Source organism: Burkholderia sp. BCC1640, from assembly GCF_902833125.1.
Lineage (GTDB): Bacteria > Pseudomonadota > Gammaproteobacteria > Burkholderiales > Burkholderiaceae > Burkholderia > Burkholderia diffusa.
The window spans coordinates 1-56,203 of record NZ_CADFEF010000016.1 but is presented as its reverse complement, the minus strand read 5'-3'; the positions used below and the strand labels follow the sequence as shown (position 1 = coordinate 56,203).

The 56,203-nt window shown below is 66.7% G+C and carries 54 protein-coding genes and 2 tRNA genes (1 of these 56 cut by a window edge); 39 read left to right on the top strand and 17 right to left on the bottom strand.

Features of this window, described 5'->3' with window-relative positions:
* The 10 genes from madM to HWX25_RS18525 form a co-directional block, all read left to right on the top strand.
* Positions 1–552: the 3' portion of a malonate transporter subunit MadM gene (madM, locus tag HWX25_RS18570; protein ID WP_175909589.1), read on the top strand. Its footprint begins 216 nt before the window's first position; 552 of the gene's 768 nt are visible here — the last part of the coding sequence; its start codon lies off the left edge, out of view; its stop codon occupies positions 550–552.
* A 154-nt stretch (positions 553–706) separates the two neighbouring features.
* The gene (mdcA, locus tag HWX25_RS18565; protein ID WP_059691157.1) at positions 707–2,353 is read left to right on the top strand and encodes a malonate decarboxylase subunit alpha; all 1,647 of its coding nucleotides are present in this window, start codon (positions 707–709) and stop codon (positions 2,351–2,353) included.
* Positions 2,354–2,363: 10 nt separating this feature from the next.
* Entirely contained in the window at positions 2,364–2,678 is a 315-nt protein-coding gene (gene mdcC / locus HWX25_RS18560; protein ID WP_059691158.1) for a malonate decarboxylase acyl carrier protein, read from the top strand.
* Positions 2,675–3,610 (top strand): biotin-independent malonate decarboxylase subunit beta, encoded by a 936-nt coding sequence (locus HWX25_RS18555; protein ID WP_175909588.1) that lies wholly within the window; start codon positions 2,675–2,677, stop codon positions 3,608–3,610. Before mdcC ends, HWX25_RS18555 begins: the two co-directional genes overlap by 4 nt.
* Complete coding sequence (gene mdcE / locus HWX25_RS18550) at positions 3,597–4,304, top strand: biotin-independent malonate decarboxylase subunit gamma (protein WP_175909586.1); 708 nt, start codon at positions 3,597–3,599, stop codon at positions 4,302–4,304. Before HWX25_RS18555 ends, mdcE begins: the two co-directional genes overlap by 14 nt.
* Positions 4,291–4,959: a malonate decarboxylase holo-[acyl-carrier-protein] synthase gene (mdcG, locus tag HWX25_RS18545; RefSeq protein ID WP_175909584.1), complete on the top strand. Its 669-nt coding sequence runs from the start codon at positions 4,291–4,293 to the stop codon at positions 4,957–4,959. The genes mdcE and mdcG overlap by 14 nt, the downstream gene beginning before the upstream one ends.
* A complete protein-coding gene (gene mdcB / locus HWX25_RS18540; protein ID WP_175909582.1) occupies positions 4,956–5,822 on the top strand; it encodes a triphosphoribosyl-dephospho-CoA synthase MdcB in 867 nt (288 codons plus the stop codon). The genes mdcG and mdcB overlap by 4 nt, the downstream gene beginning before the upstream one ends.
* Positions 5,819–6,751: a malonate decarboxylase subunit epsilon gene (gene mdcH / locus HWX25_RS18535; protein WP_175909580.1), complete on the top strand. Its 933-nt coding sequence runs from the start codon at positions 5,819–5,821 to the stop codon at positions 6,749–6,751. Before mdcB ends, mdcH begins: the two co-directional genes overlap by 4 nt.
* A gap of 150 nt (positions 6,752–6,901) precedes the next feature.
* Complete coding sequence (locus tag HWX25_RS18530; RefSeq protein ID WP_059691163.1) at positions 6,902–7,423, top strand: phospholipase D-like domain-containing protein; 522 nt, start codon at positions 6,902–6,904, stop codon at positions 7,421–7,423.
* Positions 7,424–7,598: 175 nt separating this feature from the next.
* Positions 7,599–8,267 (top strand): phosphoribosyltransferase, encoded by a 669-nt coding sequence (locus HWX25_RS18525; protein ID WP_175909577.1) that lies wholly within the window; start codon positions 7,599–7,601, stop codon positions 8,265–8,267.
* Here HWX25_RS18525 and phaZ read toward each other — a convergent pair.
* Entirely contained in the window at positions 8,254–9,477 is a 1,224-nt protein-coding gene (gene phaZ, locus HWX25_RS18520; protein ID WP_175909576.1) for a polyhydroxyalkanoate depolymerase, read from the bottom strand. The two genes, HWX25_RS18525 and phaZ, sit on opposite strands and share 14 nt — an antisense overlap.
* Before the next feature lie 145 nt (positions 9,478–9,622).
* Between phaZ and HWX25_RS18515 the strand changes: the two genes are divergently transcribed.
* Positions 9,623–10,252 carry a glutathione S-transferase gene (locus HWX25_RS18515; RefSeq protein WP_059815760.1) on the top strand — a complete coding sequence of 210 codons (630 nt, stop codon included), beginning with the start codon at positions 9,623–9,625 and terminating at the stop codon, positions 10,250–10,252.
* A gap of 342 nt (positions 10,253–10,594) precedes the next feature.
* Positions 10,595–10,792, top strand: a complete 198-nt coding sequence (locus tag HWX25_RS18510) for a hypothetical protein (RefSeq protein ID WP_044844954.1) — start codon at positions 10,595–10,597, stop codon at positions 10,790–10,792.
* A gap of 109 nt (positions 10,793–10,901) precedes the next feature.
* Here the strand turns inward: HWX25_RS18510 and proP are convergent, their stop codons facing one another.
* The gene (proP, locus tag HWX25_RS18505) at positions 10,902–12,389 is read right to left on the bottom strand and encodes a glycine betaine/L-proline transporter ProP (protein ID WP_175909574.1); all 1,488 of its coding nucleotides are present in this window, start codon (positions 12,387–12,389) and stop codon (positions 10,902–10,904) included.
* A gap of 539 nt (positions 12,390–12,928) precedes the next feature.
* Here proP and HWX25_RS18500 point away from each other — a divergent pair.
* Positions 12,929–13,261 (top strand): YnfA family protein, encoded by a 333-nt coding sequence (locus HWX25_RS18500; protein ID WP_059523489.1) that lies wholly within the window; start codon positions 12,929–12,931, stop codon positions 13,259–13,261.
* 34 nt (positions 13,262–13,295) lie between these two features.
* Here HWX25_RS18500 and dnaQ read toward each other — a convergent pair whose 3' ends face one another.
* The 3 genes from dnaQ to HWX25_RS18485 are packed head-to-tail and all read right to left on the bottom strand — an operon-like array spanning position 13,296 to position 15,321.
* On the bottom strand, positions 13,296–14,030 hold the full coding sequence (dnaQ, locus tag HWX25_RS18495) for a DNA polymerase III subunit epsilon (protein ID WP_175909571.1): 735 nt from the start codon (positions 14,028–14,030) through the stop codon (positions 13,296–13,298).
* A gap of 38 nt (positions 14,031–14,068) precedes the next feature.
* Complete coding sequence (gene rnhA, locus HWX25_RS18490; RefSeq protein ID WP_059523484.1) at positions 14,069–14,512, bottom strand: ribonuclease HI; 444 nt, start codon at positions 14,510–14,512, stop codon at positions 14,069–14,071.
* Positions 14,509–15,321: a class I SAM-dependent methyltransferase gene (locus tag HWX25_RS18485; protein ID WP_059523482.1), complete on the bottom strand. Its 813-nt coding sequence runs from the start codon at positions 15,319–15,321 to the stop codon at positions 14,509–14,511. Before HWX25_RS18485 ends, rnhA begins: the two co-directional genes overlap by 4 nt.
* Before the next feature lie 18 nt (positions 15,322–15,339).
* On the opposite strand from HWX25_RS18485, the gene gloB reads away from it, so the two are divergent.
* From gloB to HWX25_RS18445, 8 genes are all read left to right on the top strand, one after another.
* On the top strand, positions 15,340–16,146 hold the full coding sequence (gene gloB / locus HWX25_RS18480) for a hydroxyacylglutathione hydrolase (RefSeq protein WP_059523480.1): 807 nt from the start codon (positions 15,340–15,342) through the stop codon (positions 16,144–16,146).
* A gap of 152 nt (positions 16,147–16,298) precedes the next feature.
* Positions 16,299–17,885: a transglycosylase SLT domain-containing protein gene (locus HWX25_RS18475; RefSeq protein WP_175909569.1), complete on the top strand. Its 1,587-nt coding sequence runs from the start codon at positions 16,299–16,301 to the stop codon at positions 17,883–17,885.
* A 163-nt stretch (positions 17,886–18,048) separates the two neighbouring features.
* Positions 18,049–19,281, top strand: a complete 1,233-nt coding sequence (locus HWX25_RS18470; protein ID WP_175909567.1) for an MFS transporter — start codon at positions 18,049–18,051, stop codon at positions 19,279–19,281.
* 361 nt (positions 19,282–19,642) lie between these two features.
* Positions 19,643–20,788, top strand: coding sequence for a glutamine-hydrolyzing carbamoyl-phosphate synthase small subunit (gene carA / locus HWX25_RS18465; RefSeq protein ID WP_059523474.1), 1,146 nt, complete (start codon positions 19,643–19,645; stop codon positions 20,786–20,788).
* Positions 20,789–20,825: 37 nt separating this feature from the next.
* A complete protein-coding gene (gene leuE, locus HWX25_RS18460) occupies positions 20,826–21,485 on the top strand; it encodes a leucine efflux protein LeuE (RefSeq protein WP_059523472.1) in 660 nt (219 codons plus the stop codon).
* Between the two features lie 59 nt (positions 21,486–21,544).
* Positions 21,545–24,799, top strand: a complete 3,255-nt coding sequence (carB, locus tag HWX25_RS18455; RefSeq protein WP_124667607.1) for a carbamoyl-phosphate synthase large subunit — start codon at positions 21,545–21,547, stop codon at positions 24,797–24,799.
* A 118-nt stretch (positions 24,800–24,917) separates the two neighbouring features.
* Entirely contained in the window at positions 24,918–25,394 is a 477-nt protein-coding gene (gene greA / locus HWX25_RS18450) for a transcription elongation factor GreA (RefSeq protein ID WP_021163362.1), read from the top strand.
* 14 nt (positions 25,395–25,408) lie between these two features.
* Entirely contained in the window at positions 25,409–25,867 is a 459-nt protein-coding gene (locus HWX25_RS18445; protein ID WP_059523468.1) for a DUF4149 domain-containing protein, read from the top strand.
* Between the two features lie 58 nt (positions 25,868–25,925).
* Here the strand turns inward: HWX25_RS18445 and HWX25_RS18440 are convergent, their stop codons facing one another.
* Positions 25,926–26,453 (bottom strand): YhbY family RNA-binding protein, encoded by a 528-nt coding sequence (locus tag HWX25_RS18440; protein WP_059523466.1) that lies wholly within the window; start codon positions 26,451–26,453, stop codon positions 25,926–25,928.
* Between the two features lie 193 nt (positions 26,454–26,646).
* Here HWX25_RS18440 and HWX25_RS18435 point away from each other — a divergent pair, with 193 nt between their 5' ends.
* The 11 genes from HWX25_RS18435 to phoR all read left to right on the top strand — a co-directional run bounded on the left by HWX25_RS18435 (position 26,647) and on the right by phoR (position 38,887).
* A complete protein-coding gene (locus tag HWX25_RS18435) occupies positions 26,647–27,309 on the top strand; it encodes an RlmE family RNA methyltransferase (RefSeq protein WP_059523464.1) in 663 nt (220 codons plus the stop codon).
* Between the two features lie 166 nt (positions 27,310–27,475).
* Positions 27,476–29,371 (top strand): ATP-dependent zinc metalloprotease FtsH, encoded by a 1,896-nt coding sequence (gene ftsH / locus HWX25_RS18430; protein ID WP_059465595.1) that lies wholly within the window; start codon positions 27,476–27,478, stop codon positions 29,369–29,371.
* A 28-nt stretch (positions 29,372–29,399) separates the two neighbouring features.
* Positions 29,400–30,341 (top strand): dihydropteroate synthase, encoded by a 942-nt coding sequence (gene folP / locus HWX25_RS18425; RefSeq protein WP_175909565.1) that lies wholly within the window; start codon positions 29,400–29,402, stop codon positions 30,339–30,341.
* Between the two features lie 36 nt (positions 30,342–30,377).
* A complete protein-coding gene (gene glmM / locus HWX25_RS18420) occupies positions 30,378–31,733 on the top strand; it encodes a phosphoglucosamine mutase (protein WP_175909563.1) in 1,356 nt (451 codons plus the stop codon).
* 455 nt (positions 31,734–32,188) lie between these two features.
* On the top strand, positions 32,189–33,223 hold the full coding sequence (gene pstS, locus HWX25_RS18415; protein ID WP_175909561.1) for a phosphate ABC transporter substrate-binding protein PstS: 1,035 nt from the start codon (positions 32,189–32,191) through the stop codon (positions 33,221–33,223).
* A gap of 94 nt (positions 33,224–33,317) precedes the next feature.
* A complete protein-coding gene (pstC, locus tag HWX25_RS18410; RefSeq protein WP_059815732.1) occupies positions 33,318–34,301 on the top strand; it encodes a phosphate ABC transporter permease PstC in 984 nt (327 codons plus the stop codon).
* Complete coding sequence (gene pstA / locus HWX25_RS18405; RefSeq protein WP_175909559.1) at positions 34,298–35,191, top strand: phosphate ABC transporter permease PstA; 894 nt, start codon at positions 34,298–34,300, stop codon at positions 35,189–35,191. Before pstC ends, pstA begins: the two co-directional genes overlap by 4 nt.
* Positions 35,192–35,206: 15 nt before the next feature.
* The gene (gene pstB / locus HWX25_RS18400) at positions 35,207–36,055 is read left to right on the top strand and encodes a phosphate ABC transporter ATP-binding protein PstB (protein ID WP_059815729.1); all 849 of its coding nucleotides are present in this window, start codon (positions 35,207–35,209) and stop codon (positions 36,053–36,055) included.
* A gap of 18 nt (positions 36,056–36,073) precedes the next feature.
* A complete protein-coding gene (phoU, locus tag HWX25_RS18395; protein ID WP_059523442.1) occupies positions 36,074–36,778 on the top strand; it encodes a phosphate signaling complex protein PhoU in 705 nt (234 codons plus the stop codon).
* A gap of 30 nt (positions 36,779–36,808) precedes the next feature.
* Positions 36,809–37,510 carry a phosphate regulon transcriptional regulator PhoB gene (gene phoB / locus HWX25_RS18390; RefSeq protein WP_006750313.1) on the top strand — a complete coding sequence of 234 codons (702 nt, stop codon included), beginning with the start codon at positions 36,809–36,811 and terminating at the stop codon, positions 37,508–37,510.
* 57 nt (positions 37,511–37,567) lie between these two features.
* Positions 37,568–38,887 (top strand): phosphate regulon sensor histidine kinase PhoR, encoded by a 1,320-nt coding sequence (gene phoR, locus HWX25_RS18385; protein WP_059815725.1) that lies wholly within the window; start codon positions 37,568–37,570, stop codon positions 38,885–38,887.
* 120 nt (positions 38,888–39,007) lie between these two features.
* Here the strand turns inward: phoR and ppk1 are convergent, their stop codons facing one another.
* Positions 39,008–41,071 carry a polyphosphate kinase 1 gene (gene ppk1 / locus HWX25_RS18380; protein WP_059815721.1) on the bottom strand — a complete coding sequence of 688 codons (2,064 nt, stop codon included), beginning with the start codon at positions 41,069–41,071 and terminating at the stop codon, positions 39,008–39,010.
* Between the two features lie 279 nt (positions 41,072–41,350).
* On the opposite strand from ppk1, the gene ppx reads away from it, so the two are divergent.
* The gene (gene ppx / locus HWX25_RS18375; RefSeq protein ID WP_059523436.1) at positions 41,351–42,865 is read left to right on the top strand and encodes an exopolyphosphatase; all 1,515 of its coding nucleotides are present in this window, start codon (positions 41,351–41,353) and stop codon (positions 42,863–42,865) included.
* A 52-nt stretch (positions 42,866–42,917) separates the two neighbouring features.
* Here the strand turns inward: ppx and HWX25_RS18370 are convergent, their stop codons facing one another.
* The gene (locus tag HWX25_RS18370) at positions 42,918–43,358 is read right to left on the bottom strand and encodes a hypothetical protein (protein ID WP_175909557.1); all 441 of its coding nucleotides are present in this window, start codon (positions 43,356–43,358) and stop codon (positions 42,918–42,920) included.
* A 153-nt stretch (positions 43,359–43,511) separates the two neighbouring features.
* Positions 43,512–43,588, bottom strand: a tRNA-Pro gene (locus HWX25_RS18365).
* Between the two features lie 161 nt (positions 43,589–43,749).
* Between HWX25_RS18365 and sixA the strand changes: the two genes are divergently transcribed.
* Both sixA and HWX25_RS18355 read left to right on the top strand, forming a co-directional pair.
* Complete coding sequence (gene sixA, locus HWX25_RS18360) at positions 43,750–44,211, top strand: phosphohistidine phosphatase SixA (protein ID WP_059815711.1); 462 nt, start codon at positions 43,750–43,752, stop codon at positions 44,209–44,211.
* 159 nt (positions 44,212–44,370) lie between these two features.
* Complete coding sequence (locus HWX25_RS18355; protein ID WP_059815707.1) at positions 44,371–45,177, top strand: GNAT family N-acyltransferase; 807 nt, start codon at positions 44,371–44,373, stop codon at positions 45,175–45,177.
* A gap of 206 nt (positions 45,178–45,383) precedes the next feature.
* Here HWX25_RS18355 and HWX25_RS18350 read toward each other — a convergent pair whose 3' ends face one another.
* Complete coding sequence (locus HWX25_RS18350) at positions 45,384–45,554, bottom strand: hypothetical protein (protein ID WP_162840567.1); 171 nt, start codon at positions 45,552–45,554, stop codon at positions 45,384–45,386.
* Between the two features lie 136 nt (positions 45,555–45,690).
* Between HWX25_RS18350 and HWX25_RS18345 the strand changes: the two genes are divergently transcribed.
* A complete protein-coding gene (locus tag HWX25_RS18345; protein WP_059523432.1) occupies positions 45,691–45,876 on the top strand; it encodes a hypothetical protein in 186 nt (61 codons plus the stop codon).
* Between the two features lie 25 nt (positions 45,877–45,901).
* Here the strand turns inward: HWX25_RS18345 and HWX25_RS18340 are convergent, their stop codons facing one another.
* The 5 genes from HWX25_RS18340 to HWX25_RS18320 all read right to left on the bottom strand — a co-directional run bounded on the left by HWX25_RS18340 (position 45,902) and on the right by HWX25_RS18320 (position 51,437).
* Complete coding sequence (locus tag HWX25_RS18340; protein ID WP_175909555.1) at positions 45,902–47,272, bottom strand: MATE family efflux transporter; 1,371 nt, start codon at positions 47,270–47,272, stop codon at positions 45,902–45,904.
* Between the two features lie 10 nt (positions 47,273–47,282).
* Positions 47,283–47,609, bottom strand: a complete 327-nt coding sequence (locus HWX25_RS18335) for a DUF2288 domain-containing protein (RefSeq protein WP_175909553.1) — start codon at positions 47,607–47,609, stop codon at positions 47,283–47,285.
* Between the two features lie 88 nt (positions 47,610–47,697).
* Complete coding sequence (locus tag HWX25_RS18330) at positions 47,698–49,317, bottom strand: acyl-CoA synthetase (RefSeq protein WP_175909552.1); 1,620 nt, start codon at positions 49,315–49,317, stop codon at positions 47,698–47,700.
* 379 nt (positions 49,318–49,696) lie between these two features.
* Positions 49,697–50,389, bottom strand: a complete 693-nt coding sequence (locus HWX25_RS18325) for a peptidoglycan DD-metalloendopeptidase family protein (protein WP_175909550.1) — start codon at positions 50,387–50,389, stop codon at positions 49,697–49,699.
* Between the two features lie 136 nt (positions 50,390–50,525).
* Positions 50,526–51,437, bottom strand: coding sequence for an aldose epimerase (locus HWX25_RS18320; protein ID WP_175909549.1), 912 nt, complete (start codon positions 51,435–51,437; stop codon positions 50,526–50,528).
* Between the two features lie 484 nt (positions 51,438–51,921).
* Between HWX25_RS18320 and HWX25_RS18315 the strand changes: the two genes are divergently transcribed.
* The 3 genes from HWX25_RS18315 to HWX25_RS18305 all read left to right on the top strand — a co-directional run bounded on the left by HWX25_RS18315 (position 51,922) and on the right by HWX25_RS18305 (position 54,194).
* Positions 51,922–52,752 (top strand): undecaprenyl-diphosphate phosphatase, encoded by an 831-nt coding sequence (locus HWX25_RS18315; RefSeq protein ID WP_059506104.1) that lies wholly within the window; start codon positions 51,922–51,924, stop codon positions 52,750–52,752.
* 173 nt (positions 52,753–52,925) lie between these two features.
* Positions 52,926–53,002, top strand: a tRNA-Arg gene (locus HWX25_RS18310).
* Positions 53,003–53,246: 244 nt separating this feature from the next.
* On the top strand, positions 53,247–54,194 hold the full coding sequence (locus HWX25_RS18305; RefSeq protein WP_175909548.1) for a serine/threonine-protein kinase: 948 nt from the start codon (positions 53,247–53,249) through the stop codon (positions 54,192–54,194).
* A gap of 66 nt (positions 54,195–54,260) precedes the next feature.
* On the opposite strand, the gene istB is transcribed toward HWX25_RS18305, so the two are convergent.
* Both istB and istA read right to left on the bottom strand, forming a co-directional pair.
* Complete coding sequence (istB, locus tag HWX25_RS18300) at positions 54,261–55,058, bottom strand: IS21-like element helper ATPase IstB (RefSeq protein ID WP_175909547.1); 798 nt, start codon at positions 55,056–55,058, stop codon at positions 54,261–54,263.
* Positions 55,051–56,203 (bottom strand): IS21 family transposase (gene istA, locus HWX25_RS18295; protein ID WP_175909546.1); only part of this gene is annotated, 1,153 nt, incomplete at its 5' end. The genes istA and istB, both read right to left, overlap by 8 nt.

Sequence of the window (56,203 nt, the reverse complement as noted above, 5' to 3'; positions counted from 1 at the left end):
TTCGCGGGCATCGGCCTGATGGGCGGCGCGATGCTGCGCGATTTCACGATCGTCGCGACCGCGTTCGAAGTGCAGCCGACCGAGGCGCGCAAGGCCGGCCTCGTCGGCGTCGTGTCGCTGCTGCTCGGCACGGTGCTGCCGTTCATCGTCGGCGCGTGCATCGCGCGCGCGTTCGGCTACACCGATGCGGTCAGCATGACGACCATCGGCGCGGGCGCCGTCACCTATATCGTCGGGCCTGTCACCGGCGCCGCGATCGGCGCGAGCTCCGACGTGATCGCGCTCAGCATCGCGACGGGCCTCGTGAAGGCGATCATCGTGATGATCGGCACGCCGGTCGCGGCCGGCTTCATGGGCCTGAAGACGCCGCGCTCCGCGATGATCTTCGGCGGCCTCGCCGGCACGGTGAGCGGCGTGAGCGCGGGCCTCGCCGCGACCGATCGCCGGCTCGTGCCGTATGGCGCGCTGGTCGCGACGTTCCATACCGGCGTCGGCTGCCTGCTCGGGCCGTCGGTGCTGTTCTTCACGACGCGCGCGCTGGTCGGCGCGTGACCGCGCATGGCGCGTCGCATGCGGCCGGCGCGCGCAGTTCCGCGGCGGCCCGCATCCATCGCGGTGTCCTCTGAGTCGGATTCGTCAACATCATCAATCGGCGGCGGCGCCAGGCTTAGAATGCCGCTGAACCATCGAAGCGGGAGAACTGTTCATGACGGGATGGAATCACGCGCGGCAGGCGCGCGATGCACGCCTCGCGGCCGGCGCGGCCTTCGCGCGCGGCAAGCGGGTCGATGCGCGCGACACCGTCGCGTTGCTCGAAGCGGTGCTGCGGCCCGGCGATCGCGTGTGCCTCGAAGGCGACAACCAGAAGCAGGCCGACCTGCTCGCGACGGCGCTCGCCGACGTCGACAGCGCGAAGATCCATGACCTGCACATGGTGCAGTCGGGTGTCGTGCTGCCGGAGCATCTCGACGTGTTCGAGCGCGGGATCGCGAAGCGCCTCGACTTCGCGTATTCGGGCCCGCAGTCGCAGCGGATCGCGAAGCTGCTGTTCGGCGGCAAGATCGCGCTCGGCGCGGTGCACACGTATCTCGAGCTGTTCGCGCGCTACTTCATCGATCTCACGCCGCAGGTTGCGCTGATCGCGGCGGTCAGCGCGGATGCCGACGGCAATCTGTATACCGGCCCGAACACGGAAGACACGCCGACCGTCGTCGAGGCCACCGCGTTCAAGGACGGCATCGTGATCGCGCAGGTCGACCGCATCGTCGACAAGGTGCCGCGCGTCGACATCCCGGGCGACCGCGTGCATTTCGTCGTCGAGGCCGGTCGGCCGTTCTACGTGGAGCCGTTGTTCACGCGCGACCCGGCCGCGATCACCGAGACCCAGATCCTGACCGCGATGCTCGCGATCAAGGGCATCTACGAACCGTACGGGATCAAGCGCCTGAATCACGGGATCGGCTTCAACACGGCCGCGATCGAGCTGCTGCTGCCGACCTACGGCGCGAAGCTCGGGCTGAAGGGCAAGGTTTGCACGCACTGGGCGCTCAATCCGCACCCGACGCTGATTCCCGCGATCGAATCGGGCTGGGTCGAGCAGATCCACTGCTTCGGCTCCGAAGTCGGGATGGACGACTACATCCGCGCGCGCTCCGACGTGTGGTTCACGGGCCCCGACGGGTCGCTTCGCTCGAACCGCGCGTTCTGTCAGACCGCCGGCCTTTACGCGTGCGACATGTTCATCGGCTCGACGCTGCAGATCGACCTGTCCGGCCATTCGTCGACGGTCACCGCCGAGCGCATCGCCGGTTTCGGCGGCGCGCCGAACATGGGCAGCGACGCGCGCGGCCGGCGTCACCCGAGCGAGCCGTGGCTGAAGGCCGGCGCGGAAGCCGACCCGGACACGCCGGCGGCGCTCAGGCGCGGCCGCAAGCTGGTCGTGCAGATCGGCGAGACCTTCGGCGACAAGAACGTGCCGATGTTCGTCGAGAAGCTCGATGCGCTGAAGCTCGCCGACAAGCTGCAGCTCGACCTCGCGCCGATCATGGTCTACGGCGACGACGTCACGCACATCGTCACCGAGGAAGGGATCGCGAACCTGCTGATGTGCCGCGACAAGGACGAACGCGAGCACGCGATCCGCGGCGTGGCCGGCTATACGGAAGTCGGTCGCGGCCGCGACCGCAGGATGGTCGAGCGGCTGCGCGAGCGCGGCGTGATCCGCCGCCCGGAGGATCTCGGCATCGATCCGCTCGACGCCGACCGCCGCTGGCTCGCCGCGCGCTCGATCAAGGATCTCGTGCACTGGTCGGGCGGCCTGTATGCGCCGCCGGCCCGGTTCCGCAACTGGTGAGGAAGAGGGCATGGAACAGTTGAACTATCGCTTCACCGCGCGCGGGCGTGCGCGGGGCGAACTGGCCACGGCGCTCGTCGGCGTGGTCGCGTCCGGCAATCTCGAGGTGCTCGTCGAGCGCGTGCTGCCGGGCAACGAATGCGAGATCGACATCCGCACCGCGGCGGTCGGTTTCGGCGCGGTGTGGCAGGCCGTCGTGTCGGACTTCGTCGAACGGCGCGCGCCGGGCGGCCTGAAGCTGTCGATCAACGACGGCGGCGCGCGGCCCGACATGGTGTCGCTGCGGCTCGCGCAGGCCGTGCGCGCGATCGAGGGGGAGGCATGATGACCGACACGATCCACGACGTCCCGGCGTTCGTCGCGAATGCCGCGAGCTGGTACGAGGCGTCGGCGCGCCAGCGCGTCGACGGGCTGCTCGACGCGGGCAGCTTCACGGAGTTTCTCGGGCCGGCCGAGCGCGTGACGAGCCCGCACCTGCCGCTGTTCGACCTGCCGCAGCAGTTCGATGACGGCATGGTGGTCGGCCACGGCCGGCTCGACGGCAAGGCGGTGTTCGTCGCCGCGCAGGAAGGCCGCTTCATGGGCGGCGCGTTCGGCGAGGTGCACGGCGCGAAGCTCACGGGGTTGCTGCGTGCGGCGCGCGAACGCGGCACGCCGGTGCTGATCCTGTTCGACACCGGCGGCGTGCGGCTGCAGGAAGCGAATGCGGGCGAACTCGCGATCGCCGAGATCATGCGTGCGCTCGTCGAGGCGCGCGCGACCGGCGTGCCGGTGATCGGGCTGATCGGCGGGCGCGCGGGCTGCTACGGCGGCGGCGGGCTGCTCGCTGCGTGCTGCTCGGCGCTCGCGGTGTCCGAGCAGGGCCGCATCAGCGTGTCGGGGCCCGAGGTGATCGAGACCAACCGCGGCGTCGAGGAGTTCGACGCGAAGGACCGCGCGCTGATCTGGCGCACGATGGGCGGCAAGCACCGTCGACTGATCGGCGGTGCGGATCGCTACGTGGCCGATACGCCCGATGCGTTTCGCGCGGCCGCGCTCGACCTGATCGGCCGTGCGCCGACATTCGACGCGGCGATGCTGCGCGTGGAGCAGGCGCGGCTCGAAGCGCGCGTCGCGCGGTTCGGCACGTGCAAGGATGCGCTCGACGTGTGGCGCGCGCTCGGCGCGAGCGAGCCGGAAGCGATTCCCGGCATGTCCGACGACGAATTCGCAAAGCTCGCCGACCAGCTACAGGAGCCACAGCATGACGCTCGATGAAGTTCTGAACTCGCTGTTTCCCAAGGGCCATTCGATCGAGCGAAACGGCGGCCTGCTGTCGGGCCACGCTGACCTGACCGGCACGCGCGTCGACGTGATCGGCGTCGCCGACCGCCTGCCATTCGGCATCGACGAAGCCCTCACGCTCGCGTCGCACGTGCTCGACACGATCGAGCGCGGCAGCGGCACGCCGCTTCTCGTGCTCGTCGACAGCGACAGCCAGCGGATGAGCAAGCGCGACGAACTGCTCGGCCTGAACGAAGGGCTGTCGCATCTCGCGAAATGCCTGATGCATGCGGAGCTCGTCGGGCACCGGACGATCGGGCTGCTGTACGGCCATACGGCCGCGGGCGCGTTCATCGCGACCGCGCTCGCGACGCGCACGCTGCTCGCGGTGCCGGGTGCCGAGCCCGAGGTGATGGACCTGCCGTCGATGTCGCGCGTGACGAAGCTGCCGATCGACGTGCTGAAGGAGATGGCGCGCTCGACGCCGGTGTTCGCGCCAGGACTCGACAATCTCGTGAAGATGGGCGCCGTCGACGCCGTGCTCGATCCGGCCCGCGCGCTCGACGCGCAGGTCGGCGAATGGCTCGGCAAGCCGGCCGATCGCACCGATGGTCGTGCAGCGCGCGGCCGGCCGGTCGCGGCCGACGTCGCGCGGCGCGTCGAGGCACTCGCGCGTGCCGCACGCTGACACGCCGCTGCGCCGCCACACGCTCGTCACGCTGACGGCGGCCGGGTGGGGCGCCGCATGCTCGCGCGATCCCGCGCTGGCGGCCGATCCGCTCGTGCAGGCGTGGGCCGCGCGCGGCTGGCCGCTGATCGTGCGCCGCGCGTCGCCCGACGAGGCCGATGCGCGGCGCGTGCCGCTCGGCGTGCCGCTGCCGCCTTCCGCGGGCAAGCGGCGCATCGCCCTGAACGTCGCCGCCGACGCGGTCGAGTCGGTCGGCCCGCTGCCCACGCTGGCCGACGTGCTGGTCGCCGCGCCCGACGCCTGGCACGCGACGCTGCGCGAGCTGGAGGCGCTCGGCAAGCGCTGCGGCGTGCAGGGTCGCGTGTTCGGCAGTCTCGCGTGGCAGGCGCTGACGGGCGAGTGCTATCTGAGCGCGTCCTCCGATCTCGACATCGTGTTCCCGCTGCCGGCCACCGCATCGCTCGCCGCGCTGCTCGACGGCCTGGCGGCACTCGACGCGCGCGCGCCGATGCGCGTCGACGGCGAACTGCTGCGCGACGACGGCGCGGGCGTGAACTGGCGCGAATTGCATGCGCGGCTGCCGGAAGTCGCGGTCAAGACGGCGGTGGCGGTCGAATTGATGTCTGCAGACGCATTCACGGGGGGCACGCGATGAGTGCATGGGCCGCTTGCCGCGCGGCGGCGCCGTCCGACGCCGAGCGCATCGCCGAACTCGCCGAGCGCAGCCTCGTGCTCGAAATCGAGACATATCCGAAACCGGGCCTCGTCAGTCACGTCGACACCGGCAGCCATGCGGACATGGACGCCGCGACGTTCGCGCGCAGCGCGGCCGTGCTTCGGCCGTACTTCGCAGAGCTCGCCGACGCCGGCGCGCGCGACGCGGGCATGGCCGTGCTGCGCAAGATCGGACTGCGCGCGGAACACGCGATGCTCGCCGCGACCGGCGGCGTCAACACGCATCGCGGCGCGATCTTCGGGCTCGGGCTGCTGTGCGCGGCCGCCGGCCGCCGCGCGGTGCCCGGCACGGCGGCACGCACGATGACGCTCGGCGCGTTCGTCGCGCGGCGGTGGGGCGCCGAGATCCTCGGTGGCCCGCGGCTGCCCGACAGCCACGGCGAGCGCGCGAGCCGCCGCTACGGCGTCGGCGGCGCGCGTCGCGAGGCGGCCGACGGGTTCGCGACCGTGTACGGCGTCGGATTGCCGGCACTGCGCCGCGCGCAGTGCCGCGTGCCGGACGATCCGGAAGCCGCGCGCGTCGACGCATGCTTCGCGCTGATCGCCGCGCTCGACGATACGAACCTGCTGCACCGGGGCGGGCAGGCCGGCCTCGATTTCGCGCGGGCCACGGCGCGCGCATTCGTCGCCCGCGGCGGCATACGCGCTCGCGACTGGCGATTGCGCGCGGCCGCCGCGCACCATGCGTTCGTCGCTCGCCGGCTGAGCCCGGGCGGCGCGGCCGACCTGCTGGCGATGAGCGTGTTCGTCGACGCACTCGAAGCGGCCGAGGAGGGGCGATGACGCTGGCGATCCTGTGTTCGGGGCAAGGCGCGCAGCGGGCGGACATGTTCGAGTTGACCGGTGCCGCGCCACAGGCTGATGCGCTGTTCGAGCATGCCGGCCGGCTCCTTGGCGACGATCCGCGCGACTGGGTGCGGCACGCTGAACCGGACGCGCTGCGCGAGAACCGCGCCGCGCAGATCCTTTGCACGGTGCAGGCGCTCGCGGCGGCCGCGTTGCTCGAAGCGGTGTGGCCGCGCCGGCGCTGTGTCGCCGGGTATAGCGTCGGCGAAGTCGCTTCATGGAGCGTCGCGGGGATGATCGATCCGCACGATGCGCTGGATCTGGCCGACGCGCGCGCGCGCGCAATGGACGCCGCGAGCGGCGGCGACGAACGGATGGCGTTCGTGCGCGGGCTGACGCGCGCGCAGCTCGCGCAACTGTGCGACGGCCGCGATGCGGCGATTGCGATCGCCAATCCGGGCGACGCATTCGTGGTGGCCGGACGGCAGGCCGACGTCGCCGCGGTGGCCGACGACGCGGCACGCGACGGTGCGCTGCGCGTCGCGCCCGTGTGTGTACGGATCGCGTCGCACACGCGCCGGCTCGCGTCGGCGGTGCCCGCGTTTCGCGCGTCGCTGGCTGCCGTGAACGTGCGCCGGCGGTTGCCTGGCACGCGGCTGTTTTCGGGGATCGATGGCGCGTCCGTGCTCGATGTTGATGCGGGGCTGGACAAGCTCGCGCGCCAGATCGCGGAGCCGGTCGAGTGGGCGGCCTGCCTGGCCGCGTGCGTCGAGGCCGGCGCGACCGCGTTTCTCGAGCTCGGCCCGGGCCGCGCCCTGACCGAGATGGCGGGCGGCGCGTATCCGGCGCGGCCGGCACGCAGCGTCGCGGATTTTCGTTCCGTCGACGGTATCGCGAGCTGGCTCGCACGCGTCGCGGCCGGCTGACGAGCGGCATGCGAGCGGCCCGGAAACGCTCGGAAATCCCGGCAAGATCGATTCCGGAACCGGCCCGCCAGGCGGGCGTTGCGCATCGGGTGTTGCGCCGGCGCAGCACCGTCGCAGCAGGCGCTTGCCACGCGAATTGGCGTCGCTACAATGGCGCCCGCCATGAGATCCGCCGCCTTCCTCCTCGCCGTGCTTTGCTGCGCGGCGACCGCCCACGCCAGCCCGATTCCGTCCGATGCCGCATCGGTCGGCACGTACTTTTCGTATGACAATGCGGCGGCCGACGCGACCGTCGACCTGATCGGTCAGGCGCAGCGCCGCGTGCTGCTGGCCGGGTACGCGTACGTGCCGCCCGCGGTCGCGGCGGCGCTGCGTGACGCGCGTTCGCGCGGCATCGAAGTGCGCGTCGTGCTGGTGCGCTCGTCGCGTGCGGGCAAATACAGCGGCGCGGGTTATCTGAAATCGGCCGGCATCGACGTCGCAATCGATTCGCGGCACGGCGATCCTGCGCCGCGCTTCGTGATCGTCGACGACAGCGTCGCGCTGACGACGCTGTCCGACGGCGCGCCCGCGCACGCGGAAACGGTGAACGTGTTCCAGCGCGCACCGGAACTCGCGCAGTCGTACGCGCAGTCGTTCTGGCGGCTGTACCGGCAGGCCGGCGGGCTCTGAGCGCCTGACGGCGAGTCCGCCCGGGCGAACGCCATCCATCCTTTTCCCGCCACGATCCGCATGCCGCGCGCGCCGGTATGACCCCGCTTGCATCGGCGCGTCCGATGGACCATGCTCGTTGAACAGGGTGCCGGTGCGGGTGTCTCGCATCCGGCGCAACGGCAGGGAGCCGATCGTGACCGAATGTTTTGTCGATCGCGCCGACGCGGGTCGCCGGCTTGCGCACGCGCTGCAGGATTATGCGGGGCGTCGCGACGTCGTCGTGCTCGCGCTGCCGCGTGGCGGCGTGCCGGTCGCATTCCCGGTCGCGCAGGCGCTGCGCGCGCCGCTCGACGTGCTGGTGGTGCGCAAGCTCGGCATGCCGTCCGATCCGGAATTCGCGATCGGCGCGATCGCGACCGGCGGAGCGATCCACCTGCAGCATTCGGCGATCCGCGCGATGGGCGTGACCGATGCGCAGCTGGCCGACGTGATCGCGCGCGAGACGGCCGAACTGCAGCGCCGCGAAGCGCTGTATCGCGGCGCCCGGCCGCCGCTGCCGGTCGACGGCCGTATCGCGATCGTCGTCGACGACGGCGTCGCGACCGGCGCGTCGATGCGCGTCGCGCTGCAGGCGCTGCGCGAGCGCCATCCCGCGCGCATCGTGGCTGCCGTACCCGTCGCACCGGACGGTGCCGGGCGTGCGTTCGACGATTTGGCCGACGCGTTCGTGACGGTGTTGCAGCCGCTGTCGTTCTTCGGGATCAGCCAGTTCTACGTGCGTTTCGACCAGACCGGGGACGACGAGGTGCGTGCGCTCCTCGACGCGGCCCGCGCGCCGGACGACGACGTCACGTCCGTCTGATACGGCGCCGGCGCGATCCCGGGCGACCGGCTTCGGCCTGCGCGAACACGCGCTGCAGCACCGGATGGACTTCGCTGCGCCAGCGCGCGCCCGTGAACAACCCGTAATGATCGCAGTCGTCGACATCGAGGCGCTGGCGCTCGCCGGCCTTGAGGCCGCGGCACATGGCGAGCGCCGCATGCGTCTGGCCGGTGCCCGTGACGGCGTCGCAACCGCCTTCGACCGTCAGCAGCGCGACGCCGCGCAGCGCGGCCGGCTCGACGCGCTGTCCGCCGACGTCCCACGTGCCGTTCGCGAGGCACATTCGCTGAAACACGATATCGACGGTATCCAGGAAATATTCGGCCGGCATGTCGAGCAGCGCCGTGTATTCGCGCAGCGCACGCCGCGCGTCCGCCAGCGCCGTCAGGTCGAAATGCGACGCCGCGCGCGCGTAGTCCTCGATCAGCGTCAGAAAGCGTTGCGGATACAGCAGCGCGATCTCGCCTTGCTGAAGATAGGTCGGGAACACGTGCCGGCCACGGCCGGGGAAGCGCGGCGGCACGATGTCGATCAGGTGGCGGCGACACCACGCGAGCGACCGGGACGCGGCGGTGGTGCCGAGCGTGGTCGGGTTGACGCGCGCGTCGAGCGGCCCGCCGATCAGCGTGACGCTCGCGGGCGGGGCGAGGCCGCGCGCGGCGCGCAGCGCGAGTGCGCCGAGCGCGGGAACGGTGGCCTGGCACACGGCGACGACGTGCAGCGGCCGAGCGTCGCGGGCGAGTGCGTCGACGAAGCCGTCGAGCGTCGCCACGTATTCGTCGAGCCCGAAGCGACCCGCCGCGAGCGGGACGTCGCGCGCATTGACCCAGTCGGTCACGCAGACGTCGCCGTCCGCGAGCAGCGCCTCGACGGTTTCCCGCATCATCACGGCCGCATGTCCGGCGAGCGGTGCGCACAGCAGCACCGTGCGCCGCGTGTCGTCGCGCGCGAAGCGTCGCAGCTGGCAGAACGGCGTGCGCGCGACGATTCGCTCGTCGACCGCCGCGCGCCGAATCTCGAAGCGCGGCGGCCCGGCGGCGGGCCCGAGGAGCGGCTCGAACAGGTCGTCGTAGCACGATGACGCGGCGTGCGCCAGCGTCGCGGCTGGCCACACGTCGAACGCGTGGCACGTCGCCGCGCGCCAGGCGCGCATCCATTCCCGCTGCTGCTCGACGACGGCGTACCACATGGCGAACCTTGGTCGGAGGGGGCGTGAATCTGCATTATGGTCACTCTGGCCGCGCAGCGGGTGTCGGAAACGTGACCGGCCCTAGGCGGCGACATACGGCGCTGCTACAGTCATCGATCCCATCCCCTCAAGTGGAGCGTTCGCGATGAAGCTGATCGGCATGCTGGATTCCCCGTTCGTGCGCCGTGCCGCCATTTCGGCGAAGCTGCTCGACCTGCCGTTCGAACACGAGTCGATCTCGGTGTTCCGTCAGTTCGACCAGTTCCAGACATTCAACCCGGTCGTGAAGGCGCCGACGCTCGTGACCGACGACGGTGCGACGCTGATCGATTCGTCGCTGATCGTCGACTATTTCGACCATCGCGTTGCGCCCGAGCGGCGTCTGCTGCCCGACGCCGCCGACGCGCGGCTGCGCACGCTCGTGCCGGTCGGATTCGCGCTGGCGGCGGCGGAGAAGACCGTGCAGGTGGTGTACGAGCATGCGTTGCGGCCGGCCGAGAAGCAGCATGCCCCGTGGCTCGAGCGGGTGCTGGGCCAGATCGAGGCCGCGTATGACAAGCTCGAGCCGCTCGTCGCGGCCGCGAATGGCTGGTTCGGCGGCGCGCGCCTGCTGCAGTCCGACGTGACCGTCGCCGTCGCGTGGCGCTTCACGCAATTCACGAGCACCGAGTACCCGGCGCTCGCGCGGATCGATCCGGCCCGTTATCCGGCGCTCGCCGCACATTCGGCGCGGGCGGAAGCGCTGCCGGCGTTTGTCGAGACGCCGCTCGACTGAAGCCCGGCGGCTGTCGCGTCGGCACGGGGGCGAGGGTGGCGGGCGACGCAACCGGCGTGCGATCTCGCCGGGACTCGTGCCGGCATCCGGCACGGATCGACTCCGCCGCCATCGGCCGCGTGGTCACTCGTTTTCGCCTGGTGCGGCGTCCGCAAGACCCCGTCGCGCACGGTCCGTCTTGCGTCCCCGGGCCGTCCGCCGCCGGCCGCTCGGCCCTGTCCGCCAAAGGCGCGGCCGATTGTTATCCGCCGCTGACAAGTGACTTCGCATTCGCGCTGTTTATCCGGTTGCGGCCGATCCCTAGAATCCACTCCATCGAATATGCATTGCCTGATGGAGCCGATGATGAGAGCGCTGATCGAATCGAGTCTGTACCACCCGTCCGTCGTGTTGCCGCTTGCCGCGTTGACGCAGCTGATGGTCGAGCGCGATTTCAATCTCGGCCAGGTCGGGCTGATCGTCGCGGCGCGCGGTGCGCAGGCTGCGGTGTCGCGTTCGCGGGCGCTGATCTTCTGCCGCCACTGCGAAGCGCACGCATGATCGCGCGTCCATCCAACAGATGAAAAAAAGCCCGGCCGGCGCAAGCCGGTCGGGCGGATCGGGTTCGATCGAGCCCCGGCTTTTGCCGGGGCTTTTTCTTGGGCGATGCTTAGGCGCGTGCAGTCGACACGACGCCGTAAATTTCCGCGTCGTCGTCGTTCTCGCGCATCTCGCGCACCAGCTGGTGCGCCTCGCGGCGCGTCGCGACGGCCGGCGGCGAGCCCTTGAGCGGCTGGCGTGCGGTTTCGGCAAGCGCGACGACCGACACGATGCCGATCACGGCGGCGCCCATCATGTAGTACGCGGGCATCATCAGGTTATGGGTCACGTCGACGAGCCATGCCGTGACGAGGGGCGTCGTGCCGCCGAACAGCGACACCGACACGTTGAAGCCGATCGCGAGCGCGCCGTAGCGGATCTCGGTCGGGAACAGCGCCGGCAGTGCCGACGGCATCACGCCGGTAAAGCACGACAGCAGCACGCCGAGAATCAGCAGGCCGCCGAACACCGACGCGGTGGTGCCCGCGTGGATCAGCATCATCGACGGGATCGACAGCACCAGCAGGCCGACGCAGCCAGCCAGCATCACCGGCTTGCGGCCAATCTTGTCCGACAGGCGGCCGGCGGCGAGCGTCAGCGGCATCATCAGCACCATCACGATCAGCACCAGCACGAGGCTGTGCGACTCGTCGAAGTGCAGCGTCGACGACATGAAGCTCGGCAGGTACGACAGCACCATGTAGTCGGTCACGTTGAAGATCAGCACGAGGCCGACGCAGAGCAGCAGCGCGCGCCAGTTGCGCATCAGCGTTTCGCGGAAGCGCGCCTTCGGCACGGCCTTGTCCTGCGCTTCGCGCTCTTCGGCCTGGCGCTTGAACGCCGGCGTTTCCTCGAGCTTCATCCGGATGTACAGGCCGATCAGGCCGAGCGGGCCCGCGATCAGGAACGGCACGCGCCAGCCCCACGACAGCAGCGCTTCCTGCGACAGCGACGTGGTGAGCAGCGCGACGACGCCGGCGCCCATCACATAGCCGATCAGCGTGCCGAACTCGAGGAAGCTGCCCATGAAGCCGCGGCGCTTGTCGGTCGAGAACTCGGCGATGAAGGTGGCGGCGCCGCCGTATTCGCCGCCGGTCGAGAAGCCCTGCACGAGGCGGGCGACGAGCAGCAGCACGGGCGCCATGATGCCGATCGACGCATAGCTTGGGATCAGGCCGATCGCGAAGGTGCCGACGGCCATCATGATCATGGTGGCGGCGAGCACGCGCTGGCGGCCGATGCGGTCGCCGAGCGGGCCGAACACCATGCCGCCGAGGGGTCGCACGAGGAACGCGGCGGCGAAGGTGCCGAAGGTCGCGAGCAGCTGCGCGGACGGGCTGCTGGACGGGAAGAACACCTTGCCGAGCGTGACGGCGATATAGCTGTAGACGCCGAAGTCGAACCATTCCATCGCATTGCCGATGGCCATCGCGCTGACGGCGCGCTTGAGCAGGCTCTGGTCGACTACGGTAATGTCGTCCGCGGCGAGCGGGGCCTCGCCGGACGACGTGGTGGAAGAAGCAGCGGTCGGGCTGACGTGTGTTGCGGTCAAGGTCATGCACTCCTTTGACTGCGCCGGAACGGGCGGGCCGTCCGACACGGTTTGCCAGCGAGCGCGATGTCGCGTGCTGCGCGTCGGGGCAGGCCATTTAAGCGCTTACTGCACATGAGGCGGTAAAGGGCCGTAAGGGACTGCTTCGACGCGGGCCCGATGGGCCGTCGCGACGGTGCGCTCATGAAGAATGGGCCGCGTGATGCGAGCGGCAGATGCCGGCGCGGACGTGTCCGGCGTTCCGGCAAGCGCCCCGGAGGGGCAACGAAACGAGAAAAGCGGGCCTGTCGGGCGGGCTTTCCTGTGGATGCAATTCCGGTCGAAGCACCGGCCCGCAACGCGCGGACGGACTTCTTTCGAAATTGAGTAGACAGAGATTGAATGTTGAAACGGGCGACATGATAGCACGATGGCAGACGATCGTGCAAATTGCCCGGAATCCCCGGTCTGGCGGCCGTTCCGGCGAGGCCGGCTCCGGTATGATCGGCGGCGCGCGGCGGGGTCGCGCGGCCCGCCGGGTGGGGGCCGAATCTGCGAGGAACCGGATGACCGAACTGATCAGGATTGCGGCGCTGTTCGCCGTCACTGCACTGGCCGAAATCGTCGGCTGCTACCTGCCGTGGCTCGTACTGAAGGGCGGCCGGCCCGTGTGGCTGCTGGTGCCGGCCGCGCTGTCGCTTGCATTGTTCGCGTGGCTGCTGACGCTGCATCCGAGCGCGGCGGGGCGCACGTATGCGGCGTACGGCGGCGTGTATATCGCGGTGGCGCTGATCTGGCTGCGGGTGGTCGACGGCATTGCGCTGTCCCGCTGGGATGTGGCGGGGGCGGTGCTCGCGCTCGGCGGGATGGCGATCATCGCGCTGCAGCCGCGCGCGTGAGCGCGGCTGCAGGCGCCGGTCGGGAGATGCCGCGTCAGGCGGCCTCGGCGGCGTCCGCGTCGGCGGACTTGCGCCACACGCAGGTGCCCTTGACCGACTTGTCGAGTTCGTCGAGCTGGGTCTGGTGGGCGGCGAGTTCGTCGTCGCTCGCCGCGAGAACCGGCAGGTCGAGCGACGCGAGCGACACGCGCTGGCCGTTCGCCGCGCCGCCGTCGGCGCCTGCGTCGTCGAGCATGTCGATCACGAGGCTGTCCTGGCCGCGTGTCATCGCGAGATAGACTTCGGCGAGCAGTTCCGAGTCGAGCAGTGCGCCGTGCAGCGTACGGTGCGCGTTGCTGATGCCGAACCGGTCGCACAGCGCGTCGAGCGAATTGCGCTTGCCGGGGAACATCTGCTTGGCCTGCACGAGCGTGTCGATCACGCCGCCGCAATGCTCGGTGAACGGCGGCAGGTCGAGCCGCGCGAATTCCGCGTCGAGAAACCCGAGGTCGAACGGCGCGTTGTGGATGATCAGCTCGGCGTCCTTCACGAAGTCGCGAATCTGGTCGACGATTTCCGCGAACTTCGGCTTGTCGCTCAGGAATTCGGTCGTGAGGCCGTGCACGGCCAGTGCGCCCGGATCGCTGTCGCGCTCGGGGTTCACGTAGATGTGCAGGTTGTTGCCGGTGAGCCGCCGGTTCAGCAGCTCGACGCAGCCGATTTCGATCAGGCGGTCGCCCGTGCGGGGATTCAGGCCGGTGGTTTCGGTATCGAGAATGATCTGGCGCATGTCGGATAAATCGGGAAAGACAGTGGGGTGGCCTGCGTTCAGGCCACGAGCGATTCGACGCCGCGATTCGCGAGCGCGTCCGCGCGTTCGTTTTCGGGGTGGCCTGCGTGGCCCTTCACCCAGCGCCACTCGACCTCGTGCTGCGCGACGAGCGCGTCGAGGCGCTTCCACAGGTCGGCGTTCTTCACCGGGGTTTTCGCCGCGGTGACCCAGCCCTTCTTCTTCCAGCCGTGGATCCACTCGCTGATGCCTTTCTGCACGTATTGCGAGTCGGTATGGACGATCACGCGGCACGGCCGCTTCAGCGCCTCGAGCGCGGCGATCACGCCCATCAGTTCCATGCGGTTGTTGGTCGTGTCGGGCTCGCCGCCGAACAGCTCCTTTTCGCGGTCGCCGTAGCGCAACAGTGCGCCCCAGCCGCCGGGGCCGGGATTGCCCTTGCAGGCGCCGTCGGTATAGATGTCGATGGTGTCGGTGGTCATGAGTGTTCTTGATGGGTGGTCGGGGTGGCCGCCGGCGTGAGGCCCGGCGCGAGCACGGGCTTCTTCATCTTGATCGGGCCGACGAGGCGCATGCCGCGCACGCGCTTGACGGCCGTGACCATGTAGACGGCGCCGAAGATCGGCCACCAGCGGTCGCCGGCGGCTTCCATGAAGCCGTAGCGGGCAAGCCATTTGTCGGTGACGAGCGGCGGTCGGTAGCAGCCGAAGCGGCCGCGCTCGAGATCGAAGCCGAGCAGCTTGATCCAGTCCTTGAGCCGGATGAACGCGATCTGGTCGCGCGCGGCCGGCACGAACGGACGGTTCGCCATGCGTCCGAACGATTGCCGCATGCCCCACAGGCTCAGCGAATTGAAGCCGGTGATCACGAGCTGGCCTTCCGGCATCAGCACGCGCTCGGCTTCGCGCAGCAGGCGGTGAGGATCCGACGTGAATTCGAGCGTATGCGGCATCACGATCAGGTCGACGCTCTGCGACTCGAACGGCAGGTCGAGCAGATCGCTCCACGTCGTGCTGCGCCCGGCCGGCGCATGTTCGGGCGCGTGCGCCTCGCGCGCCCACGGATACTGGTAGGGCGCGCTCGCGCCGCTCGCCGGGTCGAGCACGAGGCCGCGATACGGCATGCGGTTTTCGCGCAGCGCATCGAGCTGCGGCAGGCCGAGCTGCAGCGCGTGAAACCCGAAGACGTCGGACACGATCCGGTCGAGCTGCGCCTGCTCCCAGTCCAGCACGTAGCGGCCGGGCGGCGAGTCGGTCCAGGCGGGCCAGTCTATAATTTGACGATCGGACATAACGATGATTGCGCGCCCATGAACGAGCTGGAATACGTGCCGGTTCCGGCATTCGAAGACAACTATATCTGGCTCGTCTCGGACGGCCGCGATGCGATCGCCGTCGATCCGGGTGAAGCCGCGCCCGTACGCCGTGTTCTTGCCGAACGCGGCTGGCGGTTGACCGCTATTTTACTCACGCACCATCATGCCGACCATGTCGGCGGTGTCGCCGCGCTGCGCGATGGCCAACCGGACGATGTGCCGCTGGTCGTTTACGGCCCGGCGGCCGAGTCGATCGGCGTGGTCATGCGGCCGCTCGCGGGCGGCGATCGCGTGACGCTCGACGCACCGGCGCTCACGTTCGACGTGCTTGACGTGCCGGGGCATACGCGCGGTCACATCGCCTATTTCCAGGCGGCCGGGCAGGGCGCCGCGACCCCTCATGTGTTTTGCGGCGACACGCTGTTCTCGTGCGGCTGCGGCCGCCTGTTCGAAGGCACGCCGGCGCAGATGCTCGCGTCGCTCGACGCGCTCGCGGCGCTGCCCGGCGACACCCGTGTGCATTGCGCGCACGAATATACGCTGTCGAACATCCGCTTCGCGCTCGCGTGCGAACCGGGTAATGCGGCGCTCGCCGCCTGGCGCGACGACGCGCAGGCGCTGCGCGCGCGCGGCGTGCCGACGCTGCCCACCACGATCGCGCACGAACGCGCCGTCAACCCGTTCATGCGGTCGGACAGCCCGGCCATCCATGCGACGCTCGAGGCCGAGCTGCACGAAACGGTGCCGGATCGCCTCGCGGCGTTCACGCTGATGCGGGAGTGGAAAAACCGGTTCCGATGACGATTTCCGGAGGACTCCAAAAGCTCAAGCGGAGTCTGTAAAAATTGCTCCAAATGTAGGATTTGGCTGAGTTTTCGGTGTTTTTATTGACGTGAAGCACGCACTTCCGTAGTATCGCCAGCAATTTCCAGCCGTCGGAAGCCGAGATTTTCATGCGACTTATATTGAGTGCGATGGTGGTCCTGCTACTCGCCGCTTGTGCGAGCCAGGCTCCTGTCGCCAACAACGCCGCCGATTCGCAGGCGGCGTCCAACTACCTCCGTAAATCAGCCACCGCCAAAGAAACTGTCGACGTCGACAAGCAATCCGTCGGCGACCTGACCAGTGCAGATTCCGATCTCTGGGGCCGCATCCGTCGCGGCTTCCAGATGCCCGACCTGCAGAGCGACCTCGTCGACATGCAGACGACCTGGTACACGCAGCGTCCCGATTACGTGCAGCGCATGACCGAGCGCTCGCAGAAGTACTTGTATCACATCGTCGAGGAACTCGAGGCGCGCCATATGCCGACCGAGCTCGCGCTGCTGCCGTTCATCGAATCCGCGTTCAACCCGCAGGCGCTGTCGGTCGCGAAGGCGGCAGGCATGTGGCAGTTCATGCCGGGCACGGGCCGCACGTACAACCTGAAGCGCAACATGTGGCAGGACGAGCGCCGTGACGTGCTCGCGTCGACGAGCGCCGCGCTCGACTACCTGTCGCGCCTGCATGACATGTTCGGCGACTGGTATCTGGCGCTGGCCGCGTACAACTGGGGCGAGGGCAACGTGCAGCGTGCGATCGCGCGCAACCAGGCGGCCGGCCTGCCGACCGACTACCAGAGCCTGCGGATGCCGAACGAGACGCGCAACTACGTGCCGAAGCTGCAGGCGGTGAAGAACATCATCGCGAATCCGCAGCAGTTCGGCCTGACGCTGCCGGAGATCCCGAACCACCCGTATTTCGTGACGGTCACGACGTCGCGCGACATCGACGTGGCGGTGGCCGCGAAGCTCGCGAACCTGTCGCTCGACGAGTTCCGCTCGCTGAACCCGTCGTTCTCGAAGCCGGTGATCCTCGGCGCGACCGAGCCGCAGATCCTGCTGCCGTTCGACAATGCGGCAGCGTTCGAGAAGAACCTGAAGGCCTATAACGGCCAGTTGTCGACGTGGACCACCTATACGGTCAGCGAGCGCGCGCGCCCGGCCGCGATCGCCGAGAAGATCGGTGTCGACGCCGATACGCTGATGTCCGTCAACAAAATTCCCGCCGGCATGCGCCTGAAGCCGGGCTCGACCATCGTTGTGCCGCGCGGCGATGACGACGACGAGGACATCAGCGCGGACGTTGCGGAAAATGGCGCGCTCGCGATGGAGCCCGACGTACCCGACACGCGCAAGATGCTGATCCGCGTGCGCCGCAAGCAGTCGATGGCGGCGATCGCCGGCCGCTACGGCGTGTCGGTCAGCCAGCTGAAGGCATGGAACCGCACGCATCGCGATCTCGCAATGCCGGGCCAGGCGCTCGTGCTGCACGTCCCGGTCGGTCGCGCGGTGCCTGCCGAGCCGGGTCCGGAGCGGATCGCGACGTCGACCGCCGGCGCGCGTATCGAGCGCGCGAGCCTGTCCGTCGGCGGCAAGTCGCGCGGCGCGAAGCACGGTGCCGCGAAGCCGGCGGCCCGCGCGACGAAGGCTGCTTCCGCGAAGGCGGCGCCGGCCAAGGCCGCGCCGAAGGCCGCTGCAAACAAGGGCAAGAAGAAGTAACGCGGTCGCGACTGCAGCGCGGCGGTCCGGCCGGATCGCGCGCTTGCGTTATCATCCGATGAAACCCGAAGCAACGCCGTCACCGAGGTGACGGCGTTTTCGTTTGTGCGCGGCAGCGGCGGCGTTGCTTCGCGCGGCCGGGATCGGATCACGAGGAGGAGCGATGTCGTCGGTGCAGGTGAGGGTGCTCGCGCTGTTTGCGGTCGGATATTTCGTGTCGTATGTGTTCCGCGGCGTCAATCTCGGCTTCGCGCCGTTCGTTACGCACGAGCTCGGGCTCTCGGCCGCCGATCTCGGGCTGCTCACCAGTCTCTATTTTCTCGGCTTTGCCGGCGCGCAGATTCCGGCCGGCGTGCTGCTCGACCATTTCGGCCCGCGCCGCGTGACGGCCGGGATGCTGCTGTTCGCGGCCGCCGGTGCCGCCGTGTTCGGCGTCGCGCACGACCTTGGCACGATGATGGTCGGCCGGCTGCTGATCGGCGTCGGCGTATCGGTCTGTCTCGGTGCGGCATTCAAGGCGCTCGCGCAGCATTTTCCGGTCGGCCGGCTGCCGCTCGTCAACGGTCTCGTGATGGCTGTCGGCGGCCTGGGCGGCGTCGCGGTCGGCTCGCCGTTGACCTGGCTGCTCGGCGTGACGAGCTGGCGTGTGATCTGCGGCGGCCTCGCGGTGCTGACGATCGTCGTCGCGGCCGCGATCGGCTTCGGCGCGCCGGATGCCGAGCGGCCGCGCCATCAGGGCGGACTCGTCAGCCAGTTCAAGGGCACGTGGCACATCCTCGGCAGCCGTGCATTCTGGAAGATCTCGTCGTTCTCGATCGTCACGCAGGGCGTGTTCTACGCGATGCAGTCGCTGTGGGTCGGTCCGTACCTGCGCGACGTCGCGGGGTTCGATGCGCAGCACGCCGCACGGCTCGTGTCGGTGCTCGGCTTCGCGATGATGGCCGGCTGTGTCGGTTTCGGCGCGGCGGCGCGCGTGCTCGAGCGCCGCGGCGTGTCCGTCCAGGCGTTTTGCGGCGTCGGCATGGTGCTGTTTGTCGCCACGCAAATCGCGATCGTCGCGCGCGTGCCGCTGCCGCCGGCCGTGCTGTGGGCGGCCTACGGAATGTTCGGCGGCGTCGGGATTCTCACCTATGCCGTGCTGGCCGGCCACTTCCCGGCCCAACTGATCGGCCGCGCGAACACGACATTGACGCTTGTGATCTTCGTGCTGATCTTTGCGTTCCAGATCGGTATCGGCGCGGTGCTGTCGCACTGGCCGGCCGTCGACGGCCATTACCCGGCTGCCGCGCACGTCACGGCGTGGAGCATGCTGCTCGTGCTGCAACTCGCAAGCGCGGTCTGGTACGTATGGCCCGCGCGCAGCGCTGGCAAGCATGTTGATCCGGCGGTACGCTGACGGGTAGGGCGGCTGCGGAAACGGGGCCGCAGCAACGAACGGCGCGCGTGATGCCATGGCATTGCGCGCGCCGCATGCGTGATCGGACGGCCATATCGATTGAAGATAAGGCCATTTTCGGGCTATAATTTGAAAGTTTGTGCTGATCAACCTCGCACCCTAGCGCCTACCTCACTCATCCCGTTCATCCGCCGCACGCCGCCTGTCGGGCGATGCCGCGAAGCCTCGTGCGCCACGCGCCGGGTTCGCGTGCCGACACCGCAGGTCGCGTCCAGCTAGCGACTCCGCGCGCCTACGCAGCGCGGCGCTCGCGCGGCAGGGTAAACAGGTCGGCAGCAGGGTGTTCCCCAAGGAGCCTCCCGTGTTGCCGTCTTTTTCTCCCGCCTTGCTTGCACTCGCCGACGGCACGGTCTTTCGTGGTTATTCGATCGGGGCCGAAGGCCACACGATCGGTGAAGTCGTGTTCAACACCGCGATTACCGGCTATCAGGAAATCCTGACTGATCCGAGCTACGCGCGTCAGATCGTCACGCTCACCTACCCGCATATCGGCAACGTCGGCGTCAACGCCGAAGACGTCGAAGCCACGAAAGTCCATGCCGCCGGCCTGATCATCCGTGATCTGCCGACGCTCGCATCGAATTTCCGCATGGACCGCACGCTCGGCGACTACCTGCGCGACGAAGGCGTCGTCGCGATCGCCGGCATCGATACTCGCAAGTTGACCCGTATCCTGCGCGACAAGGGCGCGCAGAACGGCTGCATCCTGGCCGGCTCGAACGACGAGGCGAAGGCGATCGAACTCGCGCGCTCGTTCCCGGGCCTCGCGGGCATGGATCTCGCGAAGGTCGTGTCGACCACGAAGCCGTTCGAGTGGAAGCAGACCGAATGGCGCCTCGGCAGCGGCTACGGCATGCAGGAAGCGCCGAAGTACCGCGTCGTCGCGTACGACTTCGGCGTCAAGTACAACATTCTGCGCATGCTCGCGGAGCGCGGCTGCCACGTGACGGTGCTGCCGGCCGAGGCGAGCGCGGCCGACGCGCTGGCACTGAATCCGGACGGCATCTTCCTGTCGAACGGCCCCGGCGATCCGGAGCCGTGCGACTACGCGATCGCGGCGGCCAAGGAATTCATCGAGCGCGGCGTGCCGACCTTCGGCATCTGCCTCGGCCACCAGATCATGGGCCTCGCGGTCGGCGCGAAGACGCTGAAGATGAAGACGGGCCACCACGGCGCGAACCACCCGGTGAAGGATCTCGGCGACGGTCGCGTGGTGATCACGTCGCAGAACCACGGTTTCGCGGTCGACGCGGATTCGCTGCCGGCCAACGCGCGCGTGACGCACGTGTCGCTGTTCGACGGCACGCTGCAGGGCTTCGAGCTGACCGACAAGCCGGCATTCTGCTTCCAGGGCCACCCGGAAGCGTCGCCCGGCCCGCACGACATCGCGTATCTGTTCGACCGCTTCACCGCACTGATGGACGCGGCGAAGCAGCGCAACGCCTGACGCAACTGAAGCAACCGAAGAACGGGAGATTCGCATCATGTTCGGCCACGCACTCGGCATCACGGATATCTGGACCTACGTGTTCGGCGTGATCTTCATTATCCTGCTGCCGGGGCCGAACTCGATGTACGTGCTGTCGCTCGCGGCGCAGCGCGGCGTGAAGGCCGGATATCGCGCGGCCTGCGGCGTGTTCCTCGGCGACACGGTGCTGATGGTGCTGTCCGCCGCGGGCGTCGCGTCGCTGCTGAAGGCGAACCCGCTGCTGTTCTCCGTCGTCAAGTACGGCGGCGCCGCGTACCTGCTGTACATCGGTGCCGGGATGCTGCGCGGCGCGTGGCGGAAGCTGCGCGCGCGCGCCGATGCGCCGGCCGATGCACCGCGTGCGGTCGATGGCGAGCGGCCGTTCCGCAAGGCGCTGATCGTGAGCCTCCTTAATCCGAAGGCGATCCTGTTCTTCATCTCGTTCTTCATCCAGTTCGTCGACCCGGCGTTCCCGCATCCCGCGCTGTCGTTCGTCGTGCTCGGGGCGATCGCGCAATGCGCGAGCTTCCTGTACCTGAGCACGCTGATCTTCGCGGGCGCGCGGCTCGCCGAGCATTTCCGCCGCCGCCGCAAGCTCGCGGCGGGCGCGGCGAGCAGCGTGGGCGGCCTGTTCATCGGTTTCTCGGTGAAGCTCGCGCTCGCCACCATGAGCTGAGCGCAGCCGCCGATCCGCGACAACGCCACGACAAAGATTACTTACTGAATTCACAAGCCATGCCAAAACGCACAGACATCAAAAGCATCCTCATCATCGGCGCCGGCCCGATCATCATCGGCCAGGCTTGCGAGTTCGACTATTCGGGCGCGCAGGCTTGCAAGGCGCTGCGTGAAGAGGGCTACAAGGTCGTCCTCGTGAACAGCAACCCGGCGACGATCATGACCGACCCGAACACGGCCGACGTCACCTACATCGAGCCGATCACGTGGGAAGTCGTCGCACGCATCATCGAGAAGGAGCGCCCGGACGCGATCCTGCCGACGATGGGCGGCCAGACCGCGCTGAACTGCGCGCTCGACCTGCACCACCACGGCGTGCTCGAGAAGTTCGGCGTCGAGCTGATCGGCGCGTCGCCGGAAGCGATCGACAAGGCGGAAGACCGCCAGAAGTTCAAGGAAGCGATGACCAAGATCGGTCTCGGCTCCGCGAAGTCGGGCATCGCGCACTCGATGGAAGAGGCGACCCAGGTGCATGCCGAGATCATGGCCGGCACCGGCGGCAGCGGCTATCCGGTCGTGATCCGTCCGTCGTTCACGCTCGGCGGCTCGGGCGGCGGCATTGCGTACAACCGCGAAGAGTTTGAAGAGATCTGCAAGCGCGGTCTCGACCTGTCGCCCACGCGCGAGTTGCTGATCGAAGAGTCGCTGCTCGGCTGGAAGGAATACGAGATGGAAGTCGTGCGCGACCGCGCCGACAACTGCATCATCGTGTGCTCGATCGAAAACCTCGACCCGATGGGCGTGCACACCGGCGACTCGATCACGGTCGCGCCGGCGCAGACGCTCACCGACAAGGAATACCAGATCCTGCGTAACGCATCGCTCGCGGTGCTGCGCGAGATCGGCGTCGACACCGGCGGCTCGAACGTGCAGTTCTCGATCAACCCGAAGGACGGCCGCATGGTCGTCATCGAGATGAACCCGCGGGTGTCGCGTTCGTCGGCGCTCGCGTCGAAGGCGACCGGCTTCCCGATCGCGAAGGTCGCGGCGAAGCTGGCGGTCGGCTACACGCTCGACGAGCTGAAGAACGAAATCACCGGCGGCCAGACGCCGGCATCGTTCGAGCCGACGATCGACTACGTCGTCACGAAGATCCCGCGTTTCGCGTTCGAGAAGTTCCGCGAAGCCGATTCGCGCCTGACCACGCAGATGAAGTCGGTCGGCGAAGTGATGGCGATCGGCCGTACGTTCCAGGAATCGTTCCAGAAGGCGCTGCGCGGCCTCGAAGTCGGCGTCGACGGTCTCGACGAGAAGTCGACCGACCGCGACGAGATCGCGATCGAGATCCACGAGCCGGGCCCGGACCGCATCTGGTACGTCGGCGATGCATTCCGCATCGGCATGACGGCCGAGGAAATCTTCGCGGAAACCGCGATCGACCCGTGGTTCCTCGAGCAGATCGAGCAGATCATCCTGAAGGAAAAGGCGCTCGCGGGCCGCACGCTCGCGTCGCTGACGTTCGACGAGCTGCGCTTCCTGAAGCAGAGCGGCTTCTCCGACCGTCGACTCGCGAAGCTGCTCGGCGCGACGCCGGAAGACGTCCGCCGCCGCCGCGTCGAACTGAACGTGCGCCCGGTCTACAAGCGCGTCGACACCTGCGCGGCCGAGTTTGCGACCAAGACGGCCTACATGTACTCGACCTACGAGGAAGAGTGCGAGGCGCAGCCGACCACCAACAAGAAGATCATGGTGCTGGGCGGCGGCCCGAACCGGATCGGCCAGGGCATCGAGTTCGACTACTGCTGCGTGCACGCGGCGCTCGCGATGCGCGAGGACGGCTACGAAACGATCATGGTCAACTGCAACCCGGAAACGGTGTCGACCGACTATGACACGTCCGACCGCCTGTACTTCGAGCCGCTGACGCTGGAAGACGTGCTCGAGATCGTCGACAAGGAAAAGCCCGTCGGCGTGATCGTCCAGTACGGCGGCCAGACGCCGCTGAAGCTCGCGCTCGACCTCGAGGCACACGGCGTGCCGATCGTCGGCACGTCGCCGGACATGATCGATGCGGCCGAAGACCGCGAACGCTTCCAGAAGCTGCTGCAGGACCTCGGCCTGCGCCAGCCGCCGAACCGCACCGCACGCGCCGAAGACGAAGCGCTCGCACTGGCGGCCGAAATCGGCTACCCGCTCGTCGTGCGCCCGTCGTACGTGCTGGGCGGCCGCGCGATGGAAATCGTCCATGAGCCGCGCGACCTCGAGCGCTACATGCGCGAGGCCGTGAAGGTGTCGAACGATTCGCCGGTGCTGCTCGACCGCTTCCTGAACGACGCGATCGAATGCGACGTCGACTGCATCTGCGACGGCGAGTCGGTGTTCATCGGCGGCGTGATGGAACACATCGAGCAGGCGGGCGTCCACTCGGGCGACTCGGCATGCTCGCTGCCGCCGTACTCGCTGTCGAAGGAAACCGTTGCCGAACTGAAGCGCCAGACGGGCGCGATGGCGAAGGCGCTGAACGTGGTCGGCCTGATGAACGTGCAGTTCGCGATCCAGCAGGTGCCGCAGGCGGACGGTTCGAAGCAGGACATCATCTACGTGCTCGAAGTGAACCCGCGCGCATCGCGCACGGTGCCGTACGTGTCGAAGGCGACCAGCCTGCCGCTCGCGAAGATCGCGGCGCGCGCGATGGTCGGCCAGAAGCTCGCGCAGCAGGGCGTGACGAAGGAAGTCGAGCCGCCGTACTTCAGCGTGAAGGAAGCGGTGTTCCCGTTCGTCAAGTTCCCGACCGTCGATCCGGTCCTCGGGCCTGAAATGCGTTCGACCGGCGAAGTGATGGGTGTCGGCCAGACGTTCGGCGAGGCGCTGTTCAAGTCGCAGCTCGCGGCGGGCTCGCGCCTGCCGGAGTCGGGCACGGTGCTGCTGACCGTGATGGACGCCGACAAGCCGAAGGCGGTCGAAGTCGCGCGCATGCTGCACGACCTCGGCTACCCGATCGTCGCGACCAAGGGCACGGCTGCCGCGATCGAAGCGGCCGGCGTGCCGGTGAAGGTCGTCAACAAGGTGAAGGACGGCCGTCCGCACATCGTCGACATGATCAAGAACGGCGAGATCGCACTCGTGTTCACGACGGTCGACGAGACGCGCCAGGCGATCGCCGATTCGCGTTCGATCCGCATGAGCGCGCAGGCGCACAAGGTCACGTACTACACGACGATGTCGGGCGCGCGCGCGGCTGTCGAAGGCTTGCGCTACCTGAAGGATCTGGAAGTCTATGATTTACAAGGTCTTCATGCTCGCCTAAACTAAGCGTTCAGTTACCTGTCGAAGCAACACGTGCCGCGATTAAGCGGTGTTTCCGGTTCGCCGGAAATGCGCTTAATCGCGGTGATTTTTTTTATAGCCGTTTTTAGCGATTGAGCCGTTTATGAGCACCATTCCGTTGACAAAGCGTGGCGCAGAGCAACTGCGCGATGAATTGCAGCGCCTCAAGTCCGTCGAGCGGCCGGCCGTGATCAACGCGATCGCGGAGGCCCGCGCACAGGGCGATCTGTCCGAAAACGCCGAATACGACGCTGCGAAAGAAAAGCAGGGCTTCATCGAGGGTCGCATCGCGGAAATCGAATCGAAGCTTTCGGCCGCGCAGGTCATCGATCCCACCGTGCTCGACGCTGAAGGCCGCGTGGTCTTCGCATCGACGGTCGAACTCGAGGATCTCGAGTCCGGCGACACCGTCAAGTACCAGATCGTCGGCGACGACGAAGCCGACATCGATCACGGCCTGATCTCGGTCAGCTCGCCGATCGCACGCGCGCTGATCGGCAAGTCCGAAGGCGACGTCGCGGCCGTGCAGGCGCCGAGCGGCGTGCGCGAATACGAAATCATCTCGGTCAGCTACATCTGAAGCGGGGCGACGTGATGCCGCATCGCGTGTTCCGTCTGCTGTCGGCCGTGTGGGTCGGCAGCCTGCTGACGATCGGGTATGCGGTCGCGCCAGTGCTGTTCAAGACGCTGGAGCGGATGACGGCCGGCTCGGTCGCCGCCCAGTTGTTTCGCATCGAGGCGATCCTCGGTGTCGTATGCGGCGTGTTGCTGCTCGCGCTGTCGAACCAGCAGGTGCGGCGCGGCAGCGGCGATTACCGGCGCGTGCGCTGGATCGTCGCGGCGATGGTCGCGTGCGTGCTGGTCGGGTATTTTGCGCTGCAGCCGTTCATGAACGCGCTGCGGGTGGCCGCGATGGAGGCGGGCACCGATATCGCGAACTCGCCGTATGCGAGCCGCTTCGGGATGCTGCACGGCGTGTCGAGCCTGTTCTATCTCGTCGAGAGCGTGCTGGGGCTGATGCTGATCTGGCGTTTGCCGGCGCGAGACGCCTGAACGGCGTGTGCGCCGCACCGGCAGGGCGGCACGGGGTGCCCCGTGCCGCGCGGCAGGATTACTTGCCTTGGTGCGGCCGCTTCGTGCTGGCCTGACGCTTTTTCGCACGCTTCACGGTGCCGCCCGCCGTCACGCGCTCGTTGCCGCGCACCGTGACCTTTACCGGCCTCGGACGGCGCACGGGGCTCGCGTTCGGCGACACCTTGACGACCTTGACGGTGCGCGGCGCACGGCCTTTCTTGTCGTCGACGGCTTCGGCCGCGCTCGGCAGCGCGCCGGCACGACGGCCGCGGGCCGGGGCCGCCACGGCAGCCTCGGGCTTCCAGATCACCAGCAGCTTGCCGATGTGCTGGATCGGCGCCGCGTTCAGGCGGTCGCAGATCTCGTCGTAAATGGCGACGCGCTCGTCGCGCTCGTCACCGAACACGCGGATCTTGATCAACTGGTGCGCGGCGAGGTGCACCTTGATTTCCTTCAGCACGGCGTCGGTCAGCCCGTCGGCGCCGATCAGCACGACGGGCTTGAGCGCATGGGCCTGGGAGCGCAGCGCGGAGCGCTCGGCGGGGGAAAGCGAAAGGGCGGGCATGGAAATGTCGAAATCTAAATAGGGGCGCGCTGCATCAGAAGCGAATCGCGGGAAGTTACCGCATCAGCCGCGCGCCGAAACCACGTAAAATCGCGGCTTGGGCCCGGAAGGGGCCGCAGCCGCGCGAAGAAGACGCGTATTATCCGCCAAAAGCACGGCTTCACGAAGCAAATAGCAGCAATCTCTCTCTCGAATGGCAAAAAACCGCTTTAACCAGCACTGGCTGCACGACCACATCAACGACCCGTACGTCAAAATGGCGCAGCGGGAGGGCTATCGCGCGCGTGCCGCGTACAAGCTGAAGGAAATCGACGAGCAGGACAAGCTGATCCGTCCGGGCCAGGTGATCGTCGATCTCGGCGCGACGCCGGGCAGCTGGAGCCAGTATGCCCGCAACAAGCTCGCGCAGGGCAAGAAGCGTGACGCGGAGCGCGAAGGCGGCATCGACGGCACGATCGTCGCGCTCGACATCCTGCCGATGGAACCGATCGCCGACGTCCACTTCCTCCAGGGCGACTTCCGCGAGGACGAGGTTCTTCACCGGCTCGAGGAAGTGCTCGAAGGCCGCTCGGTGGACCTTGTTATTTCGGACATGGCCCCCAACCTCTCGGGCGTGGCCTCGGCGGACGCGGCGCGCATCGAGCATCTGTGCGATCTGGCGCTCGAATTTGCGCAGAATCATCTGAAGCCGGAAGGTGCGCTGCTCGTGAAGTGTTTCCACGGCAGCGGCTACAGCCAGATCGTCGAAAAGTTCAAACAGCAGTTTAAGATCGTCGCGCCGCGCAAGCCGAAGGCGTCCCGCGACAAATCGTCCGAAACGTTCATTTTGGGCCGGCAACTGAAGCATCCGCGGTGACGCGGGGCGCGGTGCCGCAAACGGGCTCCGGCCCTTGCCAGACAAGCGAAGCGCTATCGCGACGGTTGTCAATGCTTATGGCAGGGGTGGTCGGACTGGATTAGAATGACCGAGGAGCGCCGCAAGGAAAATGTAGGCGCTCGTCTACGAGTGAAGGAGTGGTGCTTTGAACAACAATATGTTTTCGAAGGCAGCAGTGTGGCTGGTGATCGCACTGGTGCTGTTTACGGTGTTCAAGCAGTTCGACAAGCCCCGCGTCCAGGAAGGTGTGTCCTATTCGCAGTTCATGGACGACGCCAAGAACGGCAAGGTCAAGAACGTCATCGTGCAGGGGCGCAACCTCACCGTCACTCCGGCTGATGGCCAGAAATACCAGATCGTGTCGCCCGGCGACATCTGGATGGTCGGCGATCTGATGAAGTACGGCGTGCAGGTCAGCGGCAAGGCCGATGACGAGCCGAACGCGCTGATGTCCGCGTTGTACTACCTCGGGCCGACGATCCTGATCATCGTGTTCTGGTTCTACATGATGAGGCAGATGCAGGGAGGCGGCAAAGGCGGCGCATTTTCGTTCGGGAAATCGCGTGCGCGGCTGATCGACGAGAACAACAACGCGGTGAACTTCTCCGACGTCGCAGGCTGCGACGAAGCGAAGGAAGAAGTGTCCGAGCTCGTCGACTTCCTGCGCGACCCGCAGAAATTCCAGAAGCTGGGCGGTCGCATTCCGCGCGGCGTGCTGCTCGTCGGCCCTCCGGGTACCGGCAAGACGCTGCTCGCCCGCGCGATCGCCGGTGAAGCGAAGGTGCCGTTCTTCAGCATCTCGGGTTCCGACTTCGTCGAAATGTTCGTCGGCGTCGGCGCGGCCCGTGTGCGCGACATGTTCGAGCAGGCGAAGAAGCACGCACCGTGCATCGTGTTCATCGACGAAATCGACGCGGTCGGCCGTCATCGCGGCGCCGGCATGGGCGGCGGCAACGACGAGCGCGAGCAGACGCTGAACCAGATGCTGGTCGAGATGGACGGCTTCGAAGCGAACTCGGGCGTGATCGTGATCGCCGCGACCAACCGTTCCGATGTGCTCGACAAGGCGCTGCTGCGTCCGGGCCGTTTCGACCGCCAGGTCTATGTCGGCCTGCCGGACATTCGCGGCCGCGAGCAGATCATGCGCGTGCACCTGCGCAAGGTACCGATCGCGAACGACGTCGACGCGGCGGTCATCGCACGCGGCACGCCGGGCTTCTCGGGCGCCGATCTCGCGAACCTCGTGAACGAAGCGGCGCTGTTCGCCGCCCGCCGTGGCAAGCGCATCGTCGAGATGCAGGATTTCGAGGACGCGAAGGACAAGATCTTCATGGGTCCGGAGCGCAAGTCGGCGGTGATTCGCGAAGAAGCGAAGCGTGCGACGGCTTACCACGAGTCGGGCCACGCTGTGATCGCGAAGCTGCTGCCGAAGGCCGACCCGGTGCACAAGGTCACGATCATCCCGCGCGGTCGCGCGCTGGGTGTCACGTGGCAGCTGCCCGAGCATGACAATGAGACGTACTCGAAGGACTACCTGCTCGACCGTCTGGCGATCCTGTTCGGCGGCCGCGTGGCCGAGGAGCTGTTCCTGAACCTGATCAGCACCGGCGCGTCGGACGACTTCAACAAGGCGACGCAGACGGCGCGTGCGATGGTGGCGCGTTTCGGCATGACCGACGCGCTCGGACCGATGGTCTACGTCGACGACGAGAACGACAGCGGCCCGTTCGGCCGCGGCTTCACCCGCACGATCTCGGAAGCGACGCAGCAGAAGGTCGACGGCGAAATCCGCCGCGTGCTCGACGAGCAGTACGGCCTTGCGCGTCGCCTGCTCGAAGAGAACCGCGACAAGGTCGAGGCAATGACAGCCGCGCTGATGGAGTGGGAGACGATTGACGCCGATCAGATCAACGACATCATGGAAGGGCGTCCGCCGCGCTCGCCGAAGAGCTCGCCGGCCGTTGGCGGCGATTCCTCGGGTGGCGGCACGGCCGCCGAAGTGAAGCCCGGCAACGCGCCGGCGCCTGCTTCGCCGGCCTGACCTTCGCCGTAGCACCGTTCACGGGCTGGTGTGGCTTCACACCGGCCCGTTTTGCATTCATCAACACCTCCCGCCCGTGCCCGAATCCGCAGTTTCAGCCTCCATTCCCGCGCCGCTCCAGTGCGGCCGTTTCTCGCTGACGTTCGAACGCCCGCGCGTGATGGGCATTCTCAACGCCACCCCCGATTCGTTTTCCGACGGCGGCCGCTTCCTCGCGCGCGACGATGCGCTGCGCCAGGCCGAGCGGATGATCGCCGAAGGCGTCGACCTGATCGACATCGGCGGCGAGTCGACGCGCCCCGGTGCGCCGCCCGTGCCGCTCGACGAGGAACTCGCGCGCGTGATCCCGCTCGTCGAAGCACTGCGGCCGTTGAACGTGCCGCTGTCGATCGACACCTACAAGCCTGCCGTGATGCGTGCGGCGCTCGCTGCCGGCGCGGATATGATCAACGACATCTGGGGGTTCCGCCAGCCGGGTGCGATCGACGCGGTGCGTGAAGGCAACAGCGGACTGTGCGCGATGCACATGCTCGGCGAGCCGCAGACGATGCAGGTCGGCGAGCCCGACTACGGCGACGTCGTGACCGACGTGCGCGACTTTCTCGCAGCACGCGCGCAGGCGCTGCGCGACGCGGGCGTCGCAGCGGAACGGATCTGCGTCGATCCCGGGTTTGGATTCGGCAAGGCGGTGGTCGACGACAACTACGCGCTGCTGGCCGCGTTGCCGGACACGACGCCCGCGCGGCCCGACGGGCGCGCATATCCGATTCTCGCGGGCATGTCGCGCAAGTCGATGCTCGGCGCGGTGATCGGCGGCAAGCCGCCGATCGAACGCGTCGCGGCGAGCGTCGCGGCAGCATTGTGCGCAGTCGGGCGCGGCGCGGCGATCGTGCGTGTGCACGACGTCGCGGCGACGGTCGATGCGCTGAAGGTCTGGAACGCCGTGCGCGAAGCCGCGCGGCAACGATAAGTCAGAAGTCAGAAAGACGAAGGAGGAAGGTTCGCCATGGGACGTCGATATTTCGGCACGGACGGCATTCGCGGCACGGTGGGCGAGGCGCCCATCACGCCTGATTTCGTGTTGCGTCTCGGCTATGCGGCCGGCAAGGTGCTGGCCGGCGCGGCCGACGTCGCGGCGGGTGCGCGTCCGACGGTGCTGATCGGCAAGGACACGCGCGTGTCGGGCTACATGCTCGAGGCCGCGCTCGAGGCCGGTTTTTCGGCGGCTGGCGTGGACGTGATGCTGGCCGGCCCGATGCCGACGCCGGGCGTCGCGTACCTGACGCGCGCGCTGCGCCTGTCGGCCGGTGTCGTGATCAGCGCATCGCACAACCCGTATCAGGACAACGGGATCAAGTTCTTCTCCGCCGACGGCAACAAGCTGCCGGACGATACCGAGGCCGAGATCGAGGCATGGCTCGACAAGCCGCTCGAATGCGCGTCGTCGGACCGGCTCGGCAAGGCGCGTCGCCTCGACGACGCGGCCGGCCGCTACATCGAGTTCTGCAAGAGCACATTCCCGGCCGCATACGACCTGCGCGGGCTGAAGCTCGTGATCGACTGCGCCCACGGCGCCGCGTACCAGATCGCGCCGCACGTATTCCACGAACTCGGCGCGGACGTGATTCCGATCGGTGTCGCGCCGAACGGCTTCAACATCAACGACGGTGTCGGCGCAACGGCGCCCGACGCACTGGTGCGTGCGGTGCGGGCGAACCATGCGGACCTCGGCATCGCGCTCGACGGCGATGCGGACCGCCTGCAGGTCGTGGATGCGACGGGCCGGCTGTACAACGGCGACGAATTGCTCTACGTACTCGTGAAGGACCGGATTGCGACCGCCGGCAAGGTCGACGGCGCGGTCGGCACGCTGATGACGAACCTCGCGGTCGAGGTCGCGCTGCAGCGCGAGGGCGTGCAGTTCGTGCGGGCGGCCGTCGGCGATCGCTACGTGCTCGAACAGTTGCGCGAGCGCGGCTGGCAGCTCGGTGCGGAAGGCTCGGGCCACATCCTGTCGCTCGACCGCCATTCGACCGGCGACGGCATCGTGTCGGCGCTGCTCGTGCTGGCCGCGCTCAAGCGCAGCGGCCGTACGCTTGCGCAGATGCTGGACGGCGTCACGCTGTTCCCGCAGAAGCTGATCAACGTGCGGATGAAGCCGGGTGCCGACTGGAAGGGCAGCGCATCGATTCGCGCGGCGATCGACGCAGCCGAAAGCGCGCTCGCCGGCCGCGGCCGAGTGCTGATCCGCGCATCGGGCACCGAGCCCGTGCTGCGCGTGATGGTCGAGGCACAGCATGCGGCCGACGCGACCCGTCACGCGGAAGCGATCGCCGACGCGGTGCGCGTGGCGACGAGCTGAGCCGAATCGGTGACGGCGCGCGACCGGTCCGGCCGTGCGCGCGCCGCCTCTCCGATGATTCGACAAGCGGCGCCCTCGGGCGCCGCAATTCGTCAGACGCAAAGGTTTGCGCTATTAAATAGAGGATGACTTCGGCGCGGATTTCGTCTGACGCAAGAAAACATCCGACCCTAAATCGTGATGACCGCCGCAAAGGGTTTCCTGCCCCATGTGCGGTGAACACGATTCGCTCCGGACCTCGCATCGGCGGGTGCCGCACAGCCCTTCCTGACCGGCAATTCTTGCCGTCATTTCCCGCCGCGCTGCCCCTGCGCGGCCGCCCGCACAGGGCCCGATACACCCTTTCAACCAGTCATGTTACTGTCACGCCAGTTTCATCGATTGTCACATTATCGTCATGAGGAGCCCCTAACCTTCGCGGTGCCGTAGTCATCCGCTCACACACTGGAGGTCTCATGAAATTGATGCAAACCGCGATTGCCGGCCTGGCTGGCGCGCTTTTCGCAGTCGCCGCGCAAGCTGCCGACATCACGGGCGCAGGCAGCACGTTCGCGATGCCGATTTATACGAAATGGGCTGCCGACTACCAGCAGGCCGGCGGCGCGAAGGTGAACTACCAGGGTATCGGTTCGTCGGGCGGCCTCAAGCAGATCAACGCGAAGACGGTCGATTTTGCCGGTTCGGACGCTCCGCTGAAGGATGAAGAACTCGCGAAGGAAGGCCTGTTCCAGTTCCCGACGGTGGTCGGCGGCGTGGTGCCGGTCGTCAACGTGCCGGGCGTGAAGGCCGGCGAACTGACGCTGTCGGGCCCGGTGCTCGGCGACATCTACCTCGGCAAGATCAAGAAGTGGAACGACCCGGCGATCGCCGCGCTGAACCCGAAGGTCAAGCTGCCGGATACGGACATCGCGGTCGTTCGCCGTGCTGACGGCTCGGGCACGAGCTTCATCTGGACGAACTACCTGTCGAAGGTCAACGACGAGTGGAAGTCGAAGATCGGCGAAGGCACGACGGTCAACTGGCCGACGGGCACGGGCGGCAAGGGCAACGACGGCGTCGCGGCCTTCGTGCAGCGCCTGCCGGGCGCGATCGGCTACGTCGAATGGGCGTACGCGAAGAAGAACAACATGACCTACACGGCCCTGAAGAACTCGATGGGCACGGTGGTCGAGCCGAAGACCGAAACGTTCAAGGCCGCTGCTGCCGGCGCGAACTGGTCGAAGTCGTTCTACCAGATCCTGACGAACCAGCCGGGCAAGGAAGCATGGCCGGTCGTCGGCGCGACGTTCGTGCTGCTGCACGCGAAGCAGGACAAGCCGGAGCAGGGCGCCGAAACGCTGAAGTTCTTCAGCTGGGCGTTCAAGAACGGCGAGAAGGCAGCCGACAGCCTCGACTACATCTCGCTGCCGGCGACGGTCGAGACGGAAATCCGCAAGCAGTGGAAGACGAAGGTGACGGACGCATCGGGCAAGCCGGTCGCCACGGAGTAAGCAATCCAGCGGTTCGCTGCCCGGCCGTGCCGGCTGGGCAGTGTGTGCGGTAAGGCCGGGCGTCACGGCGCCCGGCGATCCAGAACAGGCGCCCATGTCTGATATTTCCTACACGTCTTCCCGGTCCGATGCCGCGCAGCAACGCGCGCCGAGCCGTCTCGGAGACGTTCTGTTCGGCGGCCTCGCACGGCTGGCCGCGATCGTGACCCTGCTGCTGCTGGGCGGGATCATCGTTTCCCTGATCATTGCGTCGATGCCGACCATCCAGAAGTTCGGCCTCGGCTTCTTGTTGCAAACCGAGTGGGATCCGAACTCGGATATTTACGGCGCGGTCGTGCCGATCTACGGCACGATCGTGACGTCGCTCATCGCGCTCGTCATCGCGGTGCCCGTCAGCTTCGGCATCGCACTGTTCCTCACCGAATTGTCGCCCGTGTGGCTGCGTCGCCCGCTCGGCATCGCGATCGAGCTGCTCGCCGCGATTCCGTCGATCGTGTACGGCATGTGGGGCCTGCTCGTGTTCGCGCCGATCTTCGCCGAATACTTCCAGAAGCCGATCGGCCGTCTCTTCAAGGACGTGTGGGTGCTCGGTCCGCTGACGTCGGGCCCGCCGATCGGCATCGGCATTCTCGCGGCCGGCGTGATCCTCGCGATCATGATCATCCCGTACATCGCGTCGGTGATGCGCGACGTGTTCGAAGTCACGCCCGTGCTGCTGAAGGAATCGGCTTACGGGATCGGCTGCACGACGTGGGAAGTGATGTGGAAAGTCGTGCTGCCCTACACGAAGACCGGCGTGATCGGCGGCGTGATGCTCGGCCTCGGCCGCGCGCTCGGCGAAACGATGGCCGTGACCTTCGTGATCGGCAACACCAACCTGCTCGACAGCGTGTCGCTGTTCGCGCCGGGCAACAGCATCACGTCGGCGCTCGCGAACGAATTCGCGGAAGCGCAACCGGGCCTGCATACGTCCGCGCTGATGGAACTGGGCCTGATCCTGTTCGTGATCACGTTCATCGTGCTGTCCATCTCCAAACTGCTGCTGCTTCGTCTCGAGAAGGGAGAGGGCAAGAAATGAGCGAGCCCGTCATGAATTTCCCGGGGCCGAATGGCGCCGCGCTCGACGCGATGCGCAACCGCCTGCAGCGCAAGCGCAAGGTGACCAACGCGATCGCGCTGACCGCGTCGCTCGCCGCGATGGCGTTCGGCCTGTTGTGGCTCGTGTGGATTCTCTACACCACGGTGCATCTCGGCGTCGGCGGTCTGTCGCTGCAGCTGTTCACCGAATCGACGCCGGCACCGAACACGGAAGGCGGCGGCCTGGCGAACGCGATCGTCGGCAGCCTGCTGCTGTGCGGTTTCGGCACGCTGGTCGGCACGCCGATCGGCATCCTCGCGGGCGTCTATCTTGCCGAATACGGCCAGAAGAACCTGCTGGCGAGCACGATCCGCTTCATCAACGACATCCTGCTGTCGGCGCCGTCGATCGTCATCGGGCTGTTCGTCTACGCGATCGTCGTCGCGAAGTCGGGGCGCTTCTCGGGCTGGGCCGGCGTGATCGCGCTGGCGCTGCTGCAGATTCCGATCGTGATCCGCACGACCGAGAACATGCTGAAGCTGGTGCCGAACGCGCTGCGCGAAGCAGCCGTCGCGCTCGGCACGCCGAAGTGGCGGATGGTGTTGAAGATCACGCTGCGCGCATCGGTCGGCGGGATCGTGACGGGCGTGCTGCTCGCGGTCGCGCGGATCGCCGGCGAAACGGCGCCGCTGCTGTTCACCGCGCTGTCGAACCAGTTCTTCTCGTGGGACATGAGCCAGCCGATTGCGAACCTGCCCGTCACGATCTACAAGTTCGCGATGAGCCCGTTCGCCGAATGGCAGTCGCTCGCATGGGCGGGCGTGTTCCTGATCACGCTCGGGGTGCTCGGACTCAACATCCTGGCGCGCTCGATCTTCTCGAAAAAGTAACGGCGGAGCAATCCGATGAATATGGCAGAAAGCCACCTGAATCCCGTCGAGCGCACCGCTGCGCCCGCCGGCACACAAGATGCGGCACATGGCCGTCCGCTGGCGCCGCTGAACGCGAAGATCGAGGTCAACAACCTCAACTTCTTCTACAACAAGTTCCACGCGCTGAAGAACATCAACCTGCGCATTCCCGAAGGGAAGGTGACGGCGTTCATCGGTCCGTCGGGTTGCGGCAAGTCGACGCTCCTGCGCACGTTCAACAAGATGTACGCGCTCTATCCGGAGCAGCGCGCCGAGGGCGAAATCCTGATGGACGGCGAGAACCTGCTGACCACCAAGCGCGACATTTCGCTGCTGCGCGCGCGGATCGGCATGGTGTTCCAGAAGCCGACCCCGTTCCCGATGTCGATCTACGACAACATCGCGTTCGGCGTGAAGATGTTCGAGAAGCTCACGCGCTCGGAGATGGACGATCGCGTCGAGTGGGCGCTGACGAAGGCCGCGCTGTGGAACGAAGTGAAGGACAAGCTGAGCCAGAGCGGTTACGGGCTGTCCGGCGGCCAGCAACAGCGTCTGTGCATCGCGCGCGGTATCGCGATCCGTCCGGAAGTGCTGCTGCTCGACGAGCCGTGCTCGGCGCTCGACCCGATCTCGACGGGCCGCATCGAGGAGCTGATCGCGGAGCTGAAGAGCGACTACACGGTCGTGATCGTCACGCACAACATGCAGCAGGCCGCGCGCTGCTCGGACTACACGGCCTACATGTACCTGGGCGAGCTGATCGAATTCGGCGAAACCGAAAAGATCTTCATCAAGCCGGTGCGCAAGGAAACGGAAGACTACATCACCGGCCGTTTCGGCTGATGACGGAGAATCACAACCATGTCGGATAAACATCTGTCGAGCCAGTTCGACGCGGACCTGAATGCCGTGTCGTCGAAAGTGCTGGAAATGGGCGGGCTCGTCGAGTCGCAGATCGTCGGCGCGATGCATGCGCTGAACGAATTCGACCGCGAGACGGCCGAGAAGGTGATCGCGGCCGAGGAAACGCTGAACGCGATGGAAGTCGACATCGACCAGGAGTGCGGCAACATCATCGCGCGGAGGCAGCCGGCCGCGCGCGACCTGCGTCTTCTGATGTCGATTTCGAAAACGATTACGAACCTCGAGCGCGCCGGCGACGAGGCCGAGAAGATCGCGAAGCGCGTGCGCCGCCTGATCGACGAGCCGGCCGCGCGTGCGGTGAACATCGCCGAGATCAAGGTGTCGGGCGAGATGGCCGTGACGATCCTGCGCCGCGCGCTCGACGCGTTCGCGCGCCTCGATACGGTGGCGGCTGCGCAGATCGTCAAGGACGACAAGGAAATCGACCTCGAATTCCGCGCGTTCGTGCGCAAGCTCGTGTCGTACATGCAGGAAGACCCGCGCACGATCTCGGTCGGCCTCGAGTACCTGTTCATCGCGAAGGCGATCGAACGGATCGGCGACCACGCGAAGAACATCGCCGAATTCATCATCTACATCGTGAAGGGCACCGACGTGCGGCACCAGCCGCGCGACACGCTCGATCGCGAAGCCAACAGTTAATCGACTCCGTAAGGAAGAACAGAGGTGCCGATGCCCAGCAACATTCTCGTCGTCGAAGATGAGCCCGCGATTTCCGAACTGATCTCGGTGAATCTCCAGCATGCCGGTCACTGCCCGATCCGCGCGTACAACGCCGAGCAGGCGCAGAACCTGATCAGCGACGTGCTGCCCGATCTCGTGCTGCTCGACTGGATGCTGCCGGGCAAGTCCGGCATTGCGTTCGCGCGCGACCTGCGCAACAACGAACGGACCAAGCACATCCCGATCATCATGCTGACCGCGCGCGGCGACGAGCAGGACAAGGTGCTCGGCCTCGAGATCGGCGCGGACGACTACGTGACGAAGCCGTTCTCGCCGAAGGAACTGATGGCGCGCATCAAGGCCGTGCTGCGCCGCCGCGCGCCGCAGCTGACCGAGGACGTCGTGTCGATCAACGGGCTGCGCCTCGATCCGGCCACGCATCGGGTTGCCGCGCACGGCGACGGCAGCGAGATCAAGCTCGATCTCGGCCCGACCGAATTCCGCCTGCTGCATTTCTTCATGACGCATCCGGAGCGCGTGCACAGCCGCACGCAACTGCTCGATCAGGTCTGGGGCGATCACGTGTTCGTCGAGGAGCGCACCGTCGACGTCCATATCAAACGATTGCGCGCGGCCTTGAAACCGGCCGGTTGCGATGCGATGATCGAGACCGTGCGCGGCAGCGGCTACCGGCTCGCCAAGCACGCGTAACGTATCCGGACATGCCGTGTGCCACGGCATGCCGTTCATTCTTTCGGGCGCTGAATCATGAACATCATCTGGGCGCGCTTTCTCGTGTCGCTCATGCTGCTCGTGCTGATCAGCGTATTGGTCGGCGTGTTCGCCGGCCCGATCGCGGGCCTCGGGTTCGCGGTCGTGATGCTGGTCGCGCAGGGCTTCTTCAGCACCTTCCATACGCAACGCCTGTGGCGTCTGCTCGATGCGCCCGTCTACGGCGAGGTGCCGAGCGCACCGGGCATCTGGGGTGAAATCTACTACCGGCTGCACAAGCTCGCGAAGCAGTGGCATGCGCAGGTGCGGCAGGTCGAGCAGCAGCATTCGCGCTTCATCCAGGCGATCCAGGCGTCGCCGAACGGCGTCGCGATGCTCGACGACCATGATCAGATCGAGTGGTGCAACGCGATCGCGGAGGTGCATTTCGGCCTCGACGCGAAGCGCGACCTGCGGCAGCACATCACGAATCTGGTTCGTCATCCGGAGTTCGTCCGCTACCTGAACGCGCAGCATTACGACGAGACGCTCGTGATGCGCGGGATGGGCGACTCGCGGCAGAACGTGCTGGAAGTGCAGGTGTTTCCGTACGGCGAGAACCGCAAGCTGCTGCTCACGCAGGACATCACGGAGCTCGAGCGGACCGACGCGATGAGGCGCGACTTCGTCGCGAACGTGTCGCACGAACTGAAGACGCCGCTCACCGTGCTGTCGGGCTTCCTCGAGACGATGCGCGAACTGCCGCTGAACGAGGAGGATCGCGCGCGCTATCTCGAGATGATGGAGCAGCAGGCGTCGCGGATGCGGCACATCGTCACCGATCTGCTGGTGCTTGCGAAGCTCGAGGGCGAAAGCAAGCCGCCGATGGATCACGCGATCGACATGCGTGCCGTATTCGACCATCTGAAGGAAGATGCGCAGACGCTGTCGAACGGGCATCACGAGATCGCGTTCACGATCGACGAGACGCTCGGCGTCACGGGCGCGCAGACCGAAGTGTTCAGTGCGTTCGCGAATCTCGTGACCAACGCGATCCGCTATACGCCGGACGGCGGCAAGATCCTCGTGTCGTGGCGGCGCGAGGGCGCGCAAGGCGTGTTTTCCGTCACCGACAGCGGCTTCGGCATCCCGGCGGCCGACCTGCCGCGGCTGACCGAACGCTTCTATCGCGTCGACCGCAGCCGCTCGCGCGATACGGGCGGCACGGGGCTCGGCCTCGCGATCGTCAAGCACGTGCTGCAGCGGCATGACTCGCACCTGTACGTGCAGAGCGAGGAAGGACGCGGCAGCACGTTCACCGCACGCTTCCCGGCCTCGCGGATCATCGCGATCCGGCCGGCGACGTTCGAAGCGTGAGCGCATGACGCGAATCGGGTGCCTCACGTCGGCATCCCGCTGCAAATAAAAAAGCACAGCCCTCGGGCTGTGCTTTTTTGTTTGGTGACGCGGCACGCGAACCCGCGCGCCGCCCCGTGTCTACGAACAGAACTTCGCGAGCAGCCCGAGCTGCGCGTTGCGGATCGTCTTGCCCGCACGACGCCGGCGGTAGTGGCCGTCGCTGAGCATCTGCCAGGCCGACTGGTTGTCGCCGAGGCAGACCGACAGCCCTTCGGCGATCACGCGGCGCTTCAGCTTGCGCTCGCGGATCGGGAACGCGACTTCGACGCGGCGGAACAGATTGCGGTCCATCCAGTCGGCGCTCGACAGATAGACGTCCTCGGCGCCATCCGCGTGGAAATAGTAGATGCGGTGGTGTTCGAGGAAGCGCCCGACGATCGAGCGCACCGTGATGTTGTCCGACAGCCCCGGCACGCCGGGCTTCAGCGCGCACACGCCGCGCACGATCAGGTCGACCTTGACGCCGGCCTGCGACGCTTCGTACAGCGCGGCGATCACCGACGGCTCCAGCAGCGCGTTCATCTTCGCGACCACGCGCGCGCGCTTGCCGGCACGCGCGTTGTCGATCTCCGCGCGGATCGATTCGATGATGCGCGGATGCAGCGAGAACGGCGACTGCCACAGCTCGTGCAGCGTGAGCTCGCCGCCGATCCCGGTCAGTTGCTGGAAGACGTGGTGGACGTCCTCGCAGATCTTCTGGTCGGCCGTCATCAGCCCGAAGTCGGTGTAGAGGCGGGCGGTGCGCGGGTGATAGTTGCCGGTGCCGAGGTGCACGTAGCGGCGCAGCGACGCCTTGCCGTTCTGTACGACGCGCCGCACGATCAGCATCATCTTCGCGTGGCACTTGTGGCCGACCACGCCGTACACGACGTGCGCGCCGACGGCTTCGAGCTGAGACGCCCAGTTGATGTTGGTTTCCTCGTCGAAGCGCGCGAGCAGCTCGACGACGACGGTCACTTCCTTGCCGTTGCGCGCGGCTTCCATCAGCGCGTCCATCAGCGGCGAATCGGTGCCGGTGCGGTAGATCGTCTGCTTGATCGCGACGACGCTCGGGTCTTTCGCGGCCTGCTGCAGCAGTTCGAGCACCGGCTGGAAACTTTCGTACGGATGGTGCAGCAGGATGTCGCCGTCGTCGATCGCGTCGAACATCGTCGGCGCGTTGACGATCGCGGGCGGGATCGATGCGGTGAACGGCGAGAACTTCAGATCGGGGCGATCGACGAGATCGGGAATCTGCATCAGCCGCACGAGGTTCACGGAGCCGGCCACGCGATAGCAGTCCTTCTCGCCGAGCAGGCTTTCCTCGAGCAGGCGCCGCACGATATGCGCCGGCGTGTCGGCCGACACTTCGAGCCGTACCGCGTTGCCGAGGTGGCGCGCGGGCAGTTCGCCCTGCAGCGCGACGCGCAGGTTGGTGATTTCGTCCTCGTCGACGAACAGCTCGCTGTTGCGCGTGATGCGAAACTGGTTGCAGCTCTTCACGACCAGTTGCGGGAACAGTTCGCCGACGAAGCGCTGCATGAACGAGCTGAGCAGCACGAAGCCGTGCTCGAAGCCCGACAGCGCCTGCGGCATGCGCACGACGCGCGGCAGCGCGCGCGGCGCCTGCACGATGCCCATCACCGCCTGGCGGCCGAACGCGTCGCGGCCCTCGAGCTCGACGACGAAGTTCAGGCTCTTGTTCAGCACGCGCGGGAACGGGTGCGCGGGGTCGAGGCCGATCGGCGTCAGCACCGGCAGCAGTTCATCGAGGAAGTAGCGGCGCGCCCATTCGAGCTGTTCTTCGTTCCACGTGTCGCTCGCGTGGAAGTAGATGCCTTCCTGTTCGAGCGCGGGCAACACGGTTTCGTGCAGCATCGTGTACTGGCGGTGCACGAGCCGTTGCGCGCGCTCGACGACGAGGTCGTAAGCGTGCTGCAGCGACATGCCGTCGGGCGTCAGTGCGCCGGGGTTGTCGCGGATCTGTTCCTGAAGGCCGGCCATCCGGACTTCGAAAAATTCGTCGAGGTTGCTGCTCGTGATGCAGATGAAGCGCAGGCGCTCGAGCAACGGAATCTGCGGGTCAGCCGCCTGGGCCAGCACGCGCTCGTTGAAACCGAGGATGCCGAGTTCACGATTGAGAAGCGGATAACGGACGGACATCGGCAGAGTAGGGGATGATTCGGGCGATGATTCGAAAGGACGCTCGGAAACTCTCACGGTACGATGACGTGCTGATGACGATAATGTATTTATATCGGGAAATTCTACGCCTGAACCGTTTCGTCTCATAAATGTTTCGGCCATATACAATCTACCCGTGTACATGCCCGTGAAGCGTGGCAATGGCAAGCGTTCCACGCTTAAAATGTCGCCTTTGATTGATCGTCCAGCGTGGCCGGACCGGCTGCCGCGGGCGAACGCGCACGGAGCCCCCTTCTGATGGTTACATCCCCCCACTTGCTGGCTGCCGTCGATCTCGGCTCGAACAGCTTTCGGCTGATCGTCGGGCGCGTCGAGGAAACGCCGGCGGGCAGCCAGATCTATCCCGTCGATGCGCTGCGCGAGCCCGTTCGACTGGCCGCGGGCCTGTCGAGCGACAAGATGCTCGATCGCGCGTCGCAGGAGCGTGGCTGGGAGGCGCTCAAGCGGTTCGGCGAACGCCTGCGCGATTTCCATCCCGATCATGTGCGCGCGGTGGCGACCAACACGCTGCGCGTCGCGAAGAATGCGGGCGAATTTCTCGGCGAGGCCGAAGCGGCGCTCGGCTTCCCGATCGAAGTGATCGCGGGCCGAGAAGAGGCGCGCCTGATCTACGCGGGCGCCGCGCATTCGGTGCCGGCGAGCGCGGGCAAGCGGCTCGTCGTCGACATCGGCGGCGGCTCGACAGAATTCATCATCGGCTCGCACTACACGCCGATCGTGATGGAGAGCCTCTACATCGGCTGCGTGAGCCATAGCCGCGCGTTCTTCCCGGCCGGCAACGTCGACGAATATACGATGCGGCAAGCCGAACTCGCGGCCAAGCGCGAGATCCAGATCATTTCCAGCGAATACAAGAAGGCCGGATGGGACCAGGCGATCGGTTCGTCCGGCACCGCGCGCGCGCTCGCGGAACTTGTCGAGGCGAACGGCTTCAACGACGCGGGCATCACGCACGGCATTTCGCGCGGCGGGCTCGAACGCCTGAAGCGCGCGCTGATCAAGTCCGAGAACGTGAACCGGCTGAAGCTGATCGCGCTGAAGCCCGATCGCGTGCCGGTGCTCGCCGGCGGCCTCGCGATCATGCTCGCGGTATTCGAGGAACTGGGCGTCGACTACGTCGATACCACCGACGGAGCGCTGCGTCTCGGCGTGCTGTACGACCTGCTCGGCCGGACTCAGCACGAGGACATGCGCGCGGTGACCGTCGAGGGCTTCACGCGCCGCTACGGCGTCGATCGCGCGCAGGCCGAGCGCATCGGCGCGCTCGCGGTGCGGTTCTACGACGAGCTTGACGATTCCGACGACGAAGAACGCGAGGAAGGCCGGATGTTTCTCGGTTGGGCCGCCGCGTTGCACGAGATCGGCTTGTCGATCTCGCACAGCTCGTATCACAAGCATTCGGCCTATATCGCGAGCAACGCCGACATGCCGGGTTTCTCGCGCACCGACCAGGCGCGCCTTGCCGCGCTCGTGCTCGGGCATGCGGGCAAGCTCGGCAAGCTGTCGCAGGCGCGCGACGTCGAATGGCCGCTGCTGTTCTGCCTGCGGCTCGCGGCGCTGCTTTGCCGGCGCCGGACCGATGCCGGGCTGCCGGACATTTCCGTGTCGCAGATGAAGAAGGGCGGGTATGAAGTTCGCCTGCCGAGCGCATGGGTCGAGCAGAACCCGCTGACCGATTACAGCCTCAGCCAGGAAGCGGCCGAGTGGGAGAAGGTCGGCATTCCGTACCGCGTGGTTTATACGGGCGCGTGACGCGCCGGCACGGCGGCGGCGCGCTCGCGCCGCCAGATTGCCTTGGACGCGCTCAGTCCGAGCACACGATCGCCGTCAGGAACGGGAATGCCTGCTTGACGGTCGCGTCGCTGCCGGCCTTGCGCACGGCCTGTTCGACCGCGTTCTTCGTGCCGCGCACCACGACGCCGTACGCCCAGTCGCCGATCGGCGTGCCGTCGCCGGGCTGGAAAAGCGGATCGTTCGCCTGGTAGCCGAGCACGACATAGACGCCGAAGCCGTAGGCGGTCAGCGGATGGTTCGTGCGGAACGCGTTCACCGAATTCGATTCGACGTGCATCGGCTCCGACTGGATGTCGCCTGCCGCGAGCAGCGGCGCGACGAACTTGTGGCCGTTCGAATGGCAGTCGAGCGCGTCGTCGAGCGACTTGGCTGATGCGACTCCGGGCGCGCCGAGAGTGCCGATTGCGAGCAGCGCGCCGAGCACGGCGGTCTTGAAAACGTGATTTTTCATGCGCGATTGCGGATTGGTCGCGGACATTATCGCGTGTTCGCGCAATTTTCGTGCGCGGGTTGCGGGCTGCGGCACCGGTGGCCGAGGCGAGCGGCGGACCAAACGAAAAAGGGCTGCAAGCGCGATGGCTTGCAACCCTTGTCGTGTATCTCGTGGTCGGAGCGATAGGATTCGAACCTACGACCCTCTGATCCCAAATCAGATGCGCTACCAGGCTGCGCTACGCTCCGACGAGCCAAAGATTCTATCGTCTAATGGGTAACCGCGTCAATCACGTTTTGCATACGGCGCATATCATCACGAACCGCTCACGATTGGCGACAATTCGAAGCGTGATCGTCCGGCCCGCGGGTGTGCGGCCGGATCATTCGTCGAAGCATGGAGAGACATCATGATGAACCTGATCCTGTGGCGCCACGCCGAAGCCGAAGACTACGCGGCAAGCGACCTCGCACGCCAGCTGACGGCCCGTGGGCGCAAGGATGCGCAGGCCATGGCCAAATGGCTGCGCGGCCGGCTCGAGTCGAGCAGCGTGATCCTCGCGAGCCCGGCGGCGCGCACCGTGCAGACCGTCGAGGCGCTGACGGACCAGTACCGGACCATCGATGCGCTCGCGCCGGGCGGCAGCGTCGACGACGTGCTGGCGGCCGCCGGGTGGCCCGACGGCATCGCGCCGACGGTCGTGATCGTCGGGCACCAGCCGACGCTCGGCTGCGTCGCGGCGCAGTTGATCGCCGGCAACGACGATAGCTGGAGCGTCAAGAAGGGCGGTATCGTGTGGCTCGCGAGCCGCACGCGCGACGGCAGCCGTCAGGCCGTGCTGCGCGCGGTATTGACGCCGGACCTTGTCTGAAGCGGTTCGAAGGCATTGATCATACGGTTTCGCAGGCTTTCTGCTAAAGTCAATTCGGCGACACGTCATTGAAAGGACACGGTCGTGCCACAGAACGGTAACGACCGGTTACTACATTGGCTGGCATGTCGTCCTATTCCTTACGACCAGGAAAGCCTAATGCGAGAACTGCCGACGCCTACGCTCCCCTTTGCCTCGCTTCCCCTCGAGACGTCGCGGCGTCACCTGCCGCGCGCTGCTGAAACCGTCACATCCGAGTACCGTCTGCGTGCCGCCTGGGCGCGCACGGAAGACGAACTGCGCGAGGCCCAGCGCCTGCGTTACACCGTGTTCGCCGACGAGATGGGCGCGCAGGTCAGCGGTCCGTCCGGTCTCGACGTCGATCCGTTCGACGCCTATTGCGATCATCTGCTGGTGCGCGACCTCGATACGCTGAAGGTGGTCGGCACGTACCGTGTGCTGCCGCCGCATCAGGCCGCGCGTGTCGGCCGTCTGTACGCCGAAGGCGAATTCGACCTGTCGCGCCTTACGCACCTGCGCGGCAAGATGGTCGAGGTCGGCCGCTCGTGCGTGCACAGCGACTACCGCAGCGGCGCCGTCATCATGGCGCTGTGGGGCGGTCTCGGCGCGTACATGATGCAGAACGGCTACGAGACGATGCTCGGCTGCGCGAGCGTGTCGATGGCCGACGGCGGGCACTATGCGGCGAACCTGTATCAGTCGCTGCCGGCCAACTCGCTGACGGCGCCGGAATATCGCGCGTTCCCTCATACGGCGCTGCCGGTTGACGAGCTGCAGACGGGCACCGTCGTTGCACCGCCGCCGCTGATCAAGGGCTACCTGCGTCTCGGTGCGAAGATTTGCGGCGCGCCGGCGTGGGATCCCGACTTCAACTGCGCGGACTTCCTGACGCTGTTCCGGCTGTCGGACATCAACGCGCGCTACGCCCGGCACTTCCTGGGCTGAGCCATCCCGATCGCGGCGCGCCGCTCAGGCACGCACGCAAGCGAACGCCGTCGCGCGGCAGATTGCCGCTCGACGGCGTTTGTTCGTTTCGCGGAAAGCGTTTTATCCGGCCCTGTTAATTTGGGCGAACCGCACTGACCACCGTGCCGGCAGACGCACGTTCGGCGTGGGCCGCGCGGGCGGCCCGGACCACGGGGCGGGCTTGCCTAGTGCTTGCGCCGCCAGTCGAGCAGGTGATGTTCGGCCATCCAGTGATGGATCATTCCTTCGCCGCCGTGGCTGCGCTTGTATTCGCGCGACTCGAAATAGGACAGGGCGACGAGCACCATCAAACCGATGAACAGGCCGATCAGGCCGGCGATCTCTTCAGATGACATGGCAGCCTCCTTTCAACGGCACAGCGCCATCTGCTACATGGTAGAACATGCGCGGGACAACCCCTAACCCGGAATTCCGCTAGACTCGGCGCGGTCTTGGCGCGCGATGGGCGCGCCGTTTTCCGGAGCCTCACCGATGACTCGTTTCATGCTGGCCGTGCTGGCCGCGTCCATTCTCGCCGGCTGTTCCAGCGATCCCCGCCAGGCTCGTCGCGGCCACCCGCCGCAAGATCCGGCCGATTATCATGGCGTGCCGACCGACATGACGCCGCCGTCGATGCTCGGTGAGCCGGCGCCTTCGGCACCCGCATCCGCGCAATAACGAAACCGGCCTGCCTGCGCGGCCGTCAGGTGCCGGCCGCGGGTGCGTCGGCGCCGATCCGCCGCGTCAACGCCGGCAAGTAGCGCGCGAGCGTCGCGCCACGCGCGACCATGAACAGCAGCAGCGCGAACCACAGCCCGTGGTTGCCGAACGGGCCGACAGCCGCCAGCGTCGCGGCAATGAAGATCGCGAACGACACGACCATCGCGCGCATCAGCGACTGCGTCTGCGTCGCGCCGATGAACACGCCGTCGAGCAGGAACCCCCACACGGACACGATCGGCGAGATTGCCGCCCATGGCAGGTATTGCAGCGCGACCGCGCGGATCCCTGCCTGGTCGGTCAGCCGTGCGACGATCCAGCCGCCGGCCGCCCAGTAGACGAGCGCGAACAGCAGCGCGCCGAGCGCGGACCACAGCAGCGTGACCCGTACGGCCTGCCGGAATGCGGTGCGGTCGCGTGCGCCGGCTGCGGCGCCGACGAGTGCCTCGGCCGCATGCGCGAAGCCGTCGAGCCCGTAAGCCATGAAGGTCTGGAAATTCAGCAGCAGTGCGTTGGCCGCGAGCGTCGCGTCACCCTGCGTGGCGCCCAGGTGCGCGAACCAGCCGAATGCGCCGAGCAGGCACAGCGTGCGCAGGAAGATGTCGCGATTGAGCGCGATCAGCCGCTTGAGCGCCGCACGATCCGCCAATGCACCCGCGGCCAGCGGCGCGAGGCCGCGCGGGCGCAGCCGCCACAGCATCCATGCGCCGAGCGCGAAGCCGCACGCGTCCGCGGTCGCGGTTGCCGCGCCGATCCCGGCGATGCCCCAGCCGAAGCCATACACGTACAACAGCACGGCACCGATGTTCACCGCATTGATGAAGACCTGCGTGACGAGCGCGAGCCGCACGCGCTGCGCGCCGAGCAGGTAGCCGAGCACCACGTAGTTCGCGAGCGCGAACGGCGCGCTCCAGATGCGTGCGTGGCCATAGGTCAGCGCCGTCGCGCGGACGGCGTCGCTGCCGCCCAGCGCGGTCAGCGCGAACGACAGCAGCGGCACCTGCAGCGCGAGCACGGCGGCGCCGAGCGCGAACGCGACGATCAGCGCGCGCAGCACGTTGAGCCGGATGCCGGCGGCGTCGCCGGCGCCGTGCGCCTGCGCGACGAGGCCGGTCGTGCCCATGCGCAGGAAGCCGAAGCCCCAGAACACGAAGTTGAAGAACAGTCCGCCGAGCGCGACGCCGCCGAGATACTGCGCGCCGTCGAGGTGGCCGGCGACGGCCGTGTCGACCGCGCCGAGGATCGGCTGGGTCAGGTTCGCAAGGACGATCGGGAAGGCGAGCGCGAGGACGCGCCGGTGCGAGACGACGGCCGATCCGGTGCTGGCCCCATGCGGTAATGCGGATTCGGACATGGCGAACGCGTCAGGCGCGTTCCTGCACGCAGACCCACGGCGACACGACGACCGCCCACAGCTCCGGATTGCGCGCCGCGAAATCGGCGGCGGTTTCCGCCGGCATTCGCGCGACGAGACCGGACGACAGCCAGCGCGTGACCTGATCGGCGTCGTCGCCCGCGATCGCTTCCGCGACGCTGACGAGATCGAGGTCGCGTGCGACCGACAGCAGCTTGCCCTGCGCGAAGAAGCGCTCGAGATCGCACCAGTCGATCTTGGCGGTTTCGCCGAGGAGTTTGGCGTAGAGCGGGCTGTGCGACGCGCCCGAGGCGGATTCGTGTTGGTCGGAGGACATCGGAGGTGTGCTGAAAAGACTGCGTGGGCGCCACTATAAACCATCCGGGCGCGCGGCCGGCCCTCCGGCGCGGCGGCGCGCGCCCGGTTCACGCGTCGCGCAGCGCGCGGCGCACGATCTTGCCGGTTGCCGTCATCGGCAGGCCGTCGACGAAAGCGATCGCGCGCGGGTACTCGTGCGCGGCCAGGCGCGTCCGCACGTGGGCCTGCAGCGCCTGCACGAGCGCATCGTCGCCGACATGGCCGGGGTTCAGCACGACGAACGCCTTGACGATTTCGGTGCGCGTCGGGTCGGGCACGCCGACGACGGCTGCCATCCGCACCGCCGGGTGCGTGAGCAGGCAGTCCTCGATCGGCCCCGGGCCGATCCGGTAGCCGGCGCTCGTGATCACGTCGTCGTCGCGGCCGACGAAGCGCACGAAGCCGTCGGCATCGATCGTGCCGGTGTCGCCGGTGAGGAGGTAGTCGCCCGCGAACTTGTCGCGCGTCGCGGCGGGATTGCGCCAGTATTCGAGGAACATCACCGGGTCCGGGCGGCGCACCGCGATGCGTCCCTCGACGCCGGGCGGCAGCGGCGTGCCGTGCTCGTCGACGATCGCGACCGCATGGCCGGGCACGGCCTTGCCGATCGCACCGGGCTGCGCATCGAACAGCGCCGCGCATGACGACAGCACCATGTTGCATTCGGTCTGTCCGTAGAACTCGTTGATCGTCACGCCGAGCGCGTCGCGTCCCCACGCCGTCAGCTCGGTGCCGAGCGATTCTCCGCCGCTTGCGACCGATTTCAGCGCCAGCGCGTGGCGCTCGCGCGGCGCGGGCACCGCGCGCATCAGCTTCAGCGCGGTCGGCGGCAGGAACGCGTGGGTCACGCCATGCCGCGCCATCAGCGCGAACGCGGCTTCGCCGTCGAACTTCTCGAAGCGGCGCGCGAGCACCGGCACGCCGTGGTGCCATGAGGGCAGCAGCACGTCGAGGAGCCCGCCGATCCATGCCCAGTCGGCGGGTGTCCAGAACAGGCGCGCGTCGCGCGGGAAGCATTGCTGCGACATCTCGACGCCCGGCAGGTGGCCCAGCAGCACGCGATGCGCATGGAGCGCGCCTTTCGGCTTCCCGGTCGTCCCGGACGTATAGATGATGACCGCCGGGTCGTCGGCGGCGGTGTCCGCCGGCACGAAATCCGGCGATTCGGCGGCGAGTGCGGCGTCGAATCGCAGCACGCCGGGCGCATCGGGCGCATCGTCGCCGATGCAGTAGCACGTGCGCAGCGCCGGCAGCCGCGCGCGCAGCGGCGCGATTTTCGCGTAACCGGCCGCGTCGGTGACGAGCGCGGCGGCTTCGCTGTTCGCGAGCCGGTATTCGAGCGCGTCGGCGCCGAACAGCGTGAACAGCGGCACCGCGATCGCGCCGAGCTTGTACGCGGCGAGATGGGCGATCGCCGTTTCCGGACCTTGCGCGAGGAAGATCGCGATGCGGTCGCCACGTTGCAGACCCGCCCGCGCGAGGCTGTTCGCGAAACGATTAGAAATATTCCTCAGGTCGTCGAACGTGAGGCGGGACACGTCGCCTTGCGTCGTTTCGTGAATCAGCGCGAGCCGTCCGCTGCCGTCGGCCCACTTGTCGCACACGTCCACGCCGATGTTGTAGCGGGCCGGAACGTCCCATGCGAAGCGGGAGAGGAGGTTGTCGTAGCGGTCGGCGGCGGGCAGCATCGCAAGTCTCCTTGGCGTCCATCGTCGGCATCGGCCGCTGGATTACATCGGCATTTCACGCGACCGAAACCACAATGGCGCCTGATGGATAGGGGAATGTGCGGACTCGTGCAACGGGGGCGGCTCAGTGCACGATTCCGCTATGACGCATAAGATCATGACAAAACAGTGATATGACCATGGATTTGCTTCTGATAGCTGCGGGGTTCAGCCTGTTCGGAATCGGTGCGTTGGTGGCGTTTGCCAGCCGCGTCGATCCGTTGTCCGGCCGGTTCACCGGCCGTCTGCGCAAGCGCTGACACGACCTTCCCGATCTCCCTCGCGACGACATGCGATGCATGCCGGCATCGCGTGTCGTCCTCCTTCGGCGGTGGCGCGCTCAGCGCGCCGGCAGGTAGCGCGCCGGATCGATCGAGCGGCCGCCGTAGCGCAGCTCGAAGTGCAGCGCGACGCGATCGCTGTCGCTGTTGCCCATCTCCGCGATCGTCTGCCCCTGCGTGACCGACTGGCCTTCCTTCACGAGCAGCGCACGGTTGTGCGCGTAGGCCGTCAGGTAATCGGCGTTGTGCTTGAGGATGATCAGGTTGCCGTAGCCGCGCAATCCGTTGCCCGCATAGACGACGGTGCCCGGCGCGGCGGCCAGCACCGGCGTGCCTGTGGCGTTCGCGATATCGATGCCCTTGGATTTCGAGCCGTCGAAGCTGCGCACCACGTTGCCGGCAGCCGGCCAGATCAGCGCGATGCTGGTGGCCGGCTTGACGGCCGATTCGACCGGCGCGGAAGGCGCGGGGCGGCTGCGGCCCGCACTGCCGGTGCCGGTGGTCGACGCGGTCGCCGTGCCGGGCGGCGGCGCGATGCGCAGCACCTGGCCGACCTCGATCGCGTCGGGATTCGCGATCTGGTTCCAGCGCACGATGTTCGCCATCGACGTGCGATTCTCGCGCGCGATCTTGTAGAGCGTGTCGCCGCGCTCGACGCGGTAGTAACCCGGGCCGACGGGTGCGGAGCCGCACGCGACGAGCAGCGCGGCGCAGGCGGCCGCGAAGAGCCGCTTCGTTGTTGTTCCGAACATTGAGCCTCGCAAAACCCCGCCGCGCGGGACGCGGCAGGCGATACAAAACGTCCGATTTTAACGGGTTCGACCCGAGCACCGCAGTTTCGGGCCGCGGGCGCGGCCGGCGCGCGCCGGTTCGCCGATGCGGCCGACGTCAGCCGGCGAGCGGCAGCACGCGAATCCGCAGCGTGGCCGTTTCGGTCGCGCCCGGTGCGAGCATCCGCAGCCCGAGGCCGTTGTGGATCGCGTCCGGCAGGCCGAGCCACGGCTCGACGCAGTAGAAGTCCGATTCCGGCTGTTCCGTCCAGGTCGTGATCGCGTACCACGGGATCGAGCCCGGGACGTCGAGCGCGATCTCGATCGTGCGGCGGCGACCCGGCATCACGATGCGCACCGGCGTGGAGGGCGCGCCGTCGAGGCAGTGGAAGCGGTCGAGAATGTCCGGATCGCCGAGGCAGTACGATGCTTCGCCGGGCTCCAGCGGGCTGATCGAGCCATCGGCGCGCTGCATGCAGCGGCGCGTCGGCGGCAGTTCGAGCGTGGTTTGCGCGCGCTCGCCGTGCGGCAGCGCGAAGTAGAAATGGTGGCCCGCGTAGTAGGGCAGCGGCGTGTCGCCGCGGTTGGTCGTGGTGAGCGCGACGTCGAGCGTGTGGGCGTCGGCGAGCCGGTAGGTCGTCTCGAACCGGAAATCGAACGGATAGCTGTCGCGCAGCGCGTCGTTCGCATCGAGCGTCATCGACAGCGCGGCGCCGTCGGCCGACGGTTGTGCCGCGAACGGCAGGTCGCGCGCGAAACCGTGCATCGGCAGGTCGCGAACCACGCCGGCGGCATCGCGCCAGCGGCCCAGTTCGCCATCGACGCGATGGCGGCCGAGGAACGGGAACAGCAGCGGATTGCCGCCGCGCACGCGCGCGAGGTTGCTCCAGTCGGCGGCTTCCGGCCAGAAAATGACCGGCTCGCCGTCGACGTGCCACGACAGCAGGCGGCCGCCGAATTGCGGGGCGACCCGGACGAGTGACGAGCCGGCGTGAAGTTCATGAATGTCGTGCTGCTGGAAGATCGGCATGGCGAATCGGTATGAACGGGTGGGCGGGGTGCGCGATGGCGCGCTCCATTATCGGGCCGCGACGCGGTCGGGGAAAACCCTTCTCGGGAAATCGCGAGTTTTTCAGACTGCCGACGGTCTGGATAATGCCTGTAAACCGGTGATGTTGCCGGGTCATGACACTTCGTGGAGGGGGCCATGGATCTGGCAATGGCAATGGGAATCGCACTGTTCGGCATGTTCACCGGCAGCACGGTATTGTTTTTCTATCAGCTCGGCCGCTGACGGCAATTTCTGCCGGAATCGAAAGGCCCGCCATGCAAATGGCGGGCTTTTTGCTTTCTGCACGCTTACAAGTTGCAAGCGTTTGTGTGCATTGCCGCAATAACCAGCCAAATGCCTTGGCGCAGTAATCCTGGCTGGGCATAATCGGGGCGCGTTTTTCGGACGCGCGATGCGTTGTCCGCTTTTTTACCCGATTGATCACCACTAAAAGGACCGACGCGTGAGTCTCTGGTTTCTGGTATTCCTGAGCGTCCTGCAGGGCGTCACCGAACTCTTCCCCGTCAGCAGTCTCGGCCACACGCTGCTCGTGCCGGCGCTGTTCGGCATGCACATCGACAAGCACGCGCCGCAGTTGCTGCCGTTCCTCGTCGCGCTGCACCTCGGCACCGCGCTCGCGCTGCTTTGGTATTTCCGCGCGCGCTGGATCGCGCTGATCAGCGGCTTCTTCGCGCAGCTCGGCGGCCGCAAGAACGACGACGGGCACCTGATGTGGGCGCTGATCATCGGCACGATCCCGACCGGGATCGTCGGTCTGTTGCTCGAGAAGCGCATCGAACGCGTGTTTCACGACCTGCGGATCGTCGCGATCGCGCTGATCATCAACGGCGTGCTGCTGTGGATCGGCGATCGGATCCAGCGCAGCCGTGCACACCAGCCGCCCGAAAAGATGACGTTCAAGCAGGCGTTCTTCGTGGGCCTTGCGCAGATCGGCGCGCTGATTCCGGGTTTCTCGCGCAGCGGGCTGACGATGATCGCCGGTAACGCGGCCGGGCTGACGGCGGAGAAGGCGGCGGAGTTTTCGTTCCTGCTCGGCACGCCGATCATTTTTGCGGCGGGCGTGCTCGAACTGCCGAAGCTATTCCATGCGCGCGACCAGCTCGCGGACGCACTGCTCGGTGGCGTGCTGACGGCGATTGCCGCTTATCTGAGTGTGCGGTTCTTGATGCGCTATTTTGAAGGGCGCGGGCGGCTGGCTTCGTTCGGCTTGTATTGCGTGATTGCCGGGGTGTTTTGCCTTGGGTGGTTCATGCTGCATCCGCAGCCGGTTTGACGGTTGCGGCGCCGGTCGCGCGTCGCGCATGATATGACGCGATGATCGGGTATAATTTCGGGCTCGGCTTCATGCCGGGCCCGTTTCGTTTCGGGGCTTTGAGTGCGGTTTGTGCTCGAAGCCTTTCGCGTCAAATGCGGCCCGGGTCGTGTGGCCGTGTCTTTTCCCCTCGACCGCCCTTAGCTCAGTTGGATAGAGCAACGGCCTTCTAAGCCGTAGGTCACACGTTCGAATCGTGTAGGGCGGGCCAGAATTCTTCGCTTATTCAAGCACTTACAATTTCGCTCACACCGCTTGGTTGAGGTCAAAGTCCGCTCTCACTGTGGCGAGAGTGTGGCGGGATTCTATGCCAAGGGTATGGCAAGGCCAAGTAGCGCGGGCGCGCAAGCGGATTTGCCTGTTGCATAACGCTTTTCGCGGAGCGTCTTCGGTAAGATTTGGAATGCGCGGCAGGGTGGCGCATTGTTACTGATCGCTATCTGGACGGGGGCAACATGGCGGCCATCGGGCGGACGTTTGAAACTACGTTTGGCGTTTACGTAGTGGACGCGGTTCTCGGGGAAGGAGGGGCAGGACGAGTGTACCGCGTCAGGGAGGAATCCGGCGCTCAGTATGCCCTGAAGCAATTGCACGAGCGTGGAGTTACTACCGACAAACGACGTAGATTCAAAAACGAAATCGGATTCCTGCAAAATGAAAAGCACGCCCACATAGTGCGGGTGGTAGATCATGGAATTTACGCGGATTCCGGCGAGCGTTCGCCGTTTTATGTGATGGACCTCTATGATGAGAGTTTGCGTGGGCAGATACAGCGGGGCATACCTCATGATCGTGTCCTACAGATGTTCAGCCAAATTCTTGACGGTGTTGAGGCCGCCCATCTGAAGCGCGTCGTACATCGCGATCTCAAACCGGAGAACGTTCTTTATCAGGTAAAGAATGATCGCCTTGCAATTGCCGACTTCGGGGTGGCCCGGTTCAGTGCGGAAGACTTACTTACGGCAGTTGAGACGAAGCCTGATACCCGTCTCGCCAACTTCCTGTATGCCGCGCCAGAGCAGAGAGTGCGTGGCCAGGTAGTAAATGAGGCGGCGGATATTTACGCTCTTGGACTTATTCTCAATGAGATGTTCACGCGACAAGTGCCGCACGGTACCGGCTACCAAAAGATTGCGGACGTTGCAGCGGATTTCTCGTGGCTCGATGACATTGTCGAGTCAATGCTCCGGCAAGCGCCTACCCAGCGCCCGGCGTCAATCGATGCATTGAAGCGTGAGATTCAATTCAGACATGAAGATGCGGTTTCCCGGCAGCGTTTGAGTAGCATCGACCAGACGGTAGTGCGCGTCAGCGACATTGATGATCCGATTGTTGCGAATGGGCTAAAGGTCGTGAATTTGGCTTGGGAGGCGGGAACTCTCGAACTGGAACTTAGCTGTTGATTTCCACCGAGTCTTAACCCACCGATTTCATCTAAATCTGACCCACCCCGAGACAGCGTAGTACATCTATTCCGGTGTGGATAACTCTTCGTTACCTGCTGGTTTTGCCGCTCTTTTTCTTGTTGTCTTTGCCTTGGCAGAACTGTTCCTGAAGCGCCACGATTCATTGCCCGTTTCGACGATGTGGCAGTGATGGGTGACGCGGTCCAGCAGCGCCGTCGTCATCTTTGCGTCCCCGAACACGCTCGCCCACTCGCCGAAGCTGAGATTGGTCGTGATCGCGACGCTCGTGTGCTCGTATAGCTTTGAGAGCAGATGGAACAGCAATGCACCGCCGGTCTGGCTGAACGGCAGATAGCCCAGTTCGTCGAGGATCACCAGGTCGACGTACATCAGCTTGTGGGCGATCTGGCCTTGTTTGCCGATGGACTTCTCCTGCTCCAGGGCGTTGGTCAGCTCGACGGTCGAGAAGTAGCGCACGCGCTTGCCGTGGCGCTGTACGGCTTCGATTCCGATCGCTGAGGCGAGGTGCGTCTTGCCGGTGCCCGGACCACCGATGAACACGACGTTGTGCGCGCTTGCGAGGAACGACAGCTCGCTCAGTTCGCGCACCAGCGCTTCGTCGACGTGTGCCTGCGCGAAGTCGAAGCCCTTCAGGTCGCGGTGTGCCGGGAAGCGAGCGGCGGTCATCTGGTAGGCGATCGAGCGCACCTGCCGTTCGGCGGTTTCAGCCATCAGCAGCTGCTTCATGAAGCGCTCCGGCTCGAAGTCAGTGTGACGCGACTGTGCGAGCAGCTCCGGCCACGTGCTCGCCATGCCATGCAGTTTGAGCCCCTTGAGTTGGGCGGCGATGTCGTTAGACATGACGGTCCTCCGGTGGGTTGGCGCGCAGCGTCTCGTAACGGCTCACGTCGGCCGCGGGCTCTTCCTTGAGCTGGAGTTTCGTCGTGGCGAGGCTGCCATTCGTGACGGGCGCCTTCAGCCGGCTCAGCACGTTCAGGACGTGCTCTGCGCTGGGGCGTCCTGAATCCAGCGCAGCCTGTACGGCGAGCAGCACCGCATCGAGCCCGTGTTCGCGCACCGCGGCGAGCACCTGCGTCATGACGCGATCGCCGCCCGGGTGTTTCAGCAGATGCCGCTGCAGCAGTTGCAGCGGCTGCGGCATCGTGATGAACGGTGCGCCGTTGCGCAGTGCGCCGGGTTTGCGCTCGACCAGCGTGACGTAGTGGCGCCAATCGTAGAAGGTCATGTGCCGCTCGAAGCTGCGTTCGTGGCGTGCGATCTCCTGGGCGTTGGCGACGACGCTGAGATATGCCGGATAGCAGCGCACGCTCACCAACTGGTTCGTGTACTCGGTGGGCACGCTGTAGCGGTTGCGTTGGAAGTGAATCAGGCTGGTCGACGAGACTCGCAGGGTCTGCTCGATGTAGCCGTCGAACGGCCGTGGATTGGGCATCAGCCTGGTGCGTTCGTCCTGCAGCACGTCCTCGACTGTCAGCTCGGGCCACTGCGGGTGCCGCATCTGCCAGGCCTCACGACACTGATCAGCGACCCATTCGTTTAGGATCTCAAGCGTTTCCCAGCGCCGTAGCGCTGCTTCGTGCCAGATCTGACGTCGCCGGTCCTGAACGTTCTTCTCGACGATGCCTTTCTCCCAGCCGGCGGCACGGTTGCAGAACTCTGGCTCGAACAGGTAGTGACTGCACATTGCTTCGAAGCGCGCGTTGACCGCGCGCTCCTTGCCGCGGCCGACCTTGTCCACGGCGGTCTTCATGTTGTCGTAGATGCCGCGCCGGGGCACGCCGCCGAACGCGGCGAATGCGCGGGCGTGTGCGTCGAACAGCATCTCGTGACTCTGGGTGGGATAGGCGACGAGCCAGAACGCGCGGCTGGAGTTAAGTTTGACGTGGGCGACCTCCAGGCGTCGCCGTAGCCCGCCAACAAACGCGTATTCGCAGCTCCAGTCAAACTGGAAGGCTTCGCCGGGTTCGAAGGCGAGCGGCACGAAG

Excerpts from the sequence above, each read along its gene's own strand:
- HWX25_RS18515 (WP_059815760.1), top strand. The coding sequence starts at position 9,623 with ATGAAGCTGATCGGCATGCTGGATTCCCCGTTCGTGCGCCGTGCCGCC.
- phoR (WP_059815725.1), top strand. The coding sequence starts at position 37,568 with ATGAACATCATCTGGGCGCGCTTTCTCGTGTCGCTCATGCTGCTCGTG.
- phoB (WP_006750313.1), top strand. The coding sequence starts at position 36,809 with ATGCCCAGCAACATTCTCGTCGTCGAAGATGAGCCCGCGATTTCCGAA.
- dnaQ (WP_175909571.1), bottom strand. The coding sequence starts at position 14,030 with ATGCGCCAGATCATTCTCGATACCGAAACCACCGGCCTGAATCCCCGC.
- HWX25_RS18335 (WP_175909553.1), bottom strand. The coding sequence starts at position 47,609 with ATGTCCTCCGACCAACACGAATCCGCCTCGGGCGCGTCGCACAGCCCG.
- ppx (WP_059523436.1), top strand. The coding sequence starts at position 41,351 with ATGGTTACATCCCCCCACTTGCTGGCTGCCGTCGATCTCGGCTCGAAC.
- mdcE (WP_175909586.1), top strand. The coding sequence starts at position 3,597 with ATGACGCTCGATGAAGTTCTGAACTCGCTGTTTCCCAAGGGCCATTCG.
- istB (WP_175909547.1), bottom strand. The coding sequence starts at position 55,058 with ATGTCTAACGACATCGCCGCCCAACTCAAGGGGCTCAAACTGCATGGC.
- rnhA (WP_059523484.1), bottom strand. The coding sequence starts at position 14,512 with ATGACCACCGACACCATCGACATCTATACCGACGGCGCCTGCAAGGGC.
- HWX25_RS18305 (WP_175909548.1), top strand. The coding sequence starts at position 53,247 with ATGGCGGCCATCGGGCGGACGTTTGAAACTACGTTTGGCGTTTACGTA.
- phaZ (WP_175909576.1), bottom strand. The coding sequence starts at position 9,477 with ATGTGGTACGCCGTCGTCGAGCAGCAGCGGGAATGGATGCGCGCCTGG.
- mdcA (WP_059691157.1), top strand. The coding sequence starts at position 707 with ATGACGGGATGGAATCACGCGCGGCAGGCGCGCGATGCACGCCTCGCG.
- ppk1 (WP_059815721.1), bottom strand. The coding sequence starts at position 41,071 with ATGTCCGTCCGTTATCCGCTTCTCAATCGTGAACTCGGCATCCTCGGT.
- HWX25_RS18340 (WP_175909555.1), bottom strand. The coding sequence starts at position 47,272 with ATGTCCGAATCCGCATTACCGCATGGGGCCAGCACCGGATCGGCCGTC.
- greA (WP_021163362.1), top strand. The coding sequence starts at position 24,918 with ATGAGCACCATTCCGTTGACAAAGCGTGGCGCAGAGCAACTGCGCGAT.
- HWX25_RS18440 (WP_059523466.1), bottom strand. The coding sequence starts at position 26,453 with ATGCCCGCCCTTTCGCTTTCCCCCGCCGAGCGCTCCGCGCTGCGCTCC.
- HWX25_RS18485 (WP_059523482.1), bottom strand. The coding sequence starts at position 15,321 with ATGTCCGATCGTCAAATTATAGACTGGCCCGCCTGGACCGACTCGCCG.
- HWX25_RS18370 (WP_175909557.1), bottom strand. The coding sequence starts at position 43,358 with ATGAAAAATCACGTTTTCAAGACCGCCGTGCTCGGCGCGCTGCTCGCA.
- leuE (WP_059523472.1), top strand. The coding sequence starts at position 20,826 with ATGTTCGGCCACGCACTCGGCATCACGGATATCTGGACCTACGTGTTC.
- HWX25_RS18350 (WP_162840567.1), bottom strand. The coding sequence starts at position 45,554 with ATGTCATCTGAAGAGATCGCCGGCCTGATCGGCCTGTTCATCGGTTTG.
- sixA (WP_059815711.1), top strand. The coding sequence starts at position 43,750 with ATGATGAACCTGATCCTGTGGCGCCACGCCGAAGCCGAAGACTACGCG.
- HWX25_RS18320 (WP_175909549.1), bottom strand. The coding sequence starts at position 51,437 with ATGCCGATCTTCCAGCAGCACGACATTCATGAACTTCACGCCGGCTCG.
- pstC (WP_059815732.1), top strand. The coding sequence starts at position 33,318 with ATGTCTGATATTTCCTACACGTCTTCCCGGTCCGATGCCGCGCAGCAA.
- pstS (WP_175909561.1), top strand. The coding sequence starts at position 32,189 with ATGAAATTGATGCAAACCGCGATTGCCGGCCTGGCTGGCGCGCTTTTC.
- HWX25_RS18345 (WP_059523432.1), top strand. The coding sequence starts at position 45,691 with ATGACTCGTTTCATGCTGGCCGTGCTGGCCGCGTCCATTCTCGCCGGC.
- HWX25_RS18500 (WP_059523489.1), top strand. The coding sequence starts at position 12,929 with ATGACCGAACTGATCAGGATTGCGGCGCTGTTCGCCGTCACTGCACTG.
- HWX25_RS18355 (WP_059815707.1), top strand. The coding sequence starts at position 44,371 with ATGCGAGAACTGCCGACGCCTACGCTCCCCTTTGCCTCGCTTCCCCTC.
- HWX25_RS18510 (WP_044844954.1), top strand. The coding sequence starts at position 10,595 with ATGATGAGAGCGCTGATCGAATCGAGTCTGTACCACCCGTCCGTCGTG.
- gloB (WP_059523480.1), top strand. The coding sequence starts at position 15,340 with ATGAACGAGCTGGAATACGTGCCGGTTCCGGCATTCGAAGACAACTAT.
- HWX25_RS18435 (WP_059523464.1), top strand. The coding sequence starts at position 26,647 with ATGGCAAAAAACCGCTTTAACCAGCACTGGCTGCACGACCACATCAAC.
- carB (WP_124667607.1), top strand. The coding sequence starts at position 21,545 with ATGCCAAAACGCACAGACATCAAAAGCATCCTCATCATCGGCGCCGGC.
- HWX25_RS18445 (WP_059523468.1), top strand. The coding sequence starts at position 25,409 with ATGCCGCATCGCGTGTTCCGTCTGCTGTCGGCCGTGTGGGTCGGCAGC.
- HWX25_RS18470 (WP_175909567.1), top strand. The coding sequence starts at position 18,049 with ATGTCGTCGGTGCAGGTGAGGGTGCTCGCGCTGTTTGCGGTCGGATAT.
- HWX25_RS18330 (WP_175909552.1), bottom strand. The coding sequence starts at position 49,317 with ATGCTGCCCGCCGCCGACCGCTACGACAACCTCCTCTCCCGCTTCGCA.
- HWX25_RS18475 (WP_175909569.1), top strand. The coding sequence starts at position 16,299 with ATGCGACTTATATTGAGTGCGATGGTGGTCCTGCTACTCGCCGCTTGT.
- phoU (WP_059523442.1), top strand. The coding sequence starts at position 36,074 with ATGTCGGATAAACATCTGTCGAGCCAGTTCGACGCGGACCTGAATGCC.
- mdcC (WP_059691158.1), top strand. The coding sequence starts at position 2,364 with ATGGAACAGTTGAACTATCGCTTCACCGCGCGCGGGCGTGCGCGGGGC.
- HWX25_RS18555 (WP_175909588.1), top strand. The coding sequence starts at position 2,675 with ATGATGACCGACACGATCCACGACGTCCCGGCGTTCGTCGCGAATGCC.
- mdcH (WP_175909580.1), top strand. The coding sequence starts at position 5,819 with ATGACGCTGGCGATCCTGTGTTCGGGGCAAGGCGCGCAGCGGGCGGAC.
- glmM (WP_175909563.1), top strand. The coding sequence starts at position 30,378 with ATGGGACGTCGATATTTCGGCACGGACGGCATTCGCGGCACGGTGGGC.
- HWX25_RS18325 (WP_175909550.1), bottom strand. The coding sequence starts at position 50,389 with ATGTTCGGAACAACAACGAAGCGGCTCTTCGCGGCCGCCTGCGCCGCG.
- pstB (WP_059815729.1), top strand. The coding sequence starts at position 35,207 with ATGAATATGGCAGAAAGCCACCTGAATCCCGTCGAGCGCACCGCTGCG.
- HWX25_RS18530 (WP_059691163.1), top strand. The coding sequence starts at position 6,902 with ATGGCGCCCGCCATGAGATCCGCCGCCTTCCTCCTCGCCGTGCTTTGC.
- proP (WP_175909574.1), bottom strand. The coding sequence starts at position 12,389 with ATGACCTTGACCGCAACACACGTCAGCCCGACCGCTGCTTCTTCCACC.
- mdcB (WP_175909582.1), top strand. The coding sequence starts at position 4,956 with ATGAGTGCATGGGCCGCTTGCCGCGCGGCGGCGCCGTCCGACGCCGAG.
- pstA (WP_175909559.1), top strand. The coding sequence starts at position 34,298 with ATGAGCGAGCCCGTCATGAATTTCCCGGGGCCGAATGGCGCCGCGCTC.